Below are 56,227 nucleotides of genomic sequence, written 5' to 3' on the forward strand. Positions count from 1 at the left end.
TCCTGCTCGACCGCGACGTGAGCAACCTGCCGCTGTACGCGCTCTGCGCGCTGCCGGCCGGCCCGGCGCTGTCGGCCGCGCTGTACGCGCTGCGCCACCGCGGCGCCGGCCTGGCGGACCTGTCACCGGCGGCCGCGTTCCTGCGCGGTTACCGGGCCAACGCCGCCGACGTGCTGAAGGTCTGGGCGCCGTGGCTGGCCGGCATGACGGTGGTCGGCGTCAACCTGGCGCACTTCGCCGCCGCCGGGGTGCCGGGGTGGTGGGCGGCCCTGCTGGTCGCCGTCGCGGTGGCGGCCGTGCTGTGGGCCGCCAACGCGCTGGTGATCGCGTCGCTGTTCCGGTTCAGGGCCGTGGACGTCGCCCGGCTGGCCTCGTACTTCCTGGCCCGGTGCCCGGGTGCCACGCTGGGCAACGCGTGCCTGCTGGTCGTGGCGGGCGGGCTCACCCTGGTGGCCACCGAGCTGGCGCCGCTTGCGCTGGCGTCCGCGTTCGCGGCGGGGCTGCTGCGCAACAGCCGGCCGATGATCGCCGAGATCCGCGAGCGCTTCGTGTCCGGTCAGTGAATGCGGCGGCCGTGCGCGTCGGGCACGCCCGACTTGCGGAAGAAGTACGTGTTGATCTGATCGCGCCACTCCCGGGCGGAACGGAGCTGCTCGTCCAGCAGCTCGCGCACCCGGGCGTGCAGCGCCGGGTCCACCAGCCCGGCCAGCCCGTCCCAGGCGGGCCGCAGCTCCGCGACCTCCTCGGCGCCGGCGAAGTGGGTGTCGTAGATGTGCTGGATGACCGTCTTCCCGCTGTGCAGCACGTGACCGTACGGGACGTGATGGAAGAAGAGCAGCAGCTCGTCCGGGCACCGCTCCGCCGACTCGTACACCTCCGACCACGGCTCCGGGTACTGGCCGGTGCAGCCGGTGCCGGTGGCGCGCGTCCGGTCCACGCCGACCCCGTCGCGGTCGGCGAAGTGGTACGTGCCCCACGGCGTGTACTCGTAGCCGTCCACGTCGGGGCCGTAGTGGTGACCGGGCCGGACCATGAAGCCGACGCCGAGCGGCGCCGTGTAGCGCTCGTACGTCTCCCACGAACCGTCCATGATCGCGTGCAGCGGCTCCCGCAGGCGGTCGGCCGTGTCCGGGAAGGTCAGGCCGATCCACTCGTCGAGGATCTCCGCAGGGCCGAGCCCCGGGTCCCAGGCCAGCCGCCCGAACGCGTACAGGTTGGCCTGCGCGAGCGGATGCCCGGTCCAGTACGGGTCGTCGCCGGCGTTCGAGACCGCCACCAGTTCGCCGGCGACGCCGGCCACCGTCCGGCCGCCGGGGCCCCACGGCTCGAAGCCGAGCACCTCGCGCCACATCGGCGCCAGGTAGCAGACGTGCCGCTGCTGGCCGGTGTACTCCTGCGTCACCTGCAGCTCCACCGCCAGCCGGGTGCGCGGCATCGCGGCGATCACCGGCGAGACCGGCTCGCGCACCTGGAAGTCGATCGGCCCGTGCTTGACCTGGAGGATCGCGTTCCCGGCGAACTCCCCGTCGAGCGGCGCGAAGTGGTCGTAAGCGGCCCGCGCCCGGTCGGTGGCACGGTCGCGCCAGTCCTGCCGGTGGTCGTAGACGAAGGCCCGCCAGTGCACCACCCCGCCGTACGGGGCGAGCGCGCCGGCCAGCAGGTTGGCCCCGTCGGCGTGGCTGCGCCCATAGGCGAACGGCCCCGGCTGCCCCTCGGAGTCTGCCTTGACCAGGTAACCGCCGAAATCCGGGATCGCCTCGTACACCCGCGCGGTCGCCCGCGCCCACCAGGCCCGCACGTCCTCGTCCAGCGGGTCGGCGGTGGACAGCCCGCCGAGGACGACGGGCGCGGCGAAGGTGACCGACAGATGGACCTTGATCCCGTACGGGCGCAGCGCGCCGGCGAGGGCGGCCACGTCGCCGAGCCGGTCGGTGAGCAGCCGCGCCTCGGTGGCGTGCACGTTGACGTTGTTCACCGCGACCGCGTTGACGCCGGCGGCGGCCAGCAGCCGCCCGTAGGCGCGCACCCGGTCCAGGTCGCCGCGCGGGCCGCCGTCCGCCCAGAAGATCGAACCGCCCGCGTACCCGCGCTCGACCTGCCCCATCACGGGATGCACGTCCACGTTGTCCCAGTGGTCGAGCATCCGCCGCCGCATCGCGGGCCGATGACGCTCGGCCGGGAAGTCCGCGCCGAACGCCCGCTCACCCAGCCGGACGACATGGAACAGCCCGTACAGCAGCCCCGCCCCCTCGCCGGCCACCACGGTCACCCCACCCCGCCGCCCGACCAGGAACGCCTCGTCCGGCATGCCGGTTTCCCCGGCCTCTTCGCCGTAAAGGACCGCGCGCGCGGGGGCCGGGAGGCGCTCGGACGTGGCCAGCACGAGGTCGGCCTCCCCGCCGTCGCACAGGCTCCCGCCGAACCGGGCGCAGGCCCGCGCGACCTCGTCGCGGACCGTGCCGGCGAGCGGCCCGTCCCCGCGTACGAGGACCCGCCGGGATCCGATCGCCCGGAACGCCTCGGGAGGCAACCAGGCCGGATGGACGTCCGTCATGAGAAGAATCTATCGAGAAAACATGACAGTGGATGTCCTCTTTTCCGGGAAACCTGGTCGCATGATTGCTTTGGTGGCGGGCGCGACCCGCGGAACAGGACGTGGCATCGCCGTCGAACTCGGCGCCGCCGGCGCGACAGTCTACTGCACCGGCAGGACGACCCGGGAGCGGCGCTCGGAGATGGACCGGCCCGAGACGATCGAGGAGACGGCGGAACTGGTGACGAAGGCCGGCGGCACCGGCATCCCCGTGCGGGTGGACCATCTTGATCCGGCCCAGGTCAAGGCCCTGGTCGAGCGGATCGACCGCGAGCAGGGCCGGCTCGACGTGCTGGTGAACGACGTCTGGGGCGGCGACAAGCTCTGGAGCTGGAACACCCCGGTCTGGGAGCAGGACCTGGAGAAAGGTCTGAGGATGCTCAGCCTGGGCGTGCACACCCACCTCATCACCAGCCACCACGCGCTGCCGCTGCTGATCAGGAACAGGGGCGGCCTGGTCGTCGAGGTCACCGACGGCACGTGGGACTTCAACGCCCCCCGCTACCGGGAGAACCTCTACTACGACCTGGTCAAGATGTCGGTGAACCGGCTCGCCTTCAGCCAGGCGCACGAGCTGCGCCCGCACGGCGGCACGGCGGTGGCGCTCACGCCGGGGTTCCTGCGCTCGGAGGCGATGCTGGAGAACTTCGGCGTCACCGAGGAGAACTGGCGCGACGGGGCCGAGCGGGAGCCGTCGTTCGCGGTCTCGGAGACCCCGGCGTACGCGGGCCGCGCCGTCGCCGCCCTGGCCACCGACCCCGACCGGGCGCGCTGGTCCGGCAAGTCCGTCGACAGCGGCACGCTGGCCAAGGAGTACGGCTTCACCGACGTGGACGGCAGCCGCCCCGACGTGTGGCGGTTCATCGCCGACACCGACGGCGGCAAGCAGCCGAACCCGGACGACTACCGCTAGTCACCGGCCCCAAGCGGAAGACCCAGCGCAACCACCCCTGTAAGGCCCCCGCTACCGGTGAAGCGCCACCATGTGGACGGCGGTGCCGGCTATCGGTAGAGCGCCGCCATGCGGATGGCGGCCCGCGTGACCATCTCCCGCAGCTCCGCCGGCTCCAGCACCTCCGCCTCCGGCCCGAAACGCAGCACCTGCGAGTACGCGATCTCGATCGACTCCACGCCGAGCCGCACCGTACCGTCGGGCTGAAGTGAGGCCACCGCGTCCGGCAGCGCCGCCGGGTCGGCGACGTGCCGCAGCATCCGCAGCCCGGCCTCGGTGAGCCGCAGCGTGATCGAGGTCCGCAGCAGCGAGTGGCCGAACGCGGCCGACTGCTCGGTCCAGAACGCGGCCAGGTCGAAGCCCGGATCCCGGACGAACACGTCGTCGCGCACGGCGATCTCACCGAACCGGTCCACCCGGAACAACAGGAACCGCGCCTGCCCCGCCGACTGCCCCTGCGGCTGTGCCGATGACGGCCCCGGCCCAGGTGACGGTCCCGGTTTCGGTGATGGTGGGGACGGGGATCGGGCCGCGAGGTACCAGGCGCCCGCCTTGAGCACCAGCCCGTACGGCTCCAGGGTGCGCGTGCGTCCCTTGTATCCGGCGGTCACCCGCCGGTCGCCCCACACCGCCCTGGCCAGCGGGGCGAGCTGCGGCGGCGGTGGGGAGTCGTGCGCGAACCAGCCGGGCGCGTCCAGGTGGAAGCGCTGCGCGGCCGTCGCGGGGGCGTCGCGCAGCCCGGGGGAGAGCGCGGCGGCGGCCTTCAGCCGGGCCGTCGCCGCCACCTCCTGCAACCCCATCTCGCGCAGCGCGCCCGGGACGCCGGACAGGAACAGCGCCTCGGCCTCCGCCCGGTCCAGCCCGGTCAGCCGGGTCCGGTATCCCTCCAGCAGCCGGTAGCCGCCGCCGCGCCCCCGGTCGGCGTAGACCGGGATGCCGGCCGAGGACAGCGCCAGCACGTCGCGGTGGACGGTGCGCTCCGACACCTCCAGCTCGCGGGCCAGCTCCGCCGCCGTCATGCCGCCGCGGCCCTGCAGCAGCAGCACGAGCGACATCAGCCGGGCGGCGCGCACAGCGGCATGATCACGGCGGACGGGTGATCGGGGGAGTGGAAGACCTCGACGTCGCTCGGCACCATCGGCCCGCCGGAATGGGTGAGCGGATCGCCGGTGCCGGGGTTGCGGGCGATCGTCGGATAGGCGCCCGCGGCGACGTGCACGCGGACGCGGTGGCCCCGCCTGAACCGGTGGCCGATCGGCCACAGCTCCACCCGTACCCTGCGCACGTCCCCCAGCGTATCGGCGTCCAGCGGGCCCAGGCGGCGCACGCCCTCGCACACGTTCATCGACCGCCCGTCCGGGTGCACGTCGCACACGCGGACGACCACGTCCGCGTACGGGGTGCTGGAGCGGACGTACAGTTCCGCGCTGACCGGGCCGATCATCTCCAGGTCGGACTCCAGCGGGGGCGAGCTGTAGACGAGCACGTCGCGCCGGGCCTCCAGGCGGCGCTGGTCGCGCGGCCGGGAGTCGGCCAGCAGCACCGGGCCGCCGATCACCGGCGTCGGATGGTCCGGGTGGTAGCGGAACCGGTCCGGCTCCGACTCCAGCGGGCCGTCCGTGCCCAGCCCGAAGCCGTGCTGCAGGTGCCAGCGCCGCCGCCGCAGGCCGGGCACCGGCCAGTCCGGGTACTCGCGCCACTCCTCGGCCCCCGTCACGTACAGCCGCACCGGCTGGTCGCGCAGCCCGGAGACGTCGCCCAGCAGGTGGGCGCGGAACCAGGCGAGCGACTCGGCCATCGACGGGCCGAGGTGGCGGGCGTCGATGTGGTACCAGGGGCCGATCGTCAGGTACGGCCGCCGGCCCGCCGCCCGCAACGCCGCGTAGTCCTTGAGCTGCCACGGCAGGAACACGTCGTACCAGCCGCCGAGCATGGTGACCGCCGCGTCCACCTCGCCGACCTTGGGGGAGTGGTCGCGCCGGGTCCAGTACGGCGCCGGGTCGGCGTGGTGCGCCAGCAGGTCGCGGTAGAAGCGGAGCGGCCGGCCCGCCGACGCCAGGTCCAGCTCGCCCACCGGCCGCCCCGACAGCACGGCCCGCCGCGTCACCCGCGGCGCGGTCAGCCCGGCCGCGCCGCCGAAGCGGCGGCCCATGTGCTCGGTGAGCGTGGTCCAGCTCAGCGCCGACTCCAGCGCGAACGCGCCGCCCACGTACGCGGCGTCCCTGAACTGGGAGGCGGTGATCTGGGTGGCCATCGCCTTCAGGTCAGGGCCCGCGTACGGGGCCACGGCCCACTGGGTGAAACCCAGGTAGGAGGGGCCGAACATGGCGAACGAGCCCCCGTACCAGGGCTGTTCGCGCATCCACGCGATCGTCGCCAGGCCGTCGTCGTGCTCGTGGCCGAGCGGGTCGAGATCGCCGCCGGAGCCGAAGCCGCCCCGGCAGCTCTGCATCACCACCTGGAAGCCGTGCCAGGCGAACCCGCGCCCGTACAGCAGCCCGAACAGGCCGCGGCGGCCGTACGGGGAGCGGATGAGGACGACCGGCGCCCGCTCCGCCCCGGCGGGGACGTAGCGGTCGGCCAGCAGGGTGACGCCGTCGGGCATCCGCACGGGGATGTCACGGTGGACACGTACGCGTCGCATTACCTACCAGTAACATACGTGGCCGCGCAGGCGGTAGCCCGGAGCCCGGCCGATCCGGCCGGACGCACCGGCGTGCGCGGGAGCGACGGGGGGCGCCGCCCCCGCGCGGCCGTTACGGCGCGGTCTTGTCCGGCCGCTCCGAGACGCGGATCGCGTTGACGATCGTCGCCCCGTCCCGGGTCGCGAACCTGACGTTGAGCTGGCCGTCGGTGACCCGCACCGTGTACTGCCTGCTCACCGCCGTGTACGTGCCCGCCTCCAGGGCCAGGTCCAGGGCCGGGATGGCGAGCTGGCCCTCGACCAGCACGTCGAACACCCGCCGCCCCATGGCCATGTTGCGGATCTCGGCGAAGTCCAGCTCGACCGTGTAGACGCCGTTGGGCACGGCGTCGAAGCGGTACTCCAGCATCCGCTCGCGGGCGGTCCTGAACAGCGCCTGGTCCTCGGTGCCCTTGATCGTCTTGTTCGTGCTGCGGGTGGCGGAGGAGGTGGCGACATAGCCGTGCGAGCCCGCGCTGTAGCGCCGGTCCGGCGTCCAGGCGTCACCGGCGGCGTCCGTGGACCCCCGGGTGGCACCCACGTCCACCGCCACCTGGTGCCTCGGCACCACGACGGTCACCGTGATCTCGATCACCGGCTGCCGTCCGCTGGCCGACCTGACCAGGAGCTTCCCGGCCCGGGTCGAGCCCGGCTGCACGCCGTCGCTCGACACCGTCACCCTGAGCGTCGCCTTCTGGCCCGTGGCCAGGGTGCCCGAGGCCGGGGTGACGCCGAGCCAGCCGCCCGCCGGATCCGTGGTGATCGTGTACGGGGTCGGCGAGCCGAGGTTCGTCAGCTCCATCGTCCGCGTCCTGCTCTGGCCCTGCGGCATCACCACGGTCAGCTCGGCGGCCGAGGCGGCCACCCGCCCGGTCACCAGCGCCGTGTCGATCCGCTGCACCGTGGCCGGGGCCACCGTCACGGCCCGGGTGAACGTGCCGTAGTGCTCCTTGGACACCTCCACGTCGTAGTCGCCGGCCAGCACCTGGCCGTAGAAGGAGCCGTCGGCGCCGGTGGTGAACGTCGCCACGTCGCCGATCCGCACCGTCGCGCCGGGCAGCGGGTCGCCGTCGTTGGCGTCGGACACCACGCCCGTCACCAGGCCGTGCCTGCTCGCCGTGATGGTCACGCTCTGGCCGGCGGCCAGGGCGGGCTCCTCGTACAGGTAGAGCAGCGCGTCGTCGCCGGCGGCGTTCTCCACGCCGACGGTGCCGAACGCGCCCCGCTCCCGATCGGTCTCCATGTCCTTGTAGCGGAAGCCGATCGAGCCGTCCTCGCCCAGCAGGGCCGCGAACGACACGCGCAGGTTCTGGTCGGCGTAGAACTTCACGTTGCGCCACTCCACCACGAACCGCCTGTGCGGAGCCGTCCCGACCACGCCCGTGTACACGCCGCTCTCCGCGTCCACGATGAAGTCGTCCCAGAGCGGGTAGACGGCGTTGTTCGGGGTGCCCGTGCTCGGCAGGCGGCTGTTGCTCGGCGTGGTCAGCCGGGCCTCGGCGAAGGTGAGGAACCCGTTGGTGACGACCCAGGCCCGGCTCTGGCCGGTGCCGTAGAACGGGACGGGGAACGGCAGCGTCACCTGGACCGCCTCGTCGTCGCCGGTCAGCGCCAGCTTCTCGGTGCCCGCGACGTACGGCTCGGCGCCCGCGCGGCAGGTGTAGCCGAAGTTGTCACCCCGCAGCGGCAGCTCGACGTCCCTGGTCACGTCGCCGTCGACCGTCACGGACACGGTGGTGCCCGCGGAGCAGCGCGACACCGGGGTGACGACCAGTTCGTACTCGCCGCGCGGCAGCGTCAGCTCGTACCGGCCGGAGGCGTCGGTCACCGCGCTGAGCGGCGTGCCCGAGGCCGTCACCCGGGCGTCCGGCTCCGGCGCGCCCGCGGTGGTGACCGTGCCGGACACCGTGCCCGCCGCGACCGCGGTCATGGTCAGGTCCACGGTGGTGGTCTGGTCGCCGGTGACGGTCGCGGTCGCGGTGCCGCTCTCGTAACCGAACTTCGCCGCCGTCACCTGGTACTCGCCGGGCAGCAGGCGGACGAACGAGAACGCGCCGTCGTCGCCCGTCACCAGCGTGCGGTCGGTCGGGCCATCGATCGTGACCGTCACGCCGGCCACCGGCTGCCCGCCCGCGGTGACCGCGCCGGTCAGCCCGCCGAGGCTGTCCTGAGGCGTGGCCCGCACCGCGGCGTAGGCGTCGAGCCGGCCCTCGCCCCACACGTTGTTGTCGGCGGCCGTGCCGCCGCAGCTGGTGTCGGCGACGTCCACGGCCGTGCTGTCGAGCAGCGGCCGGGTGGCGGCGATGTCGCCGTGCAGCCCCGGCGAGGCCGACCACATGAGCGCGACCGTGGCCGCCACGTGCGGCGAGGCCATCGAGGTGCCGGTGCCGGCCGCGTAGCCGCCCGGCACGGAGGAGCGCACGCTCACGGCCGGGGCGGCGATGTTCGGCTTGATCTCGCCGTTCTCGCCCGCGCCCTTGCTGGAGTTCACGTACAGCGCGTTGTTCACGTCGAACCCGCCGGCGCTGTAGCTGATCTCGTACTGGCCGGGCGAGCCGCTGCTCTGGCAGGACGGGCCCTCGTTGCCGTTGGAGAACGCCGGGAAGATGCCCGCCGCGATCCACGCCTCGACCGTCTCCTTGTACCAGGGGTCGAAGCCGTCGCCGCCCCAGGAGTTGTTGACGATGTCGGGGGCCAGGTCGGGGCGCGGGTTCTCGCCGTTCGCGTCGGTCGGCGCCAGCACCCACTGGCCGGAGGCCAGCAGCGAGGCGTCGGTGCAGGTGTTGACCTCACAGCCCTTGGCCGCGATCCAGCGCGCGCCCGGGGCCATGCCGATGCCGTTCGCGCCGACCATGGTGCCCATCGTGTGGGTGCCGTGGCCGTTGTTGTCGCACGGCACCGCCGTCGGGCAGACCCCCGCGGGGTCGAACCAGTTGTAGTCGTGGGTGACCGTGCCGTCCGGGTTCCTGCCCCGGTACGCGTCCCGCAGGTCGGGGTGGTCGAACTGGACGCCGGTGTCGATGTTGGCCACCACGATGCCCTCGCCGCGGTTGCCCAGCTCCTCCCACACGCGCGGGGCGTTGACCCGGTCGATGTTCCACTCGACCGCGTTCACCCGCGCCTCGGCCTTGGCCGGCTCCGGCTTGGGCAGCGTCAGCGTGCGGACCGGCTCGATCCGCTCCACCTCGGGCAGCCCGGCGATCTCCGCCGCGAGCTTCGACCCGGCCGTCACCTTGACGGCGTTGACGATCCAGAACGGGGTGTACTCGGCGCGGTGCTGGTCCAGCAGCTTGCGCAGACCGGCCTGCGAGGCGTCGGCCTTCTCGGTCTTGGCCTCGTAGACCCGCTCGGCCTTGTCCTGCTTGCCGGTGGCCCGGCGGGCGCCGCTCAGGTCGGCGTCGTCCTTCATCCGCACCCAGAAGGTGGCCTTGTCCTCGCTGTCCAGCTGAGCCTGGACCGACTTGTTGATTTTGTCCGGAGGGGGCGCCGCTTGGGCCACTCCGTTCGGGACGATCATGGCTAATGCGGCGACGGCTCCTGTCAGGAGCGCGCGCCAGCGGGGGGTGTTGGGCACCGGCTCTCCTTCACACCAGCGGGAAAGAGCTGATCTTTACGGCTCTGTGGAGAAGAGTGAAGAGATCTTGTCGGGATTGCAAGAGAAAATCCTGACAATGCGCCGTATGTAACAAAATGTAATGTGGTCAGTCGAACTGCTGCCACCGATGCCAGGTCGCCGTCCACGGCTGCCGCAGCCCTTGACACAGGAACACCGGCATGTCCTGCTCCTCGTTGTCCAGCCCCAGGCCGTTGTCGACCCTGGCACGCACCTCACAGGAGGAGTACTGCAGGTCGCGCCGCATCCTGCCGACGTTCACGATGATCGCCGGGTCCCCGTCGTCCGGCGGCGGCCCGTACTCCCAGAGCTGGTTGTGGCCGGAGTAGACCCGCGTCAGGCCGCCCTGCACGAGCGAGCCGTGCTCGCCGTAGTTGCCCGTGACCACGACGGCGCGCCGGCGCTCCTCCGGCGGCAGCGAGTCAAGGACCCCGGTGACGGCCGCGTTGAACGCCGGCCAGCCGATCGACTCGCGCGCCACCTCGTTGATCAGGGGCACCGGCGTGCTCGCCAGCATGGTCAGCGGCACCAGCGGCAGTGTGATCACCGCGTTGCCGAGCCCGTTGACCGCCAGCGACAGGCCCGCCGACTTGATCTTCTCCCGCCCCGCCGACTCCGCCGTCACGCAGCCCGCGGCGAACAGCAGCAGGACCAGCCCCGCCGTGTAGTCGAACCGGCCGCCGCTGATCACCGTCACCACCGCGGCCGCCGGATAGGCCACGGCCAGCGCTCGCACCCGCCGGTCACGCCACAGCCGCACGAACCCGAAGCCGGCGATCACCGCCACCACCGGCCCGAACAGCAGCAGCTGCATCGGCGTGAACAGCAGCCGCATCGTGTCGCCGTCGCCCTCGCTCAGCCCCGCCGCCATCTTCAGCTGCGGCCAGTCGTGGGTGAGCTGGTAGACGAAGTTCGGCAGCGCCAGCACGGCCGCGACCAGCGCCCCCGCCCACAGCCACTTGCTCGCCAGCAGCCGCCGCGGCCCCGCGGCCGGCAGCCCGACGGCGAGCCCCAGCACCAGCATCACGATCAGAAGCTTGTTGTACGTGGCGGCGCCGATCACCGCGCCGGCCGCGAGCCACCAGCGTTCGTCGCGCAGCAGCGCCTTCAGCATGAACAGGATGGCCGCCGCCCAGATCGGCAGGTCGAAGCTCGCGGTGAGCAGCGTGTGCCCGGCGATCAGCGTGTAGGCGCCCGTCGCGGTGCCGGCCGCGGTCAGGGTCTGCGCCGCGCCGCCCCCGCCCAGCTCGCGGGCGATCAGCGCCGTCAGCACCACCAGCAGCGCCGCCGCCAGCGCGGGCAGCACCCGCAGCGCGGTCGGGGAGTCGCCGAACAGCGCCATGGACAGCCTGGCGGCCATCGGCGTGAACGGCGGCTGGTCCACGTACCCCCAGTCCGGATAGTCCGCGAGTGCCCGGAAGTACAGTTCGTCGCGGTGGTAGCCGTAGCGGGGGCTCAGTGCCAGCAGCAGCGTCACGAGGACCGCGGAGACGGCGGTGACCGGCCGCCACGCGAGGGGGCTGTCCATGACGATCCAACCTATGCGCCGTAGATCCTTCGTGCCACCTGCGCGTCGCGTTGCGCGATCTTGACAGCCCGGAGTAGCCTTGCCTCATGCGAACTCACGCCGAGCTTCAGTGGTGGCGCCGCTCCTAGGCGGCGCGAAGATTTCGCATACCCTCTGGCAGGCCGCCCCGGTTCGGCGGCCTTTGTCGTGTTCGCCCCGGGGCTCGTTGATCGAAGTGCGCGAAGGGGCAGCAGTGGAGACGAGCGGATATACCACCGCCAAGGGCATCGACGTCGAGCTCGAGGTGCGCGAGGTGTCCGAGGACGCGCTCGAAGAGATCGTGACGGCTCTGGGAGAGCGGCGCGGCGGCGCGTTCTCCTCGGGCATGGACTACCCCGGCCGTTACAGCCGATGGGCCTTCGGCTACGTCGACCCCTGCGTGGAACTGGTCGCCAAGGGCCGCACCATCTCGGCCAGGGCGCTCAACGAGCGCGGCCGGGTCGTGCTGCCCGCCGTCGCCTCCTGCCTGCTCGCCGCGGGCAAGCCGGTCGGCGAGCCCACCGCCGACTTCGTGCAGGTGCACGTCCCGGAGTCGGAGGACCTGCTGCCCGAGGAGATGCGCAGCCGCCGGCCCACCGTCTTCACCGCCATCCGCGAGGTCATCGCGACCTTCAAGGGCGCCGACCCGCACCTCGGGCTCTACGGCGCGTTCGGCTACGACCTCGCCTTCCAGTTCGAGCCGATCAAGCACCGGCTCGACCGCCCCGCCGACCAGCGCGACCTCGTCCTCCACCTGCCCGACCGGCTCGTGGTCATCGACCGCCAGCGCGAGACCTGCTTCGAGCGCCGCTACGAGTTCACCGTCGACGGCCGGAGCACCCGCGGCCTGGAGCGCACCGGCGAGGCCCGCCCGCAGGTCGCCCCCGCCGAGGTGCCGCCCAACCCGCCCAGGGGCCAGTACTCAGAGGTCGTGGCCGCGGCCAAGGAGCGGTTCAAGCGCGGCGACCTGTTCGAGGTGGTGCCCGGCCAGGTCTTCCACGCCACCTGCGCCGACCCGTCCGGCTTCTACCGCGGGCTGCGCAAGAGCAACCCCGCCCCGTACGAGTTCATCATCAGCCTCGGCGAGGGCGAGCACCTCGTCGGCGCCTCGCCCGAGATGTACGTGCGCGTCAGCGGCGACCGGGTCGAGACCTGCCCGATCTCCGGCACCATCGCCCGCGGCGCCGACCCGGTCGGCGACGCCGAGGCCATCCGCACCCTCCTGACCAGCGTCAAGGAGGAGTCGGAGCTGACCATGTGCACCGACGTCGACCGCAACGACAAGTCGCGCATCTGCGTCCCCGGCACCGTCAAGGTCATCGGCCGCCGTCAGATCGAGCTCTACTCGCGGCTCATCCACACCGTCGACCACATCGAGGGCCGGCTGCGCCCCGAGTTCGACGCGCTGGACGCCTTCCTCACCCACATGTGGGCCGTCACCGTCACCGGCGCGCCCAAGACCTGGGCCATGCAGTTCATCGAGGACCACGAGGCCACCACCCGCCGCTGGTACGGCGGCGCCATCGGGTTCATCGGCTTCGACGGCTCCATGAACACCGGCCTCACCCTGCGCACCGCCCAGATCAAGGACGGCCTGGCCACCGTGCGGGCCGGCGCCACCCTGCTGTTCGACTCCGACCCCGAGGCCGAGGAGCGCGAGACCGAGCTGAAGGCCAGCGCCCTGCTCGGCGCGCTCGCCGCGGTCGGCGCGCCCGACACCGTGGCCGAGACCCCGGCCAGGGAGCAGCCGGGGCTGGGCATGAAGGTGCTCCTCGTCGACTACGAGGACTCCTTCGTCAACACGCTCGCCGACTACTTCCGCCAGGAGGGCGCCGACGTGGTGACGCTGCGCCACGGCTTCCCGACGGAGATGCTCGACGAGATCGGCCCCGACCTGGTGGTGCTCTCGCCCGGCCCCGGCTGGCCCGCCGACTTCGGCACGGCCGCGCTCATCGACCAGATCTACGCCCGCGACCTGCCGGTGTTCGGCGTCTGCCTGGGCCTGCAGGCGATGGTCGAGCACGCCGGCGGCACGCTCGAACTGCTCGACTACCCCGAGCACGGCAAGCGCGGGCAGGTCTCCCGGCTCGGCGCCGGCGTGCTGCTCGACGGGCTGCCCGAGGAGTTCACCGCCGCCCGCTACCACTCGCTGCACGCCAAGCGGCCCGGCGTCGTCGGCTTCACCCCGACCGCGGTCACCCCCGACGGCAACGTCATGGCGATCGAGGACCCCGACCGGCGCCGCTTCGGCGTGCAGTTCCACCCGGAGTCGATCCTCACCGCCGAGGACGGCGCCGGGGCCAAGGTGATCAGGAACGTGCTGCGCCTGTGCCGCCGGTGAGTGGGTAAAACGTCCGCGGGCGCGTGCGGGGACCGCCTAGAGTCTCCCGCATGCTCCCCGTAGACCTGCCCGACACGGTGCGTGACGCCCTGCTCGCCCCGCTCGTCGACCACGCCTGCCACGGGGTGCGCCGCGACGAGCTGACCCGCGGGCGGTTCGAGCTGCTGCTCAACGAGGGCGGCAGCCCGGCCCCGCCCGGCACCACCCATTTCGACACCCCGCTCGGCGCGGCCGTGCGACGCTGGTGCGCGCCCGTGCTCGGCCTGGAGCCGCACGCGCCGCCGCCGGTCTACCTGTCCCGCCGCGCCGAGCTGGGCGCGGCGGAGGTCAACCGGCTCCTGCTGCGGGCGTCCGGCGTGTCGGCCTTCCTCGTCGACACCGGCCCCGAGGGCGCCGACCTGCTGACGGCGGCCGAGATGGGGTCCGGCGGCGAGGCCGCCGCCGGCGAGGTCGTCAGGATCGAGCAGATCGAGCAGGACGTCGCCGAGATGGCGGGCGTCGCCGTCGACTACCTCGACAGCCTCGGCGACGAGCTGTCCGCCCGCGCCGCCCGCGCGGTCGCGCTGAAGACCGTGGTGGCCGGTCTGTGCGGCCTCGGCCTCGACTCCGCGAGGCCCAGCCGGGGCGCCGTCCTCGCCGCCGCCAACCGGCGGCTCGCCGACCCCAAGCAGCCGCTCGCCGAGCCCGCGCTGGCCCGCCACCTGCTCTGGTCGGCCGCTGACGTGGCCAGGGAGCGCGGGCTGCCGATGCAGATCCACGCCGGCCTCGGCGCCTGCGACGCCGGGCCGCACCTCGCCGACCCGGCCCTGCTCACCGGCTTCATCCGGGCGCTGCAGCCGGCCGGGGTGCCGGTCGTCCTGCTCACCTGCTATCCGTACCAGCGCCAGGCCGCCTATCTGGCGCACGCCTTCCCGCACGTGTACGTGGACGTCGGGCTCGCCCTGGCCCACACCGGCGCCGGGTCGCCCCGGGTGCTGGCCGAGCTGCTGGAGCTGGCCCCGTTCCACAAGCAGCTGTACGGGTCCGGCTGCCGCGAGCTGGCCGAGACGTGCCACCTGGGGGCGGTCTACTTCCGGCGCGCGCTCGGCGCGGCGCTGAAGGCCCGGCTGGACGCGGGGGAGTGGAGCGCCGCCGACGCCGCCAGGATCGCCCACATGATCGGCGCGGGGAACGCCCGCCGCGTCTACCGCCTGTGAGCCCCGGCCCCCGCCTGTGGTTTGCTTGTATGCCGTCATCACCACCGAACCGACCGGGGGGTTCCCATGGGCAGCGCCGAACCTGAGATCACGTTCCGCGGCGACATGGACGTGGAGCTCGTCAAGTCCGCCGCGTCGGACGCCGACGTGCTCTGGGCGGCGCGGGTCTCCACGAAGGGGGAGAGCTCGCTCGCCGAGCTCGAAGCCGACCCCGAGCGGTCCAAGGGCCTCATCAACTTCCTCATGCGCGACAGGCACGGCACGCCGTTCGAGCACTCGTCCATGACCTTCTACGTCAGCGCGCCGATCTTCGTCTTCCGCGAGTTCATGCGGCACCGCACCTTCTCCTACAACGAGGAGTCGGGCCGATACCGTCAGCTCGTGCCCGTCTTCTACGTGCCCGGTCCCGACCGCAAGCTGGTGCAGGAAGGCAAGCCCGGCAAGTACGTGTTCCGCGAGGGCACCCCCGAGCAGCACAAGGTGGTGACCGAGGCGACGACGGAGAGCTACCGGCAGGCCTACCGCGCCTACCTGGAGATGCTGGAGGCCGGGGTCGCCCGCGAAGTCGCCCGGACCGTCCTGCCGGTCGGCCTCTACTCCTCGATGTACGCCACCTGCAACGCCCGCGCCCTGATGAACTTCCTCTCGCTCCGGGTGCGGCGCGACGACTCCGCCTTCCCGTCGTTCCCGCAGCGGGAGATCGAGATGGTGGCCGAGAAGATGGAGTCGCTGTGGGCCGGGCTGATGCCGCTGACGCACGCGGCGTTCGAGGCCAACGGCCGCGTCTGCCCCTGATCGAGCGGGTCAGGCCAGGGCGGGCATGACGTACACCTCCGCGCCCGGCGGCAGCGTGCAGTCGAGGCTGCCGAGGCCGCGGGCGTTCTCGCCGCACACGACCATGTTGATGTGGCGGCGGATCCGCCCGTACTCGTCCCTGATCCGCTCCTCAAGCAGCGGGTGGGTGCGGCGCAGCACGTCGAGCGCCGCGCCCAGGGTGGGCGGCGAGTCGCGGTCGGGCCCGACCGCGAACACCTTCACTTCCGTACGGCCGCTCACCCACCTGCGCAGGGCGGCGGGGAGCACGAACACGACCAGCATCACGGGACGGGCCATGGCTCAGAGCACCGCCGCCCGCACGGTCAGCACGTCAGGCAGGTGGGAGGCCACCAGCGACCAGCTCGCGCCGTCGTCGGCCGACCAGTAGACCTCGCCGCCGCGGGTGCCGAAGAACAGGCCCGCCTCCGTGGCGGCCATCGCGTCGCGCAGCACGCTCGCGTGCACCGGCCCCTCGGGCAGGCCGCGCTCCAGCGGCTCCCACGACCCGCCGGCGTCGGTGCTGCGGTAGACGCGGTAGCGGTGGCCGACCGGGGTGCGGTCCATGTCGGCGTGCAGCGGCAGCACGTACAGCGTGCCGGGGCGCGACGGGTGCGTGACGACGGGGAAGCCGAAGTCGGAGGGGAGCGCCGAGCCGATGTCGTGCCAGGAGCCGCCGAAGTCGTCGCTGCGGTAGACGCCGAAGTGGTGCTGCAGGAACAGCCGGTCCGGCCGGCCCGCTTCCATCGCCACCTTGTGCACGCACTGGCCGAACTCCGGATACTGCTGACCTTCGGGCAGGAACGGGGCGCGGATGCCCTGGTTGGCCGCCTCCCACGACAGGCCGCCGTCGGTGGTGCGGTAGAAGCCGCCGGTGGAGATCGCCACGCCGAGCACGCGCGGGTCGGACGGGTGCGGGATGATCGTGTGCAGGCACAGCCCGCCGCCGCCCGGCTGCCAGCGCGGCCGGTGCGGGTGCTCCCACAGGCCTTCCACCAGGCTGAAGGTGACGCCGCCGTCTTCCGACCTGAACAGCGCGCCCGGCTCCACGCCGGCCCACACCACGCCGGGCTCCGACGGGGAGGGCGTGAGCTGCCAGACGCGGGTGAGCGTGGTCCCGGTCTTCTCGGGGAAGGCGATCGGCGGGCTCTCGGCCTCCCGCCAGGTCCCGCCGAGGTCGTCGGAGTACATGACCGAGGGGCCGAAGTGCCCGTACTCGATGCCGGCCAGCAGGCGGGGAGCCGCGCCCCCGGTGTCGATCGCCACGGAGTGGATCCCGACGGTGGAGAACGCGATCGGCTCGACGCGGAACGCGCCTGCGCCGCTGGAGCGGGCGAGGAACAGGCCCTTGCGGGTGCCGATCGCGAGCACTGCGTCTGTCATGGCATCGCTCCCATGGTCGCTATGCCGCCATCGTGCCACGCGGCTGACCGGCTCGCCGAGTACTGGGAGATTTGCCGCACGATTACCTGCCAGGTAATCGTGGCACTTCCCCTTTTGTCGCTAACGTATCGGGACATGGGAGCTGTAGCTGTACAAGAAGAGGCTTTTGGTGATTTGTTGCGATCGTGGCGGCAGCGGCGCCGGGTCAGCCAGCTCGACCTGGCGATCGAGGCGGACGTCTCCGCCCGGCACATCAGCTTCCTGGAGACCGGGCGTGCCCGGCCCAGCAGGGAGATGGTGATGAAGCTGGCGGAGGAGCTGGAGGTGCCGCTGCGGCACCGCAACAGGCTGCTGATCGCGGCCGGGTTCGCGCCGGTGTTCGCCGAGCGCGCGGTGCGCGCGCCCGAGATGCACGTCGTACGGCAGGCGCTCGACACGATCCTGGCCGGGCACGAGCCGTACCCGGCGCTGGTCGTGGACGCCGCCTGGAACCTGGTGGCGGCCAACCCGGCGGCCGGGATGTTCATGGCGGGGGTCCCGGCCGAGCTGCTGGAGGAACCGGTCAACGTGATGCGGTTGTCGCTGCACCCGGAGGCGATGGGCGGGCGGCTGCTGAACCTGGCCGAGGTCCGCGCCCACCTGCTGCACCGGCTGCGCAGGCAGGCCGAGATGTCCGGCGACGGGCGGCTGGCCGAGCTGCACGACGAACTGGCCGCCTACCGGTATCCGGGAGTGGACCTGAACGTGGCGCACGTGCCCGGCCCCGGCGACATCCTCCTGCCGCTGCGGATCAGGCACGGCGACCGCGTGCTGTCCATGTTCACCACGATCGCGACCTTCGGCACGCCCGTGGAGGTGACGGTCTCCGAGCTGGCCATCGAGACGTTCTGGCCGGCCGACGACGAGACCGCGGCGGCGTTCCGCTGATCACCGCTCGCCGTGCACCACGTCCCGGTGGATGCGCGCCGGCGGCACCCCGTCGGCCTGCAGGTTGCGTACGGTCTCGGTGACCATGGAGGGCGGCCCGCACACGTACACCTCGTGCTCGGCCCAGGAGTGGAAGCGGCGCGTCACGTCCGGCAGGCGGCCGCGCATCCCCTCGTAGCCCGGCTCGTCCGACACCACGGGCAGCACCCGCAGCCACGGGAACGAGGACTCCAGCCGGATCAGGTCCTGCAGGTCGTACAGCTCGGCCGAGGTGCGCGCGCCGAACAGCAGGTGCATGGAAGGGCGGCAGCCGGAGGCGATCACCTGCTCGATGATCGCCTTCAGCGGTGCCAGCCCGGTGCCGCCGGCCACGAACAGCAGGTCCCGCACGCCGCGCTCGGGCGGCGTCATGGTGCCCATCGGCGGCCCGAGCATGACCGTGTCGCCGATGCGCGTGTCGCGGACGAGCGTGGTGGACACCCAGCCGCCGGGCACCGCGCGCACGTGCAGCCGGAGCGCGTTGTCGGGGCGCGGCGCGTTCGCGATCGAGTACGTCCGCCACACTCTCGGCCACCGTGAGGTCTGCACGTTGACGTACTGGCCCGGCGTGAACGGCAGCCGCTGGGTGGGGCGCAGGGTGAGGATCGCGATGTCGTCGTGGGGGCGCTCGTGGTCCAGCACCTCCGCCAGCCACCAGGCGGGGGAGACCCCGGCGTCGGCCTCGGCCGCCTCGATCATCAGATTGGCCGCGGCGGTGTACGCCGACACCCACGCGGCCTCGATCTCGGCGTTCCAGATGTCGGCGGCGAAGCGCCGGACGGTGGCGACCAGGGCGCTGCCGATGGCGGTGTAGTGCTCGGCGACCACTCCGTACTTGCGATGGTCCCTCCCCAGCTGGCCCAGGAACGAGCGCATGCTCTCCGGGCTGTCGACGCTCCACACGATGCGGGCCAGCGCGCTGAAGAGCCGGTCGCGCTGCACGTCCATGGCCGGCGGGAACATCCCGCGAAGGTGCGGGCTCTCCGCGAACAGCCTGCCGTAGAAGTAGGCGGCCGCCTTGTCGGCCACCGGCTCGATGATGGAGAAGCTCTCCTTGACCAGGCGCGGATTCAATGACATATACCCAACCCGTCCTATTGGCCGGAAAGTTATTCCGGTCGTGTCGTCCCACCTCCCTGGCGGCTCCGGGTGACGAGCGTCCGGTATGCCCCGGCACATCCGATCGCTCGAAATCCAGTGTTACACCGCCTCTGTAACCTCACAACCGATTCACCCAATGAGGTGCACATCTGAACTTTCAGTAACGGTCACATTATTTTCCCCATCTTGCCGGGGCTGTATTTCGAGTATTGAACGCGAATAGGAATTGTATTCGCCTTTCATAATGAAATTTCGGGATTTGGGCGGATTGTCGGGCGGTCCGCCCGTCCCGCCGCCCTGCTCCGGCTCATCCCGCCCGCCCCGCCGCGGGACCGGACGGCGGGCTTCAGACGGGCAGCCCCCAGGAGACTTGTGGGACAAGCGACATAACCGAAATGGTGTGCGCCATGATGGGCATGTGCCTGCGCCCCAGGCCACCCCTGCACAACGCTCCCCTGGAGATCGCATGTCCCGACCGCTGATAGGCGTCACCGCCTACTTCGAAGCCGCCCGCTGGGATGACTACGTACGGGAGGCCGTGCTCTCCCCGCCCTCGTACGCCAGAGCGATCGAAAGGGCCGGCGGCGCGCCGGTCGTGCTGCCGCCGATCAACTCCCACGCCATCGCCGCCTACGTCAGCGGGCTGCGCGGCGTCGTGCTGACCGGCGGCACCGAGGTGGGCGCGGCCGCCTACGGCGACGAGCAGGACCCGCGCGCCCCCGAGCCGCAGCCGCACCGCGACCGGTTCGAGCTGGCCCTGGCCAGGGCCGCCGTGCAGGCCGACATCCCCGTCCTGGGCATCGCCCGCGGCATGCACGTGCTCAACGTGGCCCAGGGCGGCAGCCTCATCCCGTGGCTGCCCGAGATGCTGGAGAGCGAGCGGCACAACGAGCCGGGCGCCCCGCACCGCATCCAGGTGAGCGTGTCGAGCAAGCTCGGCAAGGCCGTCGGCGACCACGTGGAGGCCGTCGCCCCGCACACCCAGTCGGTGCGCCGGCTCGGCTCCGGGCTGCTGGCCGTGGCCTGGGCGGACGACCAGATCGTGGAGGGCATCGAACTGCAGGGCCACCGGTTCGGCGTGGGCGTGCAGTGGCACCCGGAGCGCGAGACCGGCGACGGCGGGAAGGGCAACGGCCTGTTCGATGCGCTCGTGGAGGCGGCCCGCTAGGCTTCGATCATGTCGCTGCATCCCCAGGCACGCGCGTACATCGCCGCCTACCCGTCTGACCTGGGCGTCGACCCGGCCACGCTCGATCTGGAGCGGATCCGGGAGATGCGCGCCGTCGACGGCCTCGCGGCCCAGCGCGGCCCGCTCACGCAGCTGCCCTCGGTCCGCGACGAGACGGCCGAGGGCGTGCCCATCCGCATCTACCGCGCCGACCGCGGCGACGAGCCGCTGCCCGTCGTCGTCTACTTCCACGGCGGCGGGTTCGTCTTCGGCAGCGTCAAGCGCAACGACGCACTCGGCCGCGACCTGGCCATCCGCACCGGCGCCGTGGTCGTCTCGGTCGACTACCGGCTCGCGCCCGAGCACCCGTTCCCGGCCGCCGCCGACGACGCCTGGACCGTCGTGCGCGACGTCTTCGCCCGGCCCGCCTTCTACCAGTGCGACGGCAAGGTGGCGGTGATCGGCGACAGCGCCGGCGGCAACCTCGCCGCGGTGGCGGCCTGGCAGGCCCGCGACGCCGGGCTCCGCCTGGCCCACCAGGTGCTGGTCTACCCGATGCTCGACGCGCTGATGGACACCCCCAGCTACCGCGAGTTCGCCGAGGGCTACGGCCTGGACGCCGCCGAGTCGGCCTGGTTCCTGCGCCAGTACGCCGCCGGGGCCGACCCCGGCGACCCGCGCCTGTCCCCGCTGCGGCTGGCCTCATGCGCCGGGCTGCCCCCCGCCACCGTGGTGACCGCCGAGTACGACGTGCTGCGCGACGAGGGCGAACGCTACGCCGCCCGGCTCGCCGAGGAGGGCGTGCCGGTCGAGCTGCGCCGCTTCGACGGCGCGGTCCACAGCTTCTTCGCCCTGCCGCGGCTGTTCGACCAGGCGGCCGAGGCCCGCGAGTACATCGCCGCCCGGCTCAAGGAGTCGCTGTGACCTACGAGCGGCTCAAGACCGACACCCCCGCCGACGGCGTGCTGCGGATCACCATCAGCGAGCCGCGCAGGCTCAACGCCGTCGACCGCACCGGCCACCGCGAGCTGGCCGAGATCTGGCGCGACGCCGACCGCGACGACTCCGTCAGGGCCGTGGTCATCCGGGGCGAGGGCGAGGCGTTCTCCGCCGGCGGCGACCTGTCCATGATCGAGGAGATGACCCGCGACCACGACACCCGGCTGCGCGTCTTCGCCGAGGCCCGCGACATCGTCTACAACGTGCTCAACTGCGCCAAGCCCGTCGTCTCGGCCATCCAGGGGCCGGCCGTGGGCGCCGGGCTGGCCGTCGCCCTGCTCGCCGACATCTCGGTCGCGGGCCGCACCGCCCGCATCATCGACGGCCACACCCGGCTCGGCGTCGCCGCGGGCGACCACGCCGCCATCATCTGGCCGCTGCTGTGCGGCATGGCCAAGGCCAAGTACCACCTGCTGCTGTGCGAGCCCGTCACCGGCGAGCAGGCCGAGAAGATGGGCCTGGTCAGCCTCTGCGTCGACGACGACGCCGTGCACGACACCGCCATGGAGATCGCGGTCAAGCTCGCCGCGGGCTCGCAGGAGGCCATCAGGCTCACCAAGTACGCGCTCAACAACTGGCTGCGGATGGCCGGGCCCGCGTTCGACGCCTCGCTCGCCATGGAGTTCCTCGGTTTCACCGGCCCCGACGCCGCCGAGGGGCTCCGCGCGCTGCGCGAGAAGCGTCCGCCCCGCTTCACCTGAGGGGGGTTTCGGCGTCGTGGCCGGGGTAGTCGCCAAGGCATGGAACGCATGGCAGACCGCACGGCGAGCCTGTCGGCCGGGGCCGAGAACGCCGCCTCGGGGGACGAAGCAGCGGCCCGCCGCGGTCAGCGCCGGGTGGCGGTCAGAAACCGCGCGGGAGGCCGAGCACCTGCGTCGCGAGGTAGTTGAGCAGAAGCTCCTCGGTCACGGGTGCCACCCTCCCGATCCGGGCGTCGGCGAGCAGCCGGGCCACCGGATACTCCAGCGAGTACGCCATGCCGCCGTGCGTCTGGAAAGCGGCGTCGGCGGCCTCCCAGGCGGCCTGGGAGGCGGTCAGCTTGGCGATGTTGGCCTCGGTGCCGCACGGCAGGCGCCGGTCGAACGACCACGCCGCCTTGTAGATCATCAGCCGGGCCAGCTCGATCTTCGCCTTCACCTGGGCGAGCGGGAACGCCACCGCCTGGTTGGCGCCGATCGGCCGGCCGAACACCTCGCGCTCCTTGGCGTACTGCACGGCCACCCGCAGCGCCACCTCGGCGCCGCCCAGCGCGGAGGCCGCCAGCAGGACGCGCTCGGGGTTGAGTATGTCCCACAGCACCGCCGCGCCCTGGTCGACCTCGCCGACCACGTTCGCGGCCGGCACCCGCAGGTCGTCGATGAACACCATGTTGGACGGTGTCGTGTTGGCGCCCATCTTGGGGATCGGCTGGAACGACAGCCGCCCGGCGGCGACCGCCTCCGGCACGTTCACCAGGAACACCGTCAGCCCGTGGGACCGCGGCCTGGCCTCGGCCGCCGGGACCGTCCGGGTGACCAGCAGCATCCAGGCGGCCCGCTGCACGCCGGTGATCCAGATCTTCTGGCCGTTGATCACGAACTCGTCGCCTTCGCGGCGGGCCGACGTGGTGATCGCCAGCGAGTTGGAGCCCGCGTCGGGCTCGGTCAGCGCGAAGCACGTCTCCAGCTCGCCGGTGGCCAGCCGCGGCAGCAGCTCCTCCCGCTGCCGGTCGGTGCCGTGGCGGGTCAGGGTCAGCGCCCCGAAACCGGGCGTGAGCACGTACGTGAAGGCCGATCCGCCCGCCGCGCCGGACGCCGAGATCGTCTCGGTCGCCACCGCCAGCTCCAGCAGGCCCTGCCCGCCGCCGCCGAAGCGCTCGGGCACCGCCAGGCCCAGCCAGCCGCCCTTGCCGAGCTCTTCCCACACCTCCTGTGGCCAGCGCTTCTCGCTCTCGCACCGCTGCCAGTAGTCGAGGTCGTAGCGGGCGCAGATGTCGGCGATGCCACGCTGAACCGCGAGCGCGCTCTCCGGGAGAGTGAAATCCATCAGTCCATGGTAGAAGAAAGCTCTGTTCGCGGGCGAGGCCTGCGCGCGTGGAAGACGAACGCCGGAGGGGCGTTGCGCCACACCGTCCGCCCGGCCACCACTTCCTCGAACCGCTCGGCCAGCAGCGTCCGGAAACGCCGCGCCCGGCTCAGCGGGATCGCGTGCACGTACGAGAAGGTGGTGAACGCGCCCGCGTGGCTCATCACCGACGTCACCGCGCCCATCAGCGTCAGCTGCAGCCCTTTCGGGAACGCCGCCCACGGCAGCCCGCTGACCACCACGTCCGCCTGTCCAAGATTGCGCTCGGCCAGCAGCGCGGACAGCTTGGCGGCGTCGCCGTTCACCACGTCCACGGCGGGGAAGCGCTCGGCCAGCAGCGCGGCCATCGTCTCGTTGAGCTCCACCGCCAGATGATGGCCGCGACCGCCCAGCCTGCGCTGGATCTCGGCGGTGAACGGGCCCGTGCCCGGCCCCAGCTCCACCACGGTCGGCTCGCCGCGCTCGGGCACCGGCGCGCACACCGCCGCGGCCAGCCGCTGCGAACTGGGCACCAGCGCCCCTATCGTGGCGGGCGAACGCAGGAACTGGCGCAGAAGCAGCGTGGTGTCGTTGGACATGACTCAAAGGTAAGGGTCCGGATCCCATGCGCGTCTCCGCCGGGGGGACGAAGAATCGGCCACTTGGAGGAGGAGGCATCCTCCGCCGGGAGGACTGTCCGGAAGGCCCCGCTCGATACCTTGGGTGCCATGAGCTGGCGTTGGCGCGGTGTGCCGTTCGACCTGCTCCTCGCCGCCGCGGGCGTCAGCCTGGACCTGCTGATGTCCGGTCAGGCGCGGCTCGGGGAGCTCGCACCGCAGTACACGATCGTCCCCCTGGCGCTGCTGGTCGGCGTCCCCCTCGGATTGGTGCGGCGCCGGCCGCTCGTGGCCGCGCTGTGGCTCGCGGGCGCCCTCGTCCTCACCGACCAGATGGGGGCCTACAGCTCCAACACCGCCCAGATGCTGCTGCTGGTCGCCGTCGGGCTCACCGCCTACCGGGAGCGCTGGCGCTCCATCGCGGTGGCCATGGCCGCGGCGGGCGTCGCCACCGCCGTCAACCTGGTCGACCCCGGCGCCGCCTTCTCGCTCAGGACCGGGCTCTACTGCGCGGGCGTCGCGATCTTCCCCGCCGTGGTCGGCGGCTACCTGCGCGGCCCGGTGGGCGAGCTGGAGCACCGCGACGTCACCCCCGACGTGCTGCTCGCCGCCGGCGGCCTGGCCTACACCATGCTGAGCACCTGGACGAGCTGGCACTCGGGGCCCCAGCCGGCCTGGATGACGGGCGTGCTCGCGGTCGCCGCCGGGCTGGCGCTCGGCGTGGCCAGGCGCATGCCGGGGCTCGTCTTCCTGTTCCACTGCATCCTGGTCGTCCTCGCCGACACCTACCTCCCCCAGGTGGTCAGCACCAGCCTGGTGCTGCTCCTCATCGCCCTCGGCGTGTTCGCCATGCGGGTCGCCTCCTGGGGGTGGACGGCCGCCGCCTACCTGGCCACCTGCCTGCTGGCCGGGGTCGCCGTCGTCGGCCCGGACACCGAGACCACCTTCTTCCGCGCCGCCGTCGTGTGCGCGCTCGTCCTCACCCCGGTCGCGATCGGCCGCTACCTCGGGGTCAAGCAGGCCGCCGCCGCGGCCGAGCGGCTGCGGGTGCGCGAGTCCACCCGGCTCACCGTCGCCCAGATGCGCGCCGACCAGCTCGCCGAGCGCGAGCGCATCGCCCGCGACGTGCACGACATCGTCGCCCACCACGTCGGCGCGATGGTGCTGCGGGCCGGCGCCGCCCGCTACACCGCCCCCGACGGCCCGGTCGCCGACGCGCTCACCGACATCCGCGAGACCGGCCACCAGGTGCTGGAGGACCTGCGCGGCCTGATCGACCTCTTACGCGACCCCGACCGGCAGCCCGGCCTGCTCGCCGACCCCAACGACGTGATCCGCGAGTCCGCCGAGCGGATGACGGCCGCCGGCCTCGCGGTGGATCTCGAACTCGACCGGGGCACCGACCACGCCCCGCTCGTCGCCCGCGCCTCCGCCGCGCGCATCGTCCAGGAAGGCCTCACGAACGTGCTCAAACACGCCGGACCCGGCACCGAGGTCCGCGTCCGGGTCAGCGCCGACCGCCACGGCGTCGGCGTCGAGATCCACAACGGCCGCCCGCCCACCACGATCGAGCGCCTGCCCTCCTCCGGGCGCGGGCTGGCGGGCATGCGGGAGCGGGTCCGCGCCCTCGGCGGCACCCTCAGCGCCGGTCCCGACGAGGACGGCGGCTGGCTGCTCGCCGCCAGCCTGCCCGCGGCCAGGAGCGTCTCGTGATCCGTGTCCTGGTCGCCGACGACCAGGTGCTCGTCCGGGCGGGCGTGCGGATGCTGCTGGAGGCCGACGGCGACATGGAGGTGGTCGCCGAGGCCGACGACGGCGCCGAGGCCGTCCGGCTGGCCGAGCGCCACCTGCCCGACGTCATCCTCATGGACCTGCGCATGCCCAGGGTCGACGGCCTGGAGGCGATCAAGCGGGTGCTCGCCGCCCGCCCGGCCAGCCGCATCGTGGTGCTCACCACCTTCGCCGAGGACGCCAACGTGCACGCCGCGCTCCGCGCCGGCGCCGTCGGCTTCCTGGTCAAGGACGACGAGCCGGCGCGCATGGTCGACGCCGTCCGCCGCGCCCACGCAGGCGAGCAGCTCCTCGCCCCGTCGGTGCTGCGCCGCGTCGTCGAGCGCTTCCTGGCCGCCGAGGAGCAGTCCGCCGGGGCCGCCCCGCGCGGGCTCACCGAGCGCGAGGTCGAGGTGCTCGCCCTGGTCGGCACCGGCCTGTCCAACGCCGAGATCGCCGAGGAGCTGCACGTCGGCGTCACCACCGTCAAGACCCACGTCGCCTCCGCGATGGAGAAGCTCGGCCTGCGCAACCGCATCCAGGCCGCCGTGGTCGCGCACCGCAGCGGCCTCGTCGACGCGTCCTTCCGCCCCGTACGTCCGCCGCGCGGCGGAGGGCAGGATAGCCCGGCAGGCTGACGACCGCCGGCGGGCCCGGCGCGCATCCTTGGTCCTCGATCGAAAGGACTGCGGACATGTCAGAAACGGATCTCTTCCAGCGCCCGCCCGCCTCGGCCCCCGCCAAGCCGGTCAACGCCGGCCTGCTGTACGCGCTGCGGCTGACGATCATCGCCCAGGCGGCGGGCCTCGTCGTGGCCGGCTCGCTCGCCGGACAGTCGGTCGCCACCGACGGGGCGATGGCCGAGCCCCACGTGATGGCCGGGATGCTCGTCCACCTCGTCGGGCTGCTGCAGATCGTCTTCGCCGTGCTCGTGTGGCGGCCCGGCCGCGGCGCCGGCTGGCCCGCCCTGGCCAGCCTCGCGCTGTTCGTCGCGGGGATGGGCCAGCACTTCACCTGGGAGATGCTCGGCGCCCACCTGCCCAACGGGATCGTCATGTCCGGGCTCGCCACCGCGCTGCTCATCTGGTCGTGGTCGCCGGGAGCGTCCCGCCGCCGCTAACCTCGTTCCTGTGTACGTGAAGATCTGCGGCCTGACCGACCCCGGCCACGTGGCCGCCGCCGTCGAGGCCGGCGCCGACGCCATCGGCTTCGTGCTGACCAGCAGCTCGCGCCGGATCACGCCCGAGCGGGCCGCCGAGCTGGGGGCCCTCGTGCCGCCGGAGGTGCTGACCGTGGGCGTCTTCCGCGGCGAGGACCCCGCCACGGTCCGGGCCGCGGCGCTCGCCGCCGGGGTGCGGGCCGTCCAGCTCCACGGCCACCACCCCCACGGCGACTTCACCGCGCTCAAGGACCTCGGCCGCACCCTGATCAGGGCCGTCGACGCGCGGGCCGACCTGCGGTGCGGCGCCTTCGACGAGAGCATGCTCATCGTCGACGCGCCCCGGGCGGGCTCCGGCGAGCCGTGGGACTGGTCGGCCGTCCGCGGCCGCCCTTCGGGGCAGTGGATGCTCGCGGGCGGCCTGGCGCCGTCCAACGTCGCCGAGGCGATCGCCGCCGCCCGCCCGTGGGGGGTCGACGTCTCCAGCGGCGTCGAGACCGCTCCCGGCGTCAAGGACCCGGCGCTGATCGCCGCCTTCGTCGACGCCGCCCGCGCCGCCTCCTGACGCGCCCTCTCAGGGCGAGGTGACGCGCTCTCGGAGCGCCATGGGGAACGGAGCCGACGGGACTCCGGGGAACGCTTACAGAGCGGCGAGCGGGCGCGGGAGTTCCTGCGCGGGTTCGCGCGGCCACCGGATGGTGTGCGTGCACGACGACCGGCTCGGCCGGGAGTTCTCGCCCGCGTTCGCGGCGGCGGGCTTCCGGCACGAGGAGAACGTGCTCATGGCCTACCGCGGCGACCCGCCGCGCGTCCCGCACGCCGAGGAGCTCTCCCTGGCGGTGCTGCTGCCCGTGCTGCACGAGACCTGGCGCGAGACGCTGCCGGACGCCGGCGACGAGGTGATCGAGCAGCTCGCCCGGCGGGCCGAGACCAGGCTGCGCGGCGCCGGCCGGGTCGGGTTCCGCGGCGTGCGGAGCTCCGGCGGCGAGATCGCCGCCCGCGCCGACCTGTACGTCCACGACGGCGTGGCGCAGATCGAGGACCTGGTGACCGCGGTCCCGCACCGGGGCAGGGGGCACGCCCGCGCGCTGATGCTCTCACTCCTGGCGGAGGCCACCGCGGCGGCCGGGCTGGTGTTCCTGGTGGCCGACGCGGGCGACTGGCCCAGGGAGTTCTACGCCCGCCTCGGATTCGCGGAGATCGGCCGCACGCACGACTTCGTCCGCGCCTGACGGCGGGAGCTTGGCCGGATGCGGCCCCGCTGGGCCGGAAGTTCGCGCAGTAGGGTCTGGGGCGTGAGTGAAACTTCCGCCGAGGACCGAATCTGGACGGTTCCCAACCTGCTGAGCTTCCTGCGTCTCCTTGGCGTGCCCGTGTTCCTGTGGCTGGCTCTGGGGCCGCGGGCCGACGGGTGGGCACTCGGGGTGCTCGCGGTGGCCGGGTTCACCGACTGGCTCGACGGGAAGATCGCTCGCGCGTTCAACCAGACCAGCAGGCTCGGGCGGCTGATCGACCCGGCCGCGGACAAGCTGTACGTGTTCGCGACCATTGTGGCGCTGCTGGTGCGGGAGATCATCCCGTGGTGGCTGGTGGCCGTGATCCTGGCCAGGGAAATCTTCGTCGCCTGTTCCTTCCCTGTACTCCGCAAGCATGGATATCGGGCACTTCAGGTGCATTTCCTGGGCAAGGCCGCCATGTTTAACCTCATGTATGCCTTCCCTCTCCTCTTCCTTGCCTCCCACACGGGGTGGTATGCCGAAGTGGCCCGCATCGTCGGGTGGGCGTTCGCGCTGTGGGGAACGGGCCTCTACTGGTGGGCAGGCGTGTTGTACGTGCTACAGGTGCGCCGGCTCGTGACCGCGACCACGAAGGAGTGAGCGGTGAAGGCGGTTGTCATGGCGGGCGGCGAAGGCACCCGGTTGCGGCCGATGACGGCCAACCAGCCCAAACCCCTGCTCCCCGTGGTCAACCGTCCGATCATGGAACATGTGCTGCGCCTGCTCAAACGGCACGGCATCACCGAGACCGTGGTCACGGTGCAGTTCCTGGCCGCGCTGGTGCGCAACTACTTCGGCGACGGCGACGAGCTCGGCATGCGCCTGCAGTACGCGACCGAGGACGTGCCCCTGGGCACCGCGGGGAGCGTGAAGAACGCCGCCGCCCGGCTGCGCGACGACCGTTTCCTGGTCATCTCCGGCGACGCGCTCACCGACATCGACCTGACCGACATGATCCGCTTCCACCGCGACACGGGGGCGCTCGTCACCATCGGGCTCAAGCGGGTGCCGAACCCGCTCGAGTTCGGCATCGTCATCGTCGACGAGGCCGGGCGGGTGCAGCGCTTCCTGGAGAAGCCCACCTGGGGCCAGGTCTTCTCCGACACCGTCAACACCGGCATCTACGTCATGGAGCCCGAGGTGCTGGGCGACGTCCCCACCGGCGAGCCCGCCGACTGGTCGGCCGACGTCTTCCCCAGGCTGCTGGAGCGCGGCGCCCCCATCTACGGCTACGTGGCCGACGGCTACTGGGAGGACGTCGGCAGCCACGACAGCTACCGCAAGGCCCAGGCCGACGCCCTGTCCGGCAAGGTCAGGCTCGACATCGGCGGCTTCGAGGTGTCGCCCGGCGTCTGGGTGGCCGGCTCCGCCTCGGTCGAGCCGGACGCCGTGCTCAAGGGGCCGCTGTTCGTCGGCGAGTACGCCAAGGTCGAGGCCGGCGCCGAGCTGCGCGAGTACACGGTGCTCGGCAACAACGCGGTGGTGCGCGAGGGCGCCTTCCTGCACCGCGCGATCGTGCACGACAACGTCTACCTCGGCCCCGGCACCCACCTGCGCGGCTGCGTGATCGGCAAGGCCACCGACGTGATGAGCGGCGCCCGCATCGAGGAGAACGCGATCATCGGCGACGAGTGCGTCATCGAAGCCGAGGCGTACGTCTCCAGCGGGGTCAAGATCTACCCGTTCAAGACCATCGAGGCCGGCGCGGTCGTCAACACCAGCGTCATCTGGGAGTCGCGCGGCCAGCGCGGCCTGTTCGGCCCGCGCGGGGTCAGCGGGCTGGTCAACGTCGAGATCACGCCCGAGCTCTGCGTCCGGCTGGCCAGCGCGTACGCCACCACGCTGAAGAAGGGCGAGTACGTCGTCACCTCGCGTGACTCCTCGCTGGCCGCCAGGGCGCTCAAGCGGGCCGTGATCGGCGCGCTCAACGCCAGCGCGATCAACGTCCACGACCTCGAGGCGGCGCCGCTGCCGGTGGCGCGCTTCCACACCGCCAGGGGCACCGCCGCGGGCGGCATCACGCTGCGCACCACCGCCGGCGACCCGCAGAGCGTCGACATCGTCATCATGGACGACCGCGGCGCCGACCTGCCCCCCGGCGCCCAGCGCAAGCTTGAGCGGGTCTTCTCCCGGCAGGAGTTCCGCCGCGCCTTCCCCGGCGAGATCGCCGAGCTGACCTTTCCGGCCAGGGCGGTCGAGGACTACTCGCACGAGCTGCTGGGCCGGGTCGACATGACCGGCGTGCGCGGGATGAAGGTGGTGGCCGACTGCGCGGGCGGCACCTCCTCGCTGGTGCTGCCGCGGTTGCTGGGCCGGGCCGGGATCGAGGTGCTCACCGTCAACGCGGTGCTGGACGACCTGTCGCCCACCGAGACGATCGCCGAGCGCCGGCGCGACCTGCAGCGCCTGTCGGAGCTCGTGAGCTCCTCACGCGCGGCCTTCGGCGTCAGGTTCGACCCGGTGGGGGAGCGCATCGCGCTGGTGGACGAGCAGGGCCAGCTCATCAGCGAGGAGCGGGCGCTGCTGGTGGTCCTCGACCTGGTGGCCGCCGAGCGCAGGGGCGGGCAGGTGGCGCTGCCCGTCACCACCACCCGGGTCGCCGAGCAGGTGTGCCGCTTCCACGGCGTGCAGGTGCGGTGGACCTCGACCGCCGTCGACGCGCTCACCTCGGCCGCCGGCGACCCCGGCATGATCTTCGCCGGCGACGGGCGGGGCGGCTTCGTGGTGCCCGAGTTCAGCCCGGCCATCGACGGGCTGGCCGCGTTCATGAGGCTGCTCGGGCTGGTGGCCCGCACCCGGCTCTCGCTCAGCCAGATCGACGCCAGGATCCCCGAGGCCAAGCTGCTCAAGCGGACGATCCCGACGCAGTGGGCGGCGAAGGGGGCGGTGATGCGCTCGGTCATCGAGGCGGCCGAGTCGAGCGGCGACGGTCACCGGATCGACACCACCGACGGGGTGCGGGTGGTCGGCGACGACGGCAGCTGGGTCCTCATCCTGCCCGCCGCCACCGAACCGGCGACCGACCTGTGGGCGGAGGCGTCGGACGTCGACACCGCGCAGATCCTGCTCGAACGCTGGGCCCAGGTGGTCGAGCAGGCGACATGATCCATAACAGGCCGGATCCTGTCCACGATTTGTCTGGAAGGACCGCAAGATCGTAATGTTAAGACGCGCGGCGGCATGGACCTTCAGGTAGGGGCGGTTGTAACTTTGTCAGCGTCCGAACCTGTCGTCCAGCGCCCCGCCTTGACCTTTGCCGCTGATCAGCGTAAGTTGCGGCATTCGCCAAAACGTGAAGAGCGAAGCGAGGCGCGCCCCGAGCACCGTTGCCGCGACTTCGCGGTAGGAGGCCGAGCCGATCGATGCCGAGCGTCTACTGCACGCAGTGCGGGCATGCCAACCCCGAGGATGCCCGTTTCTGTTCCCGTTGTGGGACCCAGCTGACCAGACCCGAGGTCTCCGGGGACACGACATCGACGATCTCTGTCGCGGGAATAGAGGCGTACGAGGCTGAGACCGGCGACATGCTGCTGGCCGAGCGGGCGCTGGTGGAGCAGCTCCCGCCGGGCGCGGCGCTGCTCACCGTCACCAGGGGGCCCAACCAGGGCAGCCGGTTCCGGCTCGACAAGGAGCTGACCACCACCGGCCGCCACCCGGAGAGCGACATCTTCCTCGACGACATCACGGTCTCGCGCCGTCATGTCGAGTTCTACCGCCATCGCGGCGGCCAGTTCTCGGTGCGCGACGTGGGCAGCCTCAACGGCACCTACGTCAACCGGGAGCGCATCGAGGAGGTCCCGCTCCACTCCGGGGACGAGGTGCAGATCGGCAAGTTCCGGCTGCTGTTCCTGATGCGGACCCCCGCCGGCGCATGAGCTCACAGGCGGCACGCTCGCACATGAGCATCGGGGAGGTGCTCGCCCTGCTGCAGGGCGAGTTCCCCGACGTCACGATCTCCAAGATCCGATTCCTGGAGGGCGAGGGGCTGATCGAGCCGGAGCGCACCCCGTCCGGCTTCCGCAAGTTCACCCACCTGCACGTCGAGCAGCTGCGCTACATCCTGACCGAGCAGCGCGACCACTACCTCCCGCTGCGCGTGATCAAGGACAAGATGGCCGAGAGCTTCGGCCGCCCCCGCGCGCTGCACGACAAGCAGGAGGTCAAGCTCACCCGGGCCGAGCTGCTGGAGTCCGCGGGGCTCGACGAGGAGACGCTCACCGAGCTGGAGGACTACGGGCTGCTGGCGCCGGTCGCCCGGCGCTACGACGAGGAAGCGCTTAAGATCGCCCGGGCCGTGGGCGGGCTGGCCCGCTTCGGCCTGCACGCCCGTCATCTGCGCGCCGTCAAGGCCGCGGCGGAGCGGGAGGCCGGTCTGGTCGAGCAGACGGTCGCGCCCATACTCAAACGCCGCAAGCCCGGCGCGATCGGTGAGGCCGACGAAGCGGCCAGGGAGCTGTCGGCGCTCCTGCTCGACCTCCATGCCGCCCTGCTGCGTACGGGGGTTCGTGGCGTTCTGGGCCGATGAGCGGCCTGCGGGACATTCAGGGCTCGGCGGGTGTTACGTTGAAATGCAGAAGCGGACCAGCGATGACCTGAGCCGGGCCACCGGCCAGTCGAATATGGAGCAGCCCGTGTTGCAGATGGAGGTAGTGGGCGTTCGGGTAGAAATGCCCACCAATCAGCCGATCGTTCTGCTCAAGGAGGCACACGGGGAGCGGTTCCTGCCGATCTGGATCGGCATGACCGAAGCGACGGCCATAGCGCTGGCACAGGCCGACGAGCCGCCGCCCCGGCCGCTCACCCACGATCTTTTCAGGGACGTGCTGAGCGCGCTCGGCGTGGGTCTGCGCGCCGTCAACATCGTCGCTCTGCGTGACGGCATCTTCTTCGCCGACCTCGTGTTCTCCAACGGCGTGGAGGTCAGCGCCCGGCCCTCCGACTCGATCGCGCTGGCGCTGCGCACCGGAGCCCGCATCTTCGCCAGCGAGGAGGTGGTCCAGGAGGCCGGTGTGATCATCCCCGACGACCAGGAGGACGAGGTGGAGAAGTTCAGGGAGTTCCTTGACACGATCTCACCCGAGGACTTCGGCCGGGCGGGGTAGGTATTTCAGTGCATTTACGCTTCACGACGCGCCGAGCCGGATCGTTGACTGAGCATGGTCACGGTCCTACGGTGCAAGTGAAACCCGTGGTCGACCTTTTACGAACCCCCAGATGAGGCCACGGGATGAGAGAAAGCCGGAGGTCCGCGTGGCGGTCAGCAGCGGCGAGGGAAAGACGGCCGGCCAGGAAGATCCGGTGCGGCGCGAGAGTGCGCGGCAGCGTGCCGGAGAACAAGGATTGCTCTTCGACGAGCAGCCTGCCACGCTGCCGGACGACATCGGATACCGCGGGCCGACAGCCTGCGCGGCGGCCGGCATCACCTACAGGCAGCTCGACTACTGGGCGCGCACGGGCCTGGTGGAGCCCACGATAAGAGCCGCGCACGGCTCCGGCTCCCAGCGCCTCTACAGCTTCCGCGACATCCTGGTCCTGAAAGTCGTCAAGCGGCTCCTCGACACCGGAGTCTCCCTCCAGCAGATCCGCACCGCCGTCCAGCATCTGCGCGACCGCGGGGTCGCCGACCTCGCGCAGATCACGCTGATGAGCGACGGCGTCAGCGTCTACGAGTGCACCTCGGCCGACGAGGTCATCGACCTTCTCCAGGGCGGTCAGGGCGTGTTCGGCATAGCGCTCGGCCGGGTCTGGCGCGAGGTCGAAGGATCCCTCGCGGAGCTGCCGGGGGAACGGGCGGCGGTCGTGGACGACGTCCCGGCCGACCATCCCGCTGACGAACTGGCCCGGCGGCGGCGCGCGCGCCGCATCGGGTGACGCCCCGTACCACCCCAATTCGGGCCCAATTCGGGTCGAGGCTGTAATCTAGGACATGCTGACGACCCCGTGCGGGAGAGTCCCCGGCACCGCCGGGGCGCCGAAGGAGCAACCCTCCCCGGAATCTCTCAGGCGCCCGTACCGCTCGGGTGAGGCAACTCTGGAAAGCAGGTGCGCCCGCCAGGCGCACTTCACCGACGGTGCAAGCCCCGTAGCGGGGTGAAGCTCTCAGGTCGCCATGACAGAGGGGGAGATCCGGCATACGCCCGCGCCCAGCGCCGGTCTCCACAGCCTCGGGAGGCATCTCCATGACCGACCTGTCAGCACCGCCGTTCTCCAGTAGGCACATCGGGCCCTCAGCGGCCGAGCAGCAGCGCATGCTCGAGGCCGTCGGCTTCGAATCGGTCGCGGACCTGGTCGCGGTGGCCGTGCCCGAGGCCATCAGGGCCAAGGACCGGCTCAAACTGCCGGCCGCCGCGAGCGAGGCCGAGGCCATCGCCGAACTGCGCGCCCTCGCCGGCCGCAACCAGGTGCTCACCTCCATGATCGGCCTCGGCTACCACGACACGGTCACGCCCGCCGTCATCCGCCGCAACCTCCTGGAGAACCCGGGCTGGTACACCGCCTACACCCCGTACCAGCCGGAGATCTCGCAGGGCCGGCTGGAGGCGCTGCTGAACTTCCAGACCGTCGTCTCCGACCTCACGGGCCTGCCCGTCGCCGGGGCGTCCCTGCTCGACGAGGCCACCGCCGCGGCCGAGGGCATGACGCTGGCACGCCGCGCCGGCAAGGCCAAGAGCCCGGTGTTCGTGGTCGACGCCGACACGCTGCCGCAGACCAAGGCCGTGCTGGCCACCCGCGCCGAACCGCTCGGCATCGAGCTCGTCGAGAGCGACCTGACCGGCGACCTGCCCGAATGCTTCGGCGTGCTGGTCCAGTACCCCGGCGCGTCCGGGCGGCTGCGCGACTTCCGCGCCGTGGCCGAGCGGGCGCACGAGGCCGGCGCGCTGGTCGTGGCCGCCGCCGACCTGCTGGCGCTCACGCTCCTGGCCGCCCCGGGCGAGCTCGGCGCCGACATCGCCGTCGGCTCCTCCCAGCGGTTCGGCGTGTCGTTCGGCTACGGCGGGCCGCACGCCGCCTACATGTCCGTACGCGAGGGACTGCAGCGCCAGATGCCCGGCCGCCTGGTCGGGGTGTCGGTCGACGCCGACGGCGCGGCCGCGTACCGGCTGGCCCTGCAGACCCGCGAGCAGCACATCCGCCGCGAGAAGGCCACGAGCAACATCTGCACCGCGCAGGTCCTGCTCGCCGTCATCGCCGGCATGTACGCCGTCTACCACGGGCCCGACGGGCTGCGGCGGATCGCCCGGCGGGTGCACCGGCACGCCGCCGCGCTCGCCGCGGGGCTGCGCGAGGGCGGCGTCGAGGTCGTGCACGCCGAGTTCTTCGACACCGTGCTGGCCCGCGTCCCCGGCCGGGCCGCCGGCATCGTCGCCGCGGCCGCCGAGCGCGGCGTCAACCTGTGGCAGGCCGACGCCGACCACGTCTCCATCGCCTGCGACGAGAAGACCGGCGCCGCCGAGCTCGCCAAGGTGTGGGCGGCCTTCGGCGTCGAGCGCACGGACGCCGCCCTGGACGCCGTGGACGACGCGCTGCCGTCCTCCCTGCTGCGCGAGTCGGACTTCCTCACCCACCCGGTGTTCAACACCCACCACAGCGAGACCTCGATGCTGCGCTACCTGCGCAGGCTCCAGGACAAGGACATCGCGCTCGACCGTTCGATGATCCCGCTCGGCTCCTGCACGATGAAGCTGAACGCGACCACCGAGATGGAGCCCATCACCTGGCCCGAGTTCGCCGGCATCCACCCGTACGCGCCCGAGGCGCAGGCGCTGGGCTACGGCGAGCTGATCCGCACGCTGGAGGACTGGCTCGCCGAGGTCACCGGCTACGACAGGGTCTCCATCCAGCCGAACGCCGGCTCCCAGGGCGAGTTCGCCGGGCTGCTGGCCATCCGCGCCTACCACCGCGCCAACGGGGACACCGGGCGCGACGTCTGCCTCATCCCGTCGTCCGCCCACGGCACCAACGCCGCCAGCGCCGTCATGGCCGGCATGCGGGTCGTGGTCGTGGCCTGCGACGACGACGGCAACGTCGACCTGGCCGACCTCGACGCCAAGATCGGCAAGCACCGCGACCGGCTGGCCGCGATCATGGTCACCTACCCGTCGACGCACGGCGTCTACGAGGAGACCGTCACGGAGATCTGCGCCAAGGTGCACGACGCCGGCGGCCAGGTGTACGTCGACGGGGCCAACCTCAACGCGCTGGTCGGCCTGGCCAAGCCCGGCGAGTTCGGCGCCGACGTCTCCCATCTCAACCTGCACAAGACGTTCTGCATCCCGCACGGCGGCGGCGGGCCCGGCGTCGGCCCGGTCGCCGTCCGCGCCCACCTCGCCCCCTACCTGCCCGGCCACCCGCTGCGCGACGGCTCGCCCGTCGGGCCCGTCTCTGCCGCTCCGTACGGCTCCGCCGGGATCCTGCCGATCTCGTGGGCGTACATCAGGATGATGGGCAGCGACGGCCTCACCGCAGCCACCGAGCAGGCCATCCTGTCGGCCAACTACCTCGCCCGCGGCCTCGCCCCGCACTACCCCGTCCTCTACACCGGCAGGGGCGGGCTGGTCGCCCACGAGTGCATCGTCGACCTGCGGCAGATCACCAAGGAGACCGGCGTCACCGTCGACGACGTGGCCAAGCGGCTCATCGACTACGGCTTCCACGCGCCCACCATGTCCTTCCCCGTCGCCGGGACGCTCATGATCGAGCCGACCGAGAGCGAGGACCTGGCCGAGCTGGACCGGTTCGTGGACGCGATGGTCGCCATCCGCGCGGAGATCGCCAAGGTGGCCTCCGGCGAGTACGACCCGGCCGACAACCCCCTGCGGAACGCCCCGCACACCGCGGAGGCGCTGACCGCCGACGAGTGGAGTCACCCGTACGCGCGGAGCGAGGCGGCCTATCCGGTGCCGTCGCTGCGCGAGGACAAGTACTGGGTGCCGGTACGGCGGATCGACCAGGCGTACGGCGACCGCAACCTGGTGTGCTCCTGCCCGCCTCTGGAGGCGTACGAGGACTGACAACGGCGGTCCAGGCCCGGCCCGCGCGGCCGGGCCTGTTCGCGTCCCAGAGGGCATTTCGGACCAATCGGGCGTCAGCCAGACCGATGGGGTCAACCGAGCAGACATGATCGCGAGAACTCGTTAGGCTCGGGGCGTTCGTCGCAGAAGGAGCTCTCTTGACGTTCTCAGAGCTGGAGACCCCGCCGCTCGACACCGCCCGCCGCCTGGCCGAAGGCGGTGACCTCGACGGCGCGGCCGCCATACTCGCCGAGCTCGCCGCGCAGCCCGGCAGCCCCGATCGGGCGCAGGCCGCCGTGGGGCTCGCCGTGGTGCTCGACCAGGCGGGCGACGTGGAGGGGGCGCGGGCCGCCGCCAGGACGGCGCTGGCCACCGGGCATCCCGAGTTCGCCGCCCAGGCCGCCTGCCACCTGGCCCAGGGGTTCGAGCGTGAAGGGCGGCTGGACCAGGCGCGCGGGGCCTGGCAGGCCGTGCTCGGCGTCGGCACCCCCTCGTACGTGCCGCTCGCGCACCTGGCGCTGGCCCGGCTGGCCGGCGAGGTGGGCGACTACGACGAGGCGGAGGCCGAGCTGCGCGCCGCCATCGAGACGGGCCACCAGAGCGGGGACGGCGCCCCGGCCGAGGGGGAAGCGTCGCGTGAGGGTTCTCAGCCGGACGGACCCGCCGCCGAGGTGCGGGTGCACGCCGCGCAGCAGCTCGCCGACCTGCTGATCGGGCGCGAGGAGCCGGGAGAGGCCGCCGACGTGCTGCTCGACGCGCTGGAGGACGCCGCCTCCGGTGAGGACGCGGCACGGTTGCGCGTGCAGCTCGGCATCGCGCACCTGGAGATGGCCTGCGCCGAGTTCGCCGAGGCCGTCGAGCAGGGTGGCGAGGCGCAGGTGAGCGCGCTGGCGATCGAGCTGCTGGCCCGCACGCTTCCCCTGCGCGGCCGCGACGACGCCGCCGGGCAGGTGTGGGCGTACGGGCTGGAGCACCAGGACGAAGGGCTGGCGGCCGAAGTACGCCTCCGCTACGACCGCGACACCTGAGCCGACCCGCCCCTTTCAACCCAGGCACCGTGCGCGCCGGCGGTCATCGGGTAGTGCGGGCGAACCGCGGTTGAGAACCTCTCCAGGCGGCGCCGGCTCTGCCCTCTCATGGGTTGCGGATCGCAGCTGACCGCATGAGAACCCGATGGGTCACGGGTGGACGAGGTGGAGGGCGCGCAGCTGACCGTGTGAGAACCCTTCGGCCCGCGTCAGTGGTCGGTCTGCTCGTGTGGAGTGCGGGCGATCGCTTGAAAGCCTTTCGGCCGCGTCAGTGGTCGGTCTCGTCCGCTTGGGTTGTGGAGTGGGGGCAGCCGTGTGATCCCTTTCGGGTGTTGGCGGCTCGCCGCTGTGGGTTGACGGGGCGGGCGGCCGATTCTCGGCGGCAGGTCAAGACCTCTTTTTGGGGAACCCCCACGGGCCGGGCGCCGTAAGGCGTGCCTTCGGCCCGCTCGGCTCGCCGTAGTTCCGGGGTCGCGTCTGGGGGAGAGGGGGACGGGGGTGGCCGTCAGGGGCGGCGCATCAGGGCGCCGGCGGCGGCGATGTTGATCAGGACGATGGACAGCCAGGCGACGATCAGCCCCACGGTGCCCGCCTGGCTGGCGGCGATGGCCGTCAGCGGGACGCCGATGCCCATCGAGCCCAGCGCGATCGGCACCATGGAGCGGGAGCTGTCGTTCTTGCGCTTGGTCTCCTTGCCGCGCCGCTTGAGCTCGGCTTCGACCCGGGCCGCTATCGTCGCGTCGAGCCGGTCGGCCAGGGAGTCGACAAGAGCGGGCTCGTAGTCGGGGCCGAGGTCGCGGCGGGCGTCGATCGTCGCCCGCAGTTCGTCGCGGACATCCCTCTCCGGTTGCATAGAGGACATCCTGCCCTGTCCGGAGGCGCGCCGTCATCAGACCTGGGAGCTATGTTGAGCTCCTCCCCAGGTACGGTGCTGCCATGGAGATCATGACTCCCCGGGGGCCGGCGCGGGTCGACGTCGACGAGGAGGAGCGCGGCCGGCTGCTGCTGGTGCTGACGCACGGGTCGGCCGGGGGAGTCGACGCGCCCGACCTGCTGGCGGTCCGCGAGGCGGCCCTCGGCATGGGCGTGACCGTGGCCAGGGTGACGCAGGCGTTCAGGATGGCGGGGGCGCGGGCCCCCGGATCGGCCGAGCGGCAGGACGAGGCGTGGCTGGCCGTGCTGGCCGAGCTGCGCGGCCGGTGGCCCGGGCTGCCGCTCGTGCAGGGCGGCCGGAGCAACGGGGCGCGGGTCGCCTGCCGGACCGCGCGGGCGGCCGGGGCGGTGGCGGTGGTGGCCCTGGCGTTCCCGCTGCACCCGCCCGGCAAGCCGGACCGTTCCAGGGCGGACGAGCTGCGCGGCGCCGGAGTCGATGTGCTGGTGGTGAACGGTGACAGGGACCCGTTCGGCGTGCCCGACGCGGCGGACGCGACGCGGCTCGTGGTGCTCCCGGGAGAGGGGCACGACCTGAAGAAGGAACCCGCCCGGGTGGGCGAGGTGGTCGCCGACTGGCTGACCCGTTATCTCGGGTAACCGGTCGGCGGTGCGCTCAGGCTGCCCCGACCAGCGGGTCGGGGCGGTGCGGGGCGATCGCGGTGCCGCCGGGCAGCAGCTCACCGGTGTCCTCGAACAGGACGACCCCGTTGCACAGCAGACTCCACCCCTGCTCGGGGTGGCAGGCCAGGGTGCGGGCGGCTTCGCGGTCAGGCGCGTCGGCAGACGGACAGACCGGGTCGTGCGGGCACATCGGCGTGCCTCCGATATCTCGTGGATGGCCCCCCGATCAAGGAGTCGGGAGCGGCTCGGGTTTCTCTTTCCAGTAAGTGTGCAGCAAGTGTGCGATGTGCGTCACACGTTCCGACATAGCCCGTTTGGACTGTTAAGGGAGGATCCCCTGGAGTGTGACCTCCGACACAGCGTGCCTTATGCAGGATAACGGGCCAAGCATGACACGCACACTAGGTTTGGAGCCCTCGGAGCAACGCGTCGAGCCCGCGTTCGAAGTCCGCGTCGGCGTCGCGGTCGCGCCGCACCCACTCGTCCACCTCGGGGTCGGCCCAGCCCGAGCGCTGCACCTCGACCGCGACGCTGCCGAAGACGAAGGCCCGCAGCGTGCGCACGGCCTCCTCGGCGCCGGGCAGGCCGCCGTCGGCGAGCTGCTCGATCTGCTCACCGATGGCGATGACGGTGGCGCCCTTGGGCGGCTTGGTGAGCGCCAGCGCCAGCACGCCGGGATGCTCGCGCAGCATCTCCCGACCGGCCCTGCACCACGCCCTGGCGGTCTCCTGCCAGGTCGCCGCCTGCTCGACGTGGACGGCGGTGACGTGTTCGGCCAGGGCGTCCATCAGCGCCTCCTTGCCGCGCGGCAGGTGGTGGTAGATGGCCATGGCCTCGACCTGGAGGGCGTCGCCGAGCCTGCGCATGGTGAGCCTGCGCAGGCCCTGGCTGTCGGCGATGTGCAGGGCGGCCTCGATGATGCGCTCGCGGGACAGGGGGACCGGTGGTCGCTTGGCGGGCATGGTGATCATCTTACTATGTAAAGGAGGCTGCGCCGGAGTGCCGCGCCGGACCGGTTACGGGGCGGGGGCGCGGAGCGCGTACCCTGGTCGCTGATAAGAACGACAGCGTGAAGGGCAGAGTCGATGGCGTTTTTCCGTCCGCGGGTGAGCCGCGAGGCCGAGGTCCGCTACCACGCGGATCTGGAGATCTCCAAGCGCTACCCCGAGCTGCTCGGCAGGGCCAGGGAGGCGGAGCAGGTGCTGCGTGACCTGCGCGCCGCCGACGCCGACGAGATCGAGCTGCGGGCCGCGGGCCGGGCGCTCGACAAGGAGCTGACCGAGGCGCTGCGCGCGGCCGAGGCGGGGCAGCGGGCGGCGTTCGGGGTCAAGTCCTACGACGACCGCATCGCCCGGCGCAAGGCCAAGGCGACGCCCAAGGGCGCCACGTGGACCATGGAGGTGGAGCAGCTGCGCACGCTCCGCGAGGAAAACAGGATGTGGGGCATCCCGCGCGTGCCCCGTCCCGTGCCCTCCGCCAGGTGACCGGCCTCACCGGGCGGTGAGCCCGGCCCGGCCGCCAAGACGCAGACGAGCCCCGGCGCAGGCCGGGGCTCGTCGCGTTCGCCGGGTCAGCCGGCCCGGGTACGGTCAGGCGGGGTTCATCCCGGCCGGGCCCGGCGGTGACCCTGGTCAGCTGGCCCAGTCGAGCAGCGGGCGGGTGTTGCTCGGGTGGCGCAGCTTCGACAGCGACTCCTTCTCCAGCTGGCGGATCCGCTCCCGGGTGAGCCCGAGGTGCTTGCCGATCTCGTCCAGCGTGTGCGGCTTGCCGTCGATCAGGCCGAACCGCAGCGCCATGATCTTCGCCTCGCGCGGCGACAGGTTCTGCAGCACGCCCCGCAGCTGGGCGCCGAGGAGCTGCCGGTCGACGATCTCCGACGCCTCCGGCGAGTCGACGTCCTCGATCAGGTCGCCGATCGTGGTCTCGCCGTCCTCGCCGATCGTCGCGTTGAGCGAGATCGGCTGGCGGCTGGTCCGCATCAGCTCCTCGATCTGGTCGGGCGTCCTGTCCAGCTCCACCGCCAGCTCCTCCGGCGTGGGCTCGCGGCCCATCCGCTGGTGCATCTCACGCTCGACGCGCGACAGCTTGGAGAGCATCTCCAGCACGTGCACCGGCAGCCGGATGGTGCGGGCCGAGTCGGCGAAGCCACGCTGGATCGCCTGGCGGATCCACCACATGGCGTAGGTGGAGAACTTGAAGCCCTTGGTGTAGTCGAACTTCTCCACGGCCCTGATCAGGCCGAGGTTGCCCTCCTGGACGACGTCCAGCAGCGACATGCCGCGGTCGGTGTACTTCTTGGCCACCGAGACCACCAGCCGGAGGTTGGCCTCCAGCATGTGGTCCTTGGCCGCCTTGCCGTCCTCCGCCACGAGGAGCAGCTCCTCGCGGTCCTCGGGGGACAGGTCCGGCTCGCTCTCCAGCTTGTGCTCCGCGTACAGGCCGGCCTCGATCCGGCGGGCCAGGTCGACCTCCTCGGCGGCGGTGAGCAGGGTGCGGCGGCCGATGGACTTCAGGTAGGTGTGCACCGAGTCGCCCATGGCGGACTGGTGGTCGTCGAGGTCGAGCGCCTCGGTCTCCAGCTCGGCCTCCTCCGGCTCCAGCGCGGCGTCGTCGGGACCCTCCGCGTCGATCTCCGTCTTCACCTCGGCGGCCTTTGCCTCCGGGGCCTTGGAGTCGGTAGTCTTTGAGCGCGAAGCCTTCCTGGTGGAGCGCTTGGCCTCGGGCTTGTTCGCAGGCCGTCCTGCGGCCTTCTTCGGGGTGGCCGGCTCGTTCTCGGCGGCCAGGTTCACCCCTGACTCGGTGAGCTCGCGCAAGATCGAGCGGCCCTCGGCCGGGGTGATGCCGGCCTGGGCGAAAGCGTCGCGCAGCTCCGCGAGAGAGAGGCGGCCCTGGGCTCGCCCTCGGTCAATCAGTTGCTCGAGGGTGGCGGCTGGGGCCACAGCGGTTCGGGGCATGAGGACACCTCCTCCATAACGGAGTGGAAGCGAAATGTAGGCGGGTGTGGTGGCGCGGCCCCGGCTCCGGCCGCTCTACTCACCAGTATCAATAACGCCATGCGGCGCGATTTGTTCCCGTGACGCGAAAAAGGGCGGGCCGCCCGGCCGGCGGCGCGCCCTCGCGGGTCCTGATCGCGCTATTCGCCGATCTCGAACTCCCCGACCTCCGGCATGGGCATCGGCTGGGCGTCTTCCAGGCGCTCGTCGGTCCAGTATTGGAGGACGTCCTCCGGGTCGGGGTTGACCCCGGTGGACACCACGATGTCGGTCGGCTCGGAAGGGGGCGGGCTGACCTGCTCGACGACGGCCCGGGTCGACTGCCTGACCTGGTCGAGCCTGCCCGCCGAGGCGGCCGCCGCGACCCAGACGCCGCCGGCGACGACGACGCCCACCACTGCCGCGGACGCCCACGTCTTGCGGGACTGGTTCATCAAGGCTCCCTCCTTCTCCCCACTATGACGCATCCGCACTTCATCAGGTTCCGGACTTCAGCCGCAACAGATCAGGTTTGCCGTTGGGCAGCAGCGGAAGCCGGGGCAACACGCGCAGGTCGCGCGGCGCGGCGTACGGCGGCAGCCGGTCGTCGCAATAGGCGCGCAACTGCTCGAGTGTGGGCGGATTCACAGGGTCGGCGGGCACCACGGCGGCCACGACCACCTCGCCCCACTCGGGATCCGGCCTGCCGATCACGGCCACGTCCGTGATCGCGGGATGGCCGCCCAGCACGGTGGCCACGGCGCCCGCCACCACCTTCTCGCCGCCGGTGTTGATGACGTCGTCGGCCCGGCCCAGCACCCGCAGCCGGCCGCCGGACAGCTCGCCCAGGTCGGAGGTGACGAACCAGCCGCCGTCGAACGGGCCGGGCTCGCCGGAGCGGTAGCCGGAGAACAGCACGGGCCCCGACACCAGGATGCGCCCGTCCTCGCCGATCTTCAGATCTACATTGTAAAGGGGGCGGCCGTCGTACACGCAGCCGCCGCTCGTCTCGCTCATCCCGTACGTGGTCACGATCGAGGCGCCGAGGTCGCGGGCCTCGTCGAGCAGGCCGGGACGCGGCGCCGCGCCCCCTAGCAGGATGGTGCGGAACCCGGACAGGTCGGCTCCCAGCTCGACCAGCCTGTGCAGCTGGGTGGGCACCAGCGACACGTGGTCGGCGCCCGCGCCGAGCACGGCCCGCGGGTCGAAGCGCTCGTGCATGATCGGCTCGCTCCCGGCGAGCAGCGAACGCACCAGCACCTGCAGCCCCGACACGTGCGAAGCGGGCAGGCAGCACAGCCACCGCTCGCCCTTGGCCGCCCCCAGCCGCCGCAGGGAGGACGCCGCCGAGGCGCGCAGCGCCGTCGCCGACAGCATGACGCCCTTGGGCGCGCCCGTGCTGCCGCTGGTCGCGATGACCACCGCCACGTCAGGCGGCACCCCGTGCCCGCCGTCGCGCGGCTCGCCGTCGACGTGCGTGGGCCGCAGCGCGGCGATGGCGGCGCCGGCCTGCCCGGGGGTGAGCGGCAGCACCGCAGGGCCCTCGCCTGACAGCGCGTCGCGGACCGCCGCGTACAGCTCGGGGCCTGCGGGCCGCACGACCGCGTTCAGCGGACGGTCCGGATGCGACGGGTTTCTCCACATGCTCGTAAGGTTAGTGACGTCAGAACGGGCAAGGCGGCAGGGAGGGTCGTGACGCGTTCCCCCGTGGTGTTCCGGATTCCGATGCGCACCAGGTTCCGTGGTCAGACCGTCAGGGAAGGGGTCCTGTTGCGAGGGCCCGCCGGATGGGGCGAGTTCTCGCCGTTCCCCGAGTACGGGCCGCGCGAGTGCGCCCGCTGGCGGGCCTGCGCGCGCGAGGCCGCGTTCGAGGGCTGGCCCGAGCCGGTGCGCGACACGGTCCCGGTCAACACCACCGTGCCCGCCGTCGGCCCCGAGCAGGCGCACGCGATGGTGCGGCGCTCCGGATGCGGCACGGCCAAGGTCAAGGTGGCCGAGCCGGGCCAGCGCTTCGCCGACGACCTGGCCAGGGTGGAGGCGGTGCGCGACGCGCTCGGCCCGTCCGGCAGGCTGCGCGTGGACGTCAACGCCGCCTGGGACGTCTCCCAGGCGGTGCGCCGGCTCAAGGAGCTGAACCGGTTCGACCTGGAGTACGCCGAGCAGCCCTGCGCCACCCTGGACGAGCTCGCCGCCGTGCGGCGGGCCTGCGACGTGCCGATCGCGGCCGACGAGTCCATCCGCCGCGCCGAGGACCCGCTCCGGGTCAGGGCGGCGGGGGCGGCCGACATCGCGGTGGTGAAGGTCCAGCCGCTGGGCGGGGTGCGTGCGGCGCTGCGCGTGGTGGAGGCGTGCGGGCTGCCCGCCGTCGTGTCGAGCGCTGTGGAGACGTCCGTGGGGCTGGCCGCCGGCCTGGCGCTGGCCGCCGCGCTGCCCGAGCTGCCGTACGCGTGCGGGCTCGGCACGATGTCCCTGCTGGAGGGCGACGTGGTGGCCGATTCGCTGGTCCCGGAGGGCGGCGTGCTCACCGTGCGCCGTCCGGACGTGGACCCCGGGCGGCTGTCGGCATTCGAGATCGATTCTCCGCCGTGGCTGCGGCGGATGCAGGAGGCGTCACTGTGAACCCCGCCACCGCGCTGGCCACGGTCCTGGTCGACGAGCTGGTGCGCTGCGGCCTCACCGACGTCGTGATCGCGCCGGGCTCCCGGTCGGCGCCGCTGGCGCTGGCCGCGCACGCCGAGTCGAGGCTGCGCCTGCACGTCCGCGTCGACGAGCGGTCGGCGTCCTTCCTGGCGCTCGGCCTGGCCAAGCGGACCGACCGGCCGGTGGCGGTGATCTGCTCGTCGGGCACGGCCGCGGCCAACTTCCACCCGGCGGTGATCGAGGCCGCCGAGTCCGGCGTGCCGCTGCTCGTGCTGACCGCCGACCGGCCGCCGGAGCTGCGCGGCACCGGCGCCAACCAGACCATCGACCAGCTCAAGCTGTACGGCACCGCCACGCGCTGGTTCGCCGAGCTGGGCGTGCCCGAGGACCGGCCCGGCCAGGTGGCCTACTGGCGGTCGCTGGCCTGCCGCGCCTACCAGCGCGCGCTCGGCCCCGGCGACCCCGGCCCGGTCCACCTCAACCTGCCGTTCAGGGAGCCGCTGCTGCCCGACGGCGACACCTCCTGGTGCGAGCCGCTCGGCGGCGACGCGAACGGCCCGTGGGTGCGGGTCCGCGTCGCGCCGCCGCCGGTCGCCCTGCACCTCCCGCCGACCAGGCGCGGGGTCCTGGTGGTCGGCGACGGCGCGCCCAACGTGCGCCGGTACGTGGCCGCGGCGGGGATGGCCGGCTGGCCGGTGCTGTCGGAGCCGCAGGGCGGCGGCCGCTACGGCGACCACGCCGTGTCCACCTACCACTTCCTGCTCGGCATGCCGGAGTTCGCCGACGCCCACCCGCCGGACGTGGTGGTCACGCTGGGCAGGCCGGGCCTGTCGCGCCCGCTGCTGTCGTGGCTGACGCGCGCCCCGGAGCACATCGTGGTCGCCCCCGACCTCGACCGCTGGCCCGACCCGACCCGCTCGGCCACCCAGGTGGCCCAGGCGGTGGAGATCCCGGTGGCCTCCGGCGACGACGCCTGGCTGCACGCCTGGCGGCGGGCCGACCAGGCGGCCAGGGCGGCGATGGACGAGGTGCTCGACTCCTCCGGGCTGAGCGAGCCGAGGCTGGCCCGCGACCTGGTCGACGCGCTGCCGAACGGGGCGCTGCTGTTCTGCGGGTCGTCGATGCCGATCCGCGACCTGGACCAGGCGATGCGGCCGCGGCGCGGCATCAGGGTGATGGCCAGCCGGGGCGCGTCCGGCATCGACGGGCTGGTGTCGACGGCGATGGGGGCGGCGCTCGGCCACAACGGGCCCTCCTACGGCCTCATCGGCGATCTGTCGTTCCTGCACGACCAGAACGGCCTGGTGCTCGGCCCCCGCGAGCCGCGCCCGGACCTGTGCCTGGTGGTGGTCAACAACGACGGGGGAGGCATCTTCTCGATGCTGCCGCAGGCGGCCGTGCGCGACCCGTTCGAGCGCGTCTTCGGCACCCCGCACGGGGTGGACCTCGGCTACGTCACGGCCGCGACCCGCACCCCTCACACCCTCGTGGAGGACGTCTCCGAGCTGCCGAAGGCGCTGCGGGGGGAGGGGCCGCGGGTGGTGGAGGTGCGCACGGACCGCGAGTCGAACGCGCTCGTCCACGCGCGGCTGAAGGACGCCGCGCAGGAGGCGGTGCGCGCCGCGCTCGCCTGAGCACGCGCCGTCAGTTCCGCTCCGCGCCGGCGGTGCCGAAGAGCTCGTCCAGACCGGTGACGCGCATGAGCCCGGACGTCCTGGGCGACACGCCCGTCAGCGTCAGCCCGGCCTCGCACTGGCGTGCGCGCCGCTGGACGGCGACGAGCACGCCCAGGCCCGCCGCGTCGATGAAGGCCAGCCCGCCCAGGTCCAGGACGATCTCCGCGGGGCGCGCGATCGTGTCCAGCAGCTCCAGCACGTGGGCGCGGAGCAGCTCCCTGGAGGCGATGTCCAGCTCCCCGCCGACCGATACGGTCACGACGTCGTCGCGCACGCTCGTCGTCAGGTGGAATGCGTGCATGGGACCCCTCGCGGTGAACGTCGTCGCGCGACGCCAGGGGGGTCCCGCCGCCGTCCCGGGGAACTCGCCGGTGTGAGGGGCCGGCGGGCTGCGGGCCGGACGGCGCATGTGCGTCGCCGTACGCTGTCACGCTGGATGCTAGCGGGGGGTCGGCGTGTTTCGCCGGAAGAACCCGATTCCCTGCGGGTAATCGGCATAGATCCCGAAACCGTACGAGGTCAGCGCTCTATGAGCGTGACCTCCAGCGAATAGTGGGAGGCGCGGTAGACGTGGGAGCCGTGCTCGACGGCGCGGCCCTGGTCGTCGTAGGTGGTGCGGACCATGGTCAGCAGCGGGGCGCCGCGGCGTTCCGCGAGCAGCCGCGCCTCGGCCTGGCTGGCGGCCCGCGCGCCGATGCGCTGGTTGGCCACCCGCATCCGCACGCCCGCCCCGCGCAGCAGCTCGTACAGGCCCCGGCTCTGCAGGCCTTCGGGAGTCAGCGGGGCCAGCCCGATCGGGAGCCAGTTGTGCAGCAGCGCCAGCGGCTCACCGGCGGCGAACCGCAGCCGCTCCAGGTAGAGCACCTCGGTGGCCGGCTCCACGCCGAGGATGCCGGCGACCTCCTCCTCGACCACGCGGGGCTCCAGCCGCAGCACCTGGGTGGCCGGCTCCTGCCCGGAGCGGCGCAGGTCGTCGTAGAGGCTGGTGAGCTCCACCGACCGCTTGACCTGGCCGTGGACCACCTGGGTGCCGACGCCGCGCTTGCGTACCAGCAGCCCTTTGTCCACGAGATACTGGATCGCCTGGCGGATCGTGGGCCGCGACAGGCCGAGCTTGTCGGCCAGCAGGATCTCGTTGTCCAGCCGGGAGCCGGGGGCCAGGTCACCCCGCCGGATGGCCTCGGCGATCTGCTCGGCCACCTGGAAGTAGAGCGGCACGGGGCTGGATCGATCCAGGTCGATCGCCAGGTTCGCGGTCATGCTGATCAGGTTATCCGAGGTAAGAATGTCCTGACAAATATCTCTTCCCCTGAGTACGAGGGCGGTTCGGGCCGGGTGACCCCGACCTGCCATGGTTGTCGGTGATGACTGTTTCTCTTGGGGGGATCATGGACACGACCACACTGCTGGAGACCGCCGCCGAGGCCGCCAGGGCCGTGGGGCCGCCGCTGCGGGAGGCGTTCCGTTCGAGGCCCGAGGTGGCCGTGAAGCGCGACTTCCACGACCCGGTGACCGAGCACGACAAGGCGGCCGAGGAGACCATCCGGGGCGTGATCGAGGGCCGTTTCCCCGGCAGCGCGATCGTGGGGGAGGAGGGCGGCACGACCGGCTCCGGCGAGCTGGTCTGGTATGTCGACCCCATCGACGGCACCGCCAACTTCGCGGCCGGCCTGCCGTTCTTCTGCGTGTCGATCGCCGCCGCCGTCGGGGGCGAGCTGGTGGCAGGAGTGGTGTACGACCCCGTACGCGAGGACGAGTTCACCGCCACGACCGATGGCGCCTGGTGCAACGGGGTGCCCATCCGCAGCGCGGGCGCGGCGCGCGACCGCGAGGCGATGCTGCTGTGCAGCTACCCGTCGCCGCTGGACCTGGAGGTCGACGGCGAGGAGGGGCTGCGCCGCTACGGGCGGCTGGTGGACGCCTTCGCGGCCGTGCGCAGGCCCGGCAGCGCCGCGCTCAACCTGGCGCACGTCGCGGCCGGCTGGGCGGACGCGGTCTACGGCACCCGCGCCCAGCCGTGGGACGTGGCGGCGGGCGCACTCCTGGTCCACCGGGCCGGCGGCGTCTATCTGGGCGACCCCCTCGCCCCCGGCGACTACCTCGCGCACGTGGGCGGCTTCGACCTCGCCTCGTCCGCCCTCGCGGAGGTGGCCGTGGAGAAGCGGTAGGCGCATCGTGCCCGGTGTCAGGGGGCGTGCACCAGGGGCGGGAGGTCGGCCAGGGTCGTGATGCGGGGGAAGCCGTCCGGGGGCGGGGAGACGCCGAGGCGGTCGAGCCAGACCGAGCGCATGCCCGTCACCGCCGGCCCCGTCACGTCCTTGGCGATGTCGTCGCCGACCAGCAGGATCTCCTCGGGCGGCAGCCCGAGCGCGGCGGCGGCCGCCGTGTAGCAGGCCGCCGCCGGCTTGTAGCAGCCGCCCAGCACCTCGCCCGTCAGCACCGGGCCGGCCAGCCCGTCCAGGCCGATCGCGCGCACCTTCTCCTCCTGGATCTCCTGGGCGCCGTTGGTCAGCACCCCGAGCCGGAACCCGCCGAGCGCCGCCAGCGTCCGCGCCGCGTCGGGGAAGGCCACCCAGCCGCGCCGGTAGTGCTCGGCGAACCCGGCGAAGGCCGCGTCGAGGTCGGCGGGCACCTCGATGGCGAGCTCGGCGCAGAGCGCGCGGACGCGGCGGCGCCGCTGCTCCTGCCAGGAGCACTCGCCCGCGTGCCAGGCCGCCAGGTGGGGCTCCTCCAGCGCCGCCCAGAGCGCGGGCGCGTCGCCGAGCCTGGGGTGGCCGGGAGCCCGCTCCGCCACCCAGGCGCCGATCGCCGTGTCGGCCGCGGTGCGGTGGTCGAGGAGGGTGCCGTCCAGGTCGAACAGAATGCCGTTGATCACGTTTCCATCCTGTCAGGCGTTCCTGCGGTACTCGCCGGCCTCGCGGACATGGCCGGCCATGACGCGCTCGGCCGCCTCGCCGTCGCCCCGCTCCAGCGCCGCCAGCACGCCGGCGTGCGCGTCGAGGTGCCGCCGCGCCTGTCCGGGGTCGAGCCACTGGGAGGCGGCGGCCGGGACGGGGAAGCTGTTGCGCACCGCCCTGGCCTGCTGGCCGAGGAACGCCGGGCCGCCGATGTCGGTGATGCGCAGGTGGAAGTCCCTGCTCCGCTCGCCCAGCCGGTCGTGGCGGCCCGCCTCCGCGTCACGGGCCATCGACGCGTGCAGATCACGCAGCCAGGCCAGCTCGCCCGCGGTGATCCGGGCCGCCGCCAGCCGCGCGCCCAGGCCCTCGACCACCGCGCGCAGCCCGTAGAACTCCTCCAGCGCGTCGTCGCCCAGCTCGACCACCGTCGCGCCGTGGTGCGCCTCGTAGCTGATCAGGCGGTCCTTCTCCAGCCTGCGGAGCGCCTCCCGTACCGGAGTGACGGAGACGCCGAGCCGGCGGGCGACCGCGCCGGCGCGCAGCGCGGTGCCGCCGGGGATGCGGGCGGTGCGGATCTCCTCCAGCAGCACGCTGTAGACGTAGTCGGCCTTGCTCATCGGCGGCCGATGGTCGGCGGTCATGGGTCAAGTGTCTCTTGAATCCCGGTTGACCTATGACATATTTCTTATAAGTTACATACCCATGACAAGCCTCGCGGGACTGCGGGTCATCGACGCCGCCACGCTGTTCGCCGGGCCCACCGCCGCGATGATGCTGGGCGACTTCGGCGCCGACGTGATCAAGATCGAGCATCCGAGGCGCGGCGACCCGGCGCGCGGTCACGGCGCCGCGGCCGGCGGGGTGGGGCTGTGGTGGAAGACGCTCTCGCGCAACAAGCGCGCCGCCGCCGTCGACCTGTCGCGGGCCGAGGGGCAGGAGATCCTGCGCCGCCTCGCCGACGGCTGCGACGTGCTCGTGGAGAACTTCAGGCCCGGCACGCTGGAGCGGTGGGGGCTCGGGCCCGAGGTGCTGCTGGAGCGCAACCCCCGGCTGATCGTGGCGCGGATGACCGGGTTCGGGCAGTTCGGGCCGATGGCCGCGCGGCCCGGGTTCGGCACCCTGGCCGAGGCCATGAGCGGGTTCGCGGCGATGACCGGGGAGCCCGACGGGCCTCCCACGCTGCCGCCGCTCGCGCTCGCCGACGGCATCGCGGGCCTCGCCATGGCGTACGCGATCATGGTGGCGTTGCGTGCCCGTGAGCACACCGGGCGCGGCCAGGTCGTCGACCTGGCCATCATCGAGCCCATCCTCGCCCTGCTCGGCCCGCAGATGACCGCCTACAAGGCCCTCGGCGTGGTGCCGAGGCGCACCGGCAACCGGTCCTCCAGCAACGCGCCGCGCAACACCTACCGCACCCGCGACGGACGCTGGCTGGCCATCTCCACCAGCGCCCAGCCGATCGCCGAGCGGGTGATGACCCTGGTCGGGCGGCCTGACCTGGTCGAGCAGCCCTGGTTCGCCAGCGGCGCCGGGCGCGTCGCGCACGTCGAGGAGCTGGACGAGGCCGTCGCCTCCTGGATCGCCGCCCGCGACGCCGCCGAGGTCGTCGCCCGCTTCGAGGAGGCGCAGGCCGCGGTCGCGCCCGTCTACGACGTCGCCGACATCGCCGAGGACCCGCAGTACGCGGCCCTGGACACGTTCGTCGAAGTGCCCGACGAGGAGCTGGGCGCGGTCACCGTGCAGAACGTGCTGTTCCGGCTGTCCGGCACGCCGGGCGAGGTGCGCTGGCCGGGCCGCGGTCTCGGGCGCGACACCGACGCCGTGCTCGGCGAGCTCGCGTACCCGGCCGGGGAGATCGCCCGGCTGCGCGAGGCCGGGGTGATCGCGTGAGGATCCCCGTCACCTGGCTGTACGTGCCGGGCGACCGGCCCGAGCGGTTCGCCAAGGCGGCCGACTCCGGCGCCGACGTGGTCATCATCGACCTGGAGGACGCGGTCGCGCCCGCCCGCAAGGACGAGGCCCGCGCGAACGCGGCCGGCTACCTGCGCTCCCGCCCTCCTGGAGGGCCGCCGGTGCACGTGCGGGTCAACGACCTGACCACCCAGCGCGGGCTGGACGACCTGGACGAGCTGGGCCGGTCGGCCGACGCCGTGCGGCTGCCCAAGGTGGAGTCGGCGACCGCGCTCGACCTGGTGGAGCGGCTGGGCGTGCGGGCGTACGCGCTGCTGGAGTCCGCGGCCGGGATCCTGGAGGCGCGGGCCGTCGCCGCCCACCCGTGCGTCGACGGCATCGCGCTCGGCGAGCAGGACCTGGCGGCCGAGCTGGCCATCACGGGCGGGCCGGCGCTGGACCACCTCCGGCTGCGGGCGGTGCTGGCCGCCGCCGCGGCAGGGCTGCCGCCGGTGCCCATGGCGGTCTATCCGGACGTACGGGACGAGGCCGGGCTGGCCGCGTCGTGCGCGGAGGGGCGGGCGCTCGGCATGTTCGGGCGCACGGCCATCCACCCGCGGCAGATCCCGGTGATCAGGGCCGCCTTCCGGCCGACGCCGGAGGAGACGGCGCGGGCCGCCGAGATCGTGCAGGCGGCCGACGCCGCGGGCGCGGGCGCTTTCGCCCTGCCGGACGGCCGCTTCGTCGACGCGCCGATCGTGGCCCGCGCCCGCCGGACCCTAATCCTCTCCACCCAGCTCGCCGACTCCTGACGGCCCGGGGACGTCAGGGCTCGGGGATCCAGCGTCGTCCGAGCTCCTCGTCGTCGGGGGCGGGGCCGGGGAGCGCGCGGCGGGCCGGGGGGAGACGGAGCGAGTCGATGACGAGCGCCAGGTAGCGGTGGCGGAGCTCGGCGGTGCGCCGCTCGTCGCCGAGCTTGACCGAGGCGAGCTGCTCGAACAGGAGCGCGATGTCGGCGGGCGTCACGTCGGGCCGGAGCACTCCGGCCTCGACGGCCCGCCGGTGCGCCTCCACCGCCAGCCGGGAGGCCCGCGCCGAGTCGGCGAAGAGCTCCTCCGTCGGCTGGAACGTCCCCGCGAGCCTGATCGTCAGCGAGCTGCTGTCGGCGTCCACGATGCCGCGCAGGTACGCCGCGAACACCTCCCACGGGTCGCCCTCGTCGTCGTCCACCGCCCGCTGCGCCACCTCGATGTACCGCTTGAGCCCGTCGCCGCAGAGCTTCTGCAGCAGCGCCTCCTTGCTGGGGTAACGCCGGTAGAGAGCGCTGATGCCGACGCCGGCGCGCTCGGCCACGGCGGCGATGGGGGCGTTGGGGTCGGCGGTGAAGACGGCGCGGGCGGCCGCGAGGATCAGCTCGTCGTTCCTCGCGGCCTGGGCCTTGCGGCCGCTCATGGGTGCGGTGGTCATGCCTCCGAGCTTATCGGAACGAAGAATTCCGTTCTAGCTCAGTTAGTCCGCATGTCTATACATAGAGTTGATATTGGGGTAGAACCGGGGGCGAGCCCAACGCTCTGGAGGTGTTCCATGAGACGAACCCCTGTCGTGCTGGCCCTGGTGAGCGCTCTGGCGCTGACCGCCTGCTCCGCGCCGGCCGAGCAGAATACGCAGAACGAACCCGGCTCGGCGCCCCCCGCCGGCGGTGGCGGCACCTACGCGGTGATCACCCATGGCGCCCCCGGAGACTCCTTCTGGGACGTGGTCAAGAACGGAGCCGAGGCCGCCGGGCAGGAGTACGGCGTGACCGTCACGTACCAGGGCGACGGCGACCCCGCCAAGCAGTCGCAGCTCATCGACCAGGCGGTGTCCGGCAAGGCGGACGGCATCGTGGTGTCCATGGCCAACCCCGACGCGCTGCGCGAGGCCGTGGGCAAGGCGGTGGCCGCGAAGATCCCGGTGGTGACGATCAACTCGGGGGCGGACTCGTCCAAGGAGTTCGGCGCGGTCACGCACGTCGGCCAGTCGGAGGACGTGGCCGGGCGCGGCGCGGGCGAGCAGCTCAGGGGCGCCGGGGTGACCAAGCTGCTGTGCGTGATCCACGAGGCCGGCAACATCGGGCTCGACCAGCGCTGCAAGGGCGCCGAGGAGACGCTCGGCGGCACGGTCGAGCGGCTCCAGGTGGACGTGAGCAACCTGGCCGACGTCACCTCGAAGGTCACCGCCAAGCTCCAGTCGGACCAGGCGGTCAACGGCGTGCTCGCGCTCAACCCGGCCGTCGCGGTGGCCGCCAGGGACGCGATCAAGGACTCGGGCTCGCAGGCCAAGCTCGCCACCTTCGACCTGTCGGCCGACGTGGTCGCCGCCATCCAGGCCGACGAGATCATGTTCGCCGTGGACCAGCAGCAGTACCTGCAGGGCTACCTCCCGATCACCTTCCTCCACCTGTACAAGAACAACCTGAACACCGTCGGAGGCGGCCTGCCGGTGAACACCGGGCCCGGGTTCGTCACCAAGGAGAACGCCGAGCAGGTGGCCAAGCTCGCGGAGGCGGGCACGCGATGACGGCCACCGCGGGCCGCGCGGACGAGCGCGTCGCCGAGGTCGGGCCGCTGCGCCGCCTGCTGATCCGGCCCGAGCTGGGCGCCGTCGTCGGGGCGGTCGTGGTGTTCGCGTTCTTCGCGAGCCAGTCGGCGGTGTTCCGGTCCCTGCCCGGCATCGCCAACTGGCTCGACCCGGCGGCCACGCTCGGCATCATGGCGGTGGCGATCGCGCTGCTGATGATCGGCGGCGAGTTCGACCTGTCGGCGGGCGTGATGACCGGCACGACCGGGCTCATCCTGGTCACGCTCGCCACCCGCTACGGCATGAACGTCTGGGCGGCCATGCTCGTCGGCCTGGTCGTGGCGCTGGCCGTCGGCCTGTTCAACGGGCTGATCGTGACCAGGACCAGGCTGCCGAGCTTCATCGTGACGCTCGGCACCTTCCTCATGCTGCAGGGCGTGAACCTGGGCGTCACCAAGGCGCTCACCGGCACCGTGCAGGTCAGCGGCCTGCGCACGGCCTGGGGGTTCGACAGCGCGCACACGGTCTTCGCGGGCACGATCCAGATCGGCGGCGCCTCGTTCCGGGTGGCGATCCTGTGGTGGCTGCTGGTCACCGCGGTCGCCACCTGGGTGCTCATGCGCTCCCGGCAGGGCAACTGGATCTTCGCGGTGGGCGGTGGCGAGCAGGCCGCCCGCGCGGTCGGGGTGCCGGCCGCCCGTACGAAGATCGCGCTGTTCATGACGACGGCGTTCGCGGCCTGGCTGGTCGGCTCGATCCTGGCGCTGCGCTACACGTCCGTGCAGGCCAACGTCGGCATCGGGCAGGAGTTCATCTACATCATCGCGGCGGTGATCGGCGGCTGCCTGCTCACGGGCGGGTACGGGTCCGCGATCGGGGCGGCGATAGGGGCCGTGATCTTCGGCATGGCGGACAAGGGCATCGTCTTCCTGGGCTGGGACGCCGACTGGTTCATGTTCTTCCTGGGCGCGATGCTGCTGCTCGCCACGCTCGCCAACCGCCTGGTCCGCCGCTACGCCGAGGAGGTGAAGCATTGATCCTCCAGACGAAGGGCATCGGCAAGTCGTTCGGCTCGGTGCTGGCGCTGCGCGAGGTGTCGATGTCGGTGGAGGCCGGCCACGTCACCTGCGTGCTCGGCGACAACGGCGCCGGCAAGTCCACGCTCATCAAGATCCTCGCCGGGGTCCACCAGCACGACGCCGGGTCGCTGCTGGTGGACGGCGCCGAGACCCGGTTCGGCAGCCCCCGCGACGCGCTCGACCGCGGCATCGCCACCGTCTACCAGGACCTGGCGATGATCCCGCTGATGTCGGTGTGGCGGAACTTCTTCCTCGGCTCCGAGCCCCGCAAGGGCCTGGGCTTCGACGTGGCCAAGGCCAGGCGGGTGGCACGGGACGAGCTGCGGGCGATGGGGATCGACATCCGGGACGTGGACCAGCCGGTCGGCACCCTGTCCGGCGGCGAGCGGCAGTCGGTGGCGATCGCGCGCGCGGTGTACTTCGGCGCGCGCGTGCTCATCCTCGACGAGCCGACCTCCGCCCTCGGCGTGAAGCAGGCCGGGGTGGTGCTGCGCTACATCGCCAGGGCCCGTGACCGCGGGCTGGGGGTGGTGTTCATCACCCACAACCCGCACCACGCCTACCCCGTGGGGGACCGGTTCCTCCTGCTCAACCGGGGGACGAGCCTGGGGGAGTTCGCCAAGGCGGACATCACCAGGGAGAAGCTGACCTCGCTGATGGCCGGGGAGGCGGAGCTGAAGGAACTGGCCCACGAACTCGAA

At 72.5% G+C, this 56,227-nt stretch carries 53 protein-coding genes and 1 riboswitch (2 of these 54 cut by a window edge); of the genes, 32 read left to right on the forward strand and 21 right to left on the reverse strand.

The features are described 5' to 3' along the window. On the forward strand, positions 1–563 hold the 3' portion of the coding sequence (locus KME79_RS11380) for a hypothetical protein (RefSeq protein ID WP_219544390.1). The gene continues 130 nt to the left of window position 1, outside the view; the window shows 563 of its 693 coding nt (coding positions 131–693); the start codon falls outside the window, past its left edge; its stop codon occupies positions 561–563. On the opposite strand, the gene KME79_RS11385 is transcribed toward KME79_RS11380, so the two are convergent. Then, positions 557–2,554, reverse strand: a complete 1,998-nt coding sequence (locus tag KME79_RS11385; protein ID WP_219544391.1) for an alpha-glucuronidase — start codon at positions 2,552–2,554, stop codon at positions 557–559. The genes KME79_RS11380 and KME79_RS11385 overlap by 7 nt on opposite strands. Before the next feature lie 61 nt (positions 2,555–2,615). Between KME79_RS11385 and KME79_RS11390 the strand changes: the two genes are divergently transcribed. After that, on the forward strand, positions 2,616–3,506 hold the full coding sequence (locus tag KME79_RS11390) for an SDR family oxidoreductase (protein ID WP_219544392.1): 891 nt from the start codon (positions 2,616–2,618) through the stop codon (positions 3,504–3,506). An 89-nt stretch (positions 3,507–3,595) separates the two neighbouring features. Here KME79_RS11390 and KME79_RS11395 read toward each other — a convergent pair whose 3' ends face one another. The 4 genes from KME79_RS11395 to KME79_RS11410 all read right to left on the reverse strand — a co-directional run bounded on the left by KME79_RS11395 (position 3,596) and on the right by KME79_RS11410 (position 11,369). Next, positions 3,596–4,618: a helix-turn-helix transcriptional regulator gene (locus KME79_RS11395; RefSeq protein WP_219544393.1), complete on the reverse strand. Its 1,023-nt coding sequence runs from the start codon at positions 4,616–4,618 to the stop codon at positions 3,596–3,598. Next, positions 4,600–6,189, reverse strand: coding sequence for a CocE/NonD family hydrolase (locus tag KME79_RS11400; RefSeq protein WP_219544394.1), 1,590 nt, complete (start codon positions 6,187–6,189; stop codon positions 4,600–4,602). Before KME79_RS11400 ends, KME79_RS11395 begins: the two co-directional genes overlap by 19 nt. Positions 6,190–6,301: 112 nt before the next feature. After that, the gene (locus KME79_RS11405) at positions 6,302–9,802 is read right to left on the reverse strand and encodes a S8 family serine peptidase (protein ID WP_219544395.1); all 3,501 of its coding nucleotides are present in this window, start codon (positions 9,800–9,802) and stop codon (positions 6,302–6,304) included. 127 nt (positions 9,803–9,929) lie between these two features. Continuing rightward, positions 9,930–11,369 carry a glycosyltransferase family 39 protein gene (locus KME79_RS11410; protein ID WP_219544396.1) on the reverse strand — a complete coding sequence of 480 codons (1,440 nt, stop codon included), beginning with the start codon at positions 11,367–11,369 and terminating at the stop codon, positions 9,930–9,932. Positions 11,370–11,601: 232 nt separating this feature from the next. Between KME79_RS11410 and KME79_RS11415 the strand changes: the two genes are divergently transcribed. The 3 genes from KME79_RS11415 (at position 11,602) to thyX (ending at position 15,719) form a co-directional block, all read left to right on the forward strand. Next, positions 11,602–13,728, forward strand: coding sequence for an anthranilate synthase component I (locus KME79_RS11415; RefSeq protein ID WP_148031983.1), 2,127 nt, complete (start codon positions 11,602–11,604; stop codon positions 13,726–13,728). A 50-nt stretch (positions 13,729–13,778) separates the two neighbouring features. Next, on the forward strand, positions 13,779–14,924 hold the full coding sequence (locus KME79_RS11420; protein ID WP_219544397.1) for an amidohydrolase family protein: 1,146 nt from the start codon (positions 13,779–13,781) through the stop codon (positions 14,922–14,924). A gap of 66 nt (positions 14,925–14,990) precedes the next feature. Further along, positions 14,991–15,719 (forward strand): FAD-dependent thymidylate synthase, encoded by a 729-nt coding sequence (gene thyX, locus KME79_RS11425; RefSeq protein ID WP_148031981.1) that lies wholly within the window; start codon positions 14,991–14,993, stop codon positions 15,717–15,719. A 9-nt stretch (positions 15,720–15,728) separates the two neighbouring features. Here the strand turns inward: thyX and KME79_RS11430 are convergent, their stop codons facing one another. Both KME79_RS11430 and KME79_RS11435 read right to left on the reverse strand, forming a co-directional pair. Beyond that, positions 15,729–16,037, reverse strand: a complete 309-nt coding sequence (locus tag KME79_RS11430; protein ID WP_148031980.1) for a ubiquitin family protein — start codon at positions 16,035–16,037, stop codon at positions 15,729–15,731. A gap of 3 nt (positions 16,038–16,040) precedes the next feature. Next, positions 16,041–17,120 (reverse strand): WD40/YVTN/BNR-like repeat-containing protein, encoded by a 1,080-nt coding sequence (locus KME79_RS11435; RefSeq protein ID WP_219544398.1) that lies wholly within the window; start codon positions 17,118–17,120, stop codon positions 16,041–16,043. A 135-nt stretch (positions 17,121–17,255) separates the two neighbouring features. Here KME79_RS11435 and KME79_RS11440 point away from each other — a divergent pair, with 135 nt between their 5' ends. Beyond that, positions 17,256–18,047 carry a helix-turn-helix domain-containing protein gene (locus KME79_RS11440; RefSeq protein ID WP_187281192.1) on the forward strand — a complete coding sequence of 264 codons (792 nt, stop codon included), beginning with the start codon at positions 17,256–17,258 and terminating at the stop codon, positions 18,045–18,047. Here the strand turns inward: KME79_RS11440 and KME79_RS11445 are convergent, their stop codons facing one another. Further along, positions 18,048–19,166: a globin domain-containing protein gene (locus tag KME79_RS11445; RefSeq protein WP_219544399.1), complete on the reverse strand. Its 1,119-nt coding sequence runs from the start codon at positions 19,164–19,166 to the stop codon at positions 18,048–18,050. It abuts the gene before it with no gap. Between the two features lie 487 nt (positions 19,167–19,653). On the opposite strand from KME79_RS11445, the gene KME79_RS11450 reads away from it, so the two are divergent. Genes KME79_RS11450 through KME79_RS11460 form a run of 3 tightly spaced genes read left to right on the forward strand, consistent with a single transcriptional unit; the run spans position 19,654 to position 22,055 of the window. Next, a complete protein-coding gene (locus KME79_RS11450; RefSeq protein ID WP_219544400.1) occupies positions 19,654–20,355 on the forward strand; it encodes a gamma-glutamyl-gamma-aminobutyrate hydrolase family protein in 702 nt (233 codons plus the stop codon). 9 nt (positions 20,356–20,364) lie between these two features. Next, complete coding sequence (locus tag KME79_RS11455; protein ID WP_219544401.1) at positions 20,365–21,279, forward strand: alpha/beta hydrolase; 915 nt, start codon at positions 20,365–20,367, stop codon at positions 21,277–21,279. Then, positions 21,276–22,055 (forward strand): enoyl-CoA hydratase/isomerase family protein, encoded by a 780-nt coding sequence (locus KME79_RS11460; protein ID WP_219544402.1) that lies wholly within the window; start codon positions 21,276–21,278, stop codon positions 22,053–22,055. Before KME79_RS11455 ends, KME79_RS11460 begins: the two co-directional genes overlap by 4 nt. Before the next feature lie 142 nt (positions 22,056–22,197). On the opposite strand, the gene KME79_RS11465 is transcribed toward KME79_RS11460, so the two are convergent. Next, positions 22,198–23,379, reverse strand: coding sequence for an acyl-CoA dehydrogenase family protein (locus KME79_RS11465; RefSeq protein ID WP_219544403.1), 1,182 nt, complete (start codon positions 23,377–23,379; stop codon positions 22,198–22,200). Then, positions 23,379–23,996, reverse strand: a complete 618-nt coding sequence (locus KME79_RS11470) for a class I SAM-dependent methyltransferase (RefSeq protein ID WP_148031972.1) — start codon at positions 23,994–23,996, stop codon at positions 23,379–23,381. The genes KME79_RS11465 and KME79_RS11470 overlap by 1 nt, the downstream gene beginning before the upstream one ends. Before the next feature lie 129 nt (positions 23,997–24,125). Here KME79_RS11470 and KME79_RS11475 point away from each other — a divergent pair, with 129 nt between their 5' ends. The 13 genes from KME79_RS11475 (at position 24,126) to KME79_RS11535 (ending at position 38,259) form a co-directional block, all read left to right on the forward strand. Then, the gene (locus KME79_RS11475; RefSeq protein ID WP_246639644.1) at positions 24,126–25,727 is read left to right on the forward strand and encodes a sensor histidine kinase; all 1,602 of its coding nucleotides are present in this window, start codon (positions 24,126–24,128) and stop codon (positions 25,725–25,727) included. Next, the gene (locus KME79_RS11480; protein ID WP_219544404.1) at positions 25,724–26,422 is read left to right on the forward strand and encodes a response regulator; all 699 of its coding nucleotides are present in this window, start codon (positions 25,724–25,726) and stop codon (positions 26,420–26,422) included. The genes KME79_RS11475 and KME79_RS11480 overlap by 4 nt, the downstream gene beginning before the upstream one ends. 56 nt (positions 26,423–26,478) lie before the next feature. Then, the gene (locus KME79_RS11485) at positions 26,479–26,904 is read left to right on the forward strand and encodes a hypothetical protein (protein WP_219544405.1); all 426 of its coding nucleotides are present in this window, start codon (positions 26,479–26,481) and stop codon (positions 26,902–26,904) included. A gap of 10 nt (positions 26,905–26,914) precedes the next feature. Continuing rightward, complete coding sequence (locus KME79_RS11490) at positions 26,915–27,508, forward strand: phosphoribosylanthranilate isomerase (RefSeq protein WP_148031969.1); 594 nt, start codon at positions 26,915–26,917, stop codon at positions 27,506–27,508. A gap of 139 nt (positions 27,509–27,647) precedes the next feature. Then, positions 27,648–28,175 carry a GNAT family N-acetyltransferase gene (locus tag KME79_RS11495; protein ID WP_219544406.1) on the forward strand — a complete coding sequence of 176 codons (528 nt, stop codon included), beginning with the start codon at positions 27,648–27,650 and terminating at the stop codon, positions 28,173–28,175. A gap of 63 nt (positions 28,176–28,238) precedes the next feature. Further along, positions 28,239–28,820 carry a cardiolipin synthase ClsA gene (gene clsA, locus KME79_RS11500; RefSeq protein WP_261808589.1) on the forward strand — a complete coding sequence of 194 codons (582 nt, stop codon included), beginning with the start codon at positions 28,239–28,241 and terminating at the stop codon, positions 28,818–28,820. Positions 28,821–28,823: 3 nt separating this feature from the next. Beyond that, complete coding sequence (locus KME79_RS11505; RefSeq protein WP_219544407.1) at positions 28,824–31,325, forward strand: mannose-1-phosphate guanyltransferase; 2,502 nt, start codon at positions 28,824–28,826, stop codon at positions 31,323–31,325. Positions 31,326–31,582: 257 nt separating this feature from the next. Beyond that, positions 31,583–32,095 carry a double zinc ribbon and FHA domain-containing protein gene (locus KME79_RS11510; protein WP_148031965.1) on the forward strand — a complete coding sequence of 171 codons (513 nt, stop codon included), beginning with the start codon at positions 31,583–31,585 and terminating at the stop codon, positions 32,093–32,095. A 23-nt stretch (positions 32,096–32,118) separates the two neighbouring features. After that, on the forward strand, positions 32,119–32,745 hold the full coding sequence (gene ftsR, locus KME79_RS11515) for a transcriptional regulator FtsR (protein WP_148031964.1): 627 nt from the start codon (positions 32,119–32,121) through the stop codon (positions 32,743–32,745). Positions 32,746–32,851: 106 nt separating this feature from the next. After that, the gene (locus KME79_RS11520; protein ID WP_148031963.1) at positions 32,852–33,322 is read left to right on the forward strand and encodes a bifunctional nuclease family protein; all 471 of its coding nucleotides are present in this window, start codon (positions 32,852–32,854) and stop codon (positions 33,320–33,322) included. Positions 33,323–33,470: 148 nt separating this feature from the next. Continuing rightward, complete coding sequence (locus KME79_RS11525; protein ID WP_148031962.1) at positions 33,471–34,091, forward strand: MerR family transcriptional regulator; 621 nt, start codon at positions 33,471–33,473, stop codon at positions 34,089–34,091. A gap of 62 nt (positions 34,092–34,153) precedes the next feature. Then, positions 34,154–34,245: riboswitch (glycine riboswitch) on the forward strand. A 154-nt stretch (positions 34,246–34,399) separates the two neighbouring features. Continuing rightward, on the forward strand, positions 34,400–37,231 hold the full coding sequence (gene gcvP, locus KME79_RS11530) for an aminomethyl-transferring glycine dehydrogenase (protein WP_219544408.1): 2,832 nt from the start codon (positions 34,400–34,402) through the stop codon (positions 37,229–37,231). 158 nt (positions 37,232–37,389) lie between these two features. After that, on the forward strand, positions 37,390–38,259 hold the full coding sequence (locus tag KME79_RS11535) for a tetratricopeptide repeat protein (RefSeq protein WP_219544409.1): 870 nt from the start codon (positions 37,390–37,392) through the stop codon (positions 38,257–38,259). Between the two features lie 505 nt (positions 38,260–38,764). Here the strand turns inward: KME79_RS11535 and KME79_RS11540 are convergent. Continuing rightward, the gene (locus KME79_RS11540) at positions 38,765–39,112 is read right to left on the reverse strand and encodes a hypothetical protein (RefSeq protein ID WP_148031959.1); all 348 of its coding nucleotides are present in this window, start codon (positions 39,110–39,112) and stop codon (positions 38,765–38,767) included. A gap of 83 nt (positions 39,113–39,195) precedes the next feature. Here KME79_RS11540 and KME79_RS11545 point away from each other — a divergent pair, with 83 nt between their 5' ends. After that, positions 39,196–39,789, forward strand: a complete 594-nt coding sequence (locus KME79_RS11545) for an alpha/beta hydrolase family protein (RefSeq protein WP_219544410.1) — start codon at positions 39,196–39,198, stop codon at positions 39,787–39,789. A 16-nt stretch (positions 39,790–39,805) separates the two neighbouring features. Here KME79_RS11545 and KME79_RS11550 read toward each other — a convergent pair whose 3' ends face one another. Further along, positions 39,806–40,003: a DUF5999 family protein gene (locus tag KME79_RS11550; RefSeq protein ID WP_148031957.1), complete on the reverse strand. Its 198-nt coding sequence runs from the start codon at positions 40,001–40,003 to the stop codon at positions 39,806–39,808. Positions 40,004–40,214: 211 nt separating this feature from the next. Next, positions 40,215–40,784: a TetR/AcrR family transcriptional regulator C-terminal domain-containing protein gene (locus KME79_RS11555; protein WP_246639646.1), complete on the reverse strand. Its 570-nt coding sequence runs from the start codon at positions 40,782–40,784 to the stop codon at positions 40,215–40,217. A 114-nt stretch (positions 40,785–40,898) separates the two neighbouring features. Here KME79_RS11555 and KME79_RS11560 point away from each other — a divergent pair, with 114 nt between their 5' ends. Continuing rightward, positions 40,899–41,297 (forward strand): hypothetical protein, encoded by a 399-nt coding sequence (locus tag KME79_RS11560; RefSeq protein ID WP_219544411.1) that lies wholly within the window; start codon positions 40,899–40,901, stop codon positions 41,295–41,297. Between the two features lie 147 nt (positions 41,298–41,444). Here KME79_RS11560 and KME79_RS11565 read toward each other — a convergent pair whose 3' ends face one another. From KME79_RS11565 to KME79_RS11575, 3 genes are all read right to left on the reverse strand, one after another. Beyond that, entirely contained in the window at positions 41,445–42,767 is a 1,323-nt protein-coding gene (locus KME79_RS11565) for an RNA polymerase sigma factor (protein WP_148031954.1), read from the reverse strand. Positions 42,768–42,946: 179 nt separating this feature from the next. Then, positions 42,947–43,240 (reverse strand): hypothetical protein, encoded by a 294-nt coding sequence (locus tag KME79_RS11570; protein WP_148031953.1) that lies wholly within the window; start codon positions 43,238–43,240, stop codon positions 42,947–42,949. Between the two features lie 43 nt (positions 43,241–43,283). Next, the gene (locus KME79_RS11575; RefSeq protein WP_219544412.1) at positions 43,284–44,429 is read right to left on the reverse strand and encodes an AMP-binding protein; all 1,146 of its coding nucleotides are present in this window, start codon (positions 44,427–44,429) and stop codon (positions 43,284–43,286) included. Positions 44,430–44,510: 81 nt separating this feature from the next. On the opposite strand from KME79_RS11575, the gene KME79_RS11580 reads away from it, so the two are divergent. Both KME79_RS11580 and menD read left to right on the forward strand, forming a co-directional pair. Next, positions 44,511–45,404 (forward strand): o-succinylbenzoate synthase, encoded by an 894-nt coding sequence (locus tag KME79_RS11580; protein ID WP_246639696.1) that lies wholly within the window; start codon positions 44,511–44,513, stop codon positions 45,402–45,404. Then, on the forward strand, positions 45,401–47,059 hold the full coding sequence (gene menD / locus KME79_RS11585; protein ID WP_148031950.1) for a 2-succinyl-5-enolpyruvyl-6-hydroxy-3-cyclohexene-1-carboxylic-acid synthase: 1,659 nt from the start codon (positions 45,401–45,403) through the stop codon (positions 47,057–47,059). Before KME79_RS11580 ends, menD begins: the two co-directional genes overlap by 4 nt. Before the next feature lie 10 nt (positions 47,060–47,069). Here menD and KME79_RS11590 read toward each other — a convergent pair whose 3' ends face one another. Both KME79_RS11590 and KME79_RS11595 read right to left on the reverse strand, forming a co-directional pair. Then, the gene (locus tag KME79_RS11590) at positions 47,070–47,402 is read right to left on the reverse strand and encodes an STAS domain-containing protein (protein WP_187281190.1); all 333 of its coding nucleotides are present in this window, start codon (positions 47,400–47,402) and stop codon (positions 47,070–47,072) included. A 218-nt stretch (positions 47,403–47,620) separates the two neighbouring features. After that, positions 47,621–48,361 carry a GntR family transcriptional regulator gene (locus tag KME79_RS11595; protein ID WP_219544414.1) on the reverse strand — a complete coding sequence of 247 codons (741 nt, stop codon included), beginning with the start codon at positions 48,359–48,361 and terminating at the stop codon, positions 47,621–47,623. A 128-nt stretch (positions 48,362–48,489) separates the two neighbouring features. On the opposite strand from KME79_RS11595, the gene KME79_RS11600 reads away from it, so the two are divergent. Next, a complete protein-coding gene (locus KME79_RS11600; protein ID WP_219544415.1) occupies positions 48,490–49,269 on the forward strand; it encodes an inositol monophosphatase family protein in 780 nt (259 codons plus the stop codon). Between the two features lie 17 nt (positions 49,270–49,286). Here KME79_RS11600 and KME79_RS11605 read toward each other — a convergent pair whose 3' ends face one another. Both KME79_RS11605 and KME79_RS11610 read right to left on the reverse strand, forming a co-directional pair. Next, the gene (locus KME79_RS11605; RefSeq protein WP_219544416.1) at positions 49,287–49,976 is read right to left on the reverse strand and encodes an HAD family hydrolase; all 690 of its coding nucleotides are present in this window, start codon (positions 49,974–49,976) and stop codon (positions 49,287–49,289) included. A gap of 12 nt (positions 49,977–49,988) precedes the next feature. Next, entirely contained in the window at positions 49,989–50,639 is a 651-nt protein-coding gene (locus KME79_RS11610; protein WP_246639647.1) for a GntR family transcriptional regulator, read from the reverse strand. A gap of 61 nt (positions 50,640–50,700) precedes the next feature. On the opposite strand from KME79_RS11610, the gene KME79_RS11615 reads away from it, so the two are divergent. Both KME79_RS11615 and KME79_RS11620 read left to right on the forward strand, forming a co-directional pair. Continuing rightward, positions 50,701–51,888, forward strand: a complete 1,188-nt coding sequence (locus KME79_RS11615) for a CaiB/BaiF CoA transferase family protein (protein ID WP_219544417.1) — start codon at positions 50,701–50,703, stop codon at positions 51,886–51,888. Beyond that, positions 51,885–52,700, forward strand: a complete 816-nt coding sequence (locus KME79_RS11620; protein WP_148031944.1) for an HpcH/HpaI aldolase/citrate lyase family protein — start codon at positions 51,885–51,887, stop codon at positions 52,698–52,700. The genes KME79_RS11615 and KME79_RS11620 overlap by 4 nt, the downstream gene beginning before the upstream one ends. Positions 52,701–52,713: 13 nt before the next feature. On the opposite strand, the gene KME79_RS11625 is transcribed toward KME79_RS11620, so the two are convergent. Then, a complete protein-coding gene (locus KME79_RS11625) occupies positions 52,714–53,355 on the reverse strand; it encodes a TetR/AcrR family transcriptional regulator (RefSeq protein WP_246639648.1) in 642 nt (213 codons plus the stop codon). Between the two features lie 117 nt (positions 53,356–53,472). Between KME79_RS11625 and KME79_RS11630 the strand changes: the two genes are divergently transcribed. The 3 genes in view from KME79_RS11630 to KME79_RS11640 are tightly spaced (each overlapping or abutting the next) and all read left to right on the forward strand, a layout consistent with a single transcriptional unit that may run on beyond the window. Further along, entirely contained in the window at positions 53,473–54,447 is a 975-nt protein-coding gene (locus tag KME79_RS11630; protein WP_219544418.1) for a sugar ABC transporter substrate-binding protein, read from the forward strand. Next, positions 54,444–55,484 (forward strand): ABC transporter permease, encoded by a 1,041-nt coding sequence (locus tag KME79_RS11635; RefSeq protein WP_219544419.1) that lies wholly within the window; start codon positions 54,444–54,446, stop codon positions 55,482–55,484. The genes KME79_RS11630 and KME79_RS11635 overlap by 4 nt, the downstream gene beginning before the upstream one ends. Further along, on the forward strand, positions 55,481–56,227 hold the 5' portion of the coding sequence (locus KME79_RS11640) for an ATP-binding cassette domain-containing protein (protein WP_219544420.1). 9 nt of this gene lie beyond the right edge of the window; the window shows 747 of its 756 coding nt (coding positions 1–747); it begins with the start codon at positions 55,481–55,483; its stop codon lies beyond the right edge, outside the window. The genes KME79_RS11635 and KME79_RS11640 overlap by 4 nt, the downstream gene beginning before the upstream one ends.

It is taken from the genome of Nonomuraea harbinensis (genome assembly GCF_019396385.1).
GTDB classification, from domain to species: Bacteria; Actinomycetota; Actinomycetes; order Streptosporangiales; family Streptosporangiaceae; genus Nonomuraea; species Nonomuraea ferruginea.

Coding starts and splice junctions, on each gene's coding strand:
- KME79_RS11385 (WP_219544391.1), bottom strand. CDS start 2,554: ATGACGGACGTCCATCCGGCCTGGTTGCCTCCCGAGGCGTTCCGGGCG.
- KME79_RS11390 (WP_219544392.1), top strand. CDS start 2,616: ATGATTGCTTTGGTGGCGGGCGCGACCCGCGGAACAGGACGTGGCATC.
- KME79_RS11400 (WP_219544394.1), bottom strand. CDS start 6,189: ATGCGACGCGTACGTGTCCACCGTGACATCCCCGTGCGGATGCCCGAC.
- KME79_RS11410 (WP_219544396.1), bottom strand. CDS start 11,369: ATGGACAGCCCCCTCGCGTGGCGGCCGGTCACCGCCGTCTCCGCGGTC.
- KME79_RS11420 (WP_219544397.1), top strand. CDS start 13,779: ATGCTCCCCGTAGACCTGCCCGACACGGTGCGTGACGCCCTGCTCGCC.
- thyX (WP_148031981.1), top strand. CDS start 14,991: ATGGGCAGCGCCGAACCTGAGATCACGTTCCGCGGCGACATGGACGTG.
- KME79_RS11430 (WP_148031980.1), bottom strand. CDS start 16,037: ATGGCCCGTCCCGTGATGCTGGTCGTGTTCGTGCTCCCCGCCGCCCTG.
- KME79_RS11435 (WP_219544398.1), bottom strand. CDS start 17,120: ATGACAGACGCAGTGCTCGCGATCGGCACCCGCAAGGGCCTGTTCCTC.
- KME79_RS11440 (WP_187281192.1), top strand. CDS start 17,256: ATGGGAGCTGTAGCTGTACAAGAAGAGGCTTTTGGTGATTTGTTGCGA.
- KME79_RS11445 (WP_219544399.1), bottom strand. CDS start 19,166: ATGTCATTGAATCCGCGCCTGGTCAAGGAGAGCTTCTCCATCATCGAG.
- KME79_RS11450 (WP_219544400.1), top strand. CDS start 19,654: ATGTCCCGACCGCTGATAGGCGTCACCGCCTACTTCGAAGCCGCCCGC.
- KME79_RS11455 (WP_219544401.1), top strand. CDS start 20,365: ATGTCGCTGCATCCCCAGGCACGCGCGTACATCGCCGCCTACCCGTCT.
- KME79_RS11465 (WP_219544403.1), bottom strand. CDS start 23,379: ATGGATTTCACTCTCCCGGAGAGCGCGCTCGCGGTTCAGCGTGGCATC.
- KME79_RS11470 (WP_148031972.1), bottom strand. CDS start 23,996: ATGTCCAACGACACCACGCTGCTTCTGCGCCAGTTCCTGCGTTCGCCC.
- KME79_RS11475 (WP_246639644.1), top strand. CDS start 24,126: ATGAGCTGGCGTTGGCGCGGTGTGCCGTTCGACCTGCTCCTCGCCGCC.
- KME79_RS11485 (WP_219544405.1), top strand. CDS start 26,479: ATGTCAGAAACGGATCTCTTCCAGCGCCCGCCCGCCTCGGCCCCCGCC.
- KME79_RS11510 (WP_148031965.1), top strand. CDS start 31,583: ATGCCGAGCGTCTACTGCACGCAGTGCGGGCATGCCAACCCCGAGGAT.
- ftsR (WP_148031964.1), top strand. CDS start 32,119: ATGAGCATCGGGGAGGTGCTCGCCCTGCTGCAGGGCGAGTTCCCCGAC.
- gcvP (WP_219544408.1), top strand. CDS start 34,400: ATGACCGACCTGTCAGCACCGCCGTTCTCCAGTAGGCACATCGGGCCC.
- KME79_RS11540 (WP_148031959.1), bottom strand. CDS start 39,112: ATGCAACCGGAGAGGGATGTCCGCGACGAACTGCGGGCGACGATCGAC.
- KME79_RS11545 (WP_219544410.1), top strand. CDS start 39,196: ATGGAGATCATGACTCCCCGGGGGCCGGCGCGGGTCGACGTCGACGAG.
- KME79_RS11550 (WP_148031957.1), bottom strand. CDS start 40,003: ATGTGCCCGCACGACCCGGTCTGTCCGTCTGCCGACGCGCCTGACCGC.
- KME79_RS11555 (WP_246639646.1), bottom strand. CDS start 40,784: ATGATCACCATGCCCGCCAAGCGACCACCGGTCCCCCTGTCCCGCGAG.
- KME79_RS11560 (WP_219544411.1), top strand. CDS start 40,899: ATGGCGTTTTTCCGTCCGCGGGTGAGCCGCGAGGCCGAGGTCCGCTAC.
- KME79_RS11565 (WP_148031954.1), bottom strand. CDS start 42,767: ATGCCCCGAACCGCTGTGGCCCCAGCCGCCACCCTCGAGCAACTGATT.
- KME79_RS11570 (WP_148031953.1), bottom strand. CDS start 43,240: ATGAACCAGTCCCGCAAGACGTGGGCGTCCGCGGCAGTGGTGGGCGTC.
- KME79_RS11575 (WP_219544412.1), bottom strand. CDS start 44,429: ATGTGGAGAAACCCGTCGCATCCGGACCGTCCGCTGAACGCGGTCGTG.
- KME79_RS11580 (WP_246639696.1), top strand. CDS start 44,511: ATGCGCACCAGGTTCCGTGGTCAGACCGTCAGGGAAGGGGTCCTGTTG.
- KME79_RS11590 (WP_187281190.1), bottom strand. CDS start 47,402: ATGCACGCATTCCACCTGACGACGAGCGTGCGCGACGACGTCGTGACC.
- KME79_RS11595 (WP_219544414.1), bottom strand. CDS start 48,361: ATGACCGCGAACCTGGCGATCGACCTGGATCGATCCAGCCCCGTGCCG.
- KME79_RS11600 (WP_219544415.1), top strand. CDS start 48,490: ATGGACACGACCACACTGCTGGAGACCGCCGCCGAGGCCGCCAGGGCC.
- KME79_RS11610 (WP_246639647.1), bottom strand. CDS start 50,639: ATGACCGCCGACCATCGGCCGCCGATGAGCAAGGCCGACTACGTCTAC.
- KME79_RS11615 (WP_219544417.1), top strand. CDS start 50,701: ATGACAAGCCTCGCGGGACTGCGGGTCATCGACGCCGCCACGCTGTTC.
- KME79_RS11625 (WP_246639648.1), bottom strand. CDS start 53,355: ATGACCACCGCACCCATGAGCGGCCGCAAGGCCCAGGCCGCGAGGAAC.
- KME79_RS11630 (WP_219544418.1), top strand. CDS start 53,473: ATGAGACGAACCCCTGTCGTGCTGGCCCTGGTGAGCGCTCTGGCGCTG.
- KME79_RS11635 (WP_219544419.1), top strand. CDS start 54,444: ATGACGGCCACCGCGGGCCGCGCGGACGAGCGCGTCGCCGAGGTCGGG.